Source organism: Pedobacter superstes (genome assembly GCF_037622515.1).
Lineage (GTDB): Bacteria > Bacteroidota > Bacteroidia > Sphingobacteriales > Sphingobacteriaceae > Paradesertivirga > Paradesertivirga superstes.
In genome coordinates this window covers 403,701-461,371 of the sequence record NZ_JBBJCN010000004.1, presented here as the reverse complement: position 1 = coordinate 461,371, position 57,671 = coordinate 403,701, and the positions used below count along the sequence as shown (strand labels likewise).

General features: G+C 41.4%; 55 protein-coding genes (2 of these 55 cut by a window edge). 26 read left to right on the top strand and 29 right to left on the bottom strand.

Features of this window, described 5'->3' with window-relative positions; all coding sequences use genetic code 11:
- Both WG906_RS13975 and WG906_RS13970 read left to right on the top strand, forming a co-directional pair.
- A protein-coding gene (locus tag WG906_RS13975; protein WP_339993340.1) for a hypothetical protein crosses the window boundary here: on the top strand, positions 1-43 show its end. Its footprint begins 281 nt before the window's first position; only the last 43 of its 324 coding nucleotides appear in the window; its start codon lies beyond the left edge, outside the window; the stop codon is at positions 41-43.
- A 275-nt stretch (positions 44-318) separates the two neighbouring features.
- Positions 319-504, top strand: a complete 186-nt coding sequence (locus WG906_RS13970; protein ID WP_339993339.1) for a hypothetical protein — start codon at positions 319-321, stop codon at positions 502-504.
- Positions 505-1,252: 748 nt separating this feature from the next.
- Here the strand turns inward: WG906_RS13970 and WG906_RS13965 are convergent.
- Both WG906_RS13965 and WG906_RS13960 read right to left on the bottom strand, forming a co-directional pair.
- Entirely contained in the window at positions 1,253-1,549 is a 297-nt protein-coding gene (locus tag WG906_RS13965) for a hypothetical protein (protein ID WP_339993338.1), read from the bottom strand.
- Between the two features lie 444 nt (positions 1,550-1,993).
- On the bottom strand, positions 1,994-2,800 hold the full coding sequence (locus tag WG906_RS13960) for a class I SAM-dependent methyltransferase (RefSeq protein ID WP_339993337.1): 807 nt from the start codon (positions 2,798-2,800) through the stop codon (positions 1,994-1,996).
- Between the two features lie 354 nt (positions 2,801-3,154).
- Here WG906_RS13960 and WG906_RS13955 point away from each other — a divergent pair, with 354 nt between their 5' ends.
- The 6 genes from WG906_RS13955 (at position 3,155) to WG906_RS13930 (ending at position 8,636) form a co-directional block, all read left to right on the top strand.
- Positions 3,155-4,936 (top strand): DUF5060 domain-containing protein, encoded by a 1,782-nt coding sequence (locus WG906_RS13955; RefSeq protein WP_339993336.1) that lies wholly within the window; start codon positions 3,155-3,157, stop codon positions 4,934-4,936.
- 577 nt (positions 4,937-5,513) lie between these two features.
- Positions 5,514-5,762, top strand: coding sequence for a hypothetical protein (locus WG906_RS13950; protein ID WP_339993335.1), 249 nt, complete (start codon positions 5,514-5,516; stop codon positions 5,760-5,762).
- A 135-nt stretch (positions 5,763-5,897) separates the two neighbouring features.
- Positions 5,898-6,188 (top strand): hypothetical protein, encoded by a 291-nt coding sequence (locus WG906_RS13945; protein ID WP_339993333.1) that lies wholly within the window; start codon positions 5,898-5,900, stop codon positions 6,186-6,188.
- A gap of 21 nt (positions 6,189-6,209) precedes the next feature.
- Positions 6,210-6,500, top strand: a complete 291-nt coding sequence (locus WG906_RS13940) for a hypothetical protein (protein WP_339993332.1) — start codon at positions 6,210-6,212, stop codon at positions 6,498-6,500.
- Positions 6,501-6,835: 335 nt separating this feature from the next.
- Positions 6,836-7,918, top strand: a complete 1,083-nt coding sequence (locus WG906_RS13935; RefSeq protein WP_339993331.1) for a metallophosphoesterase — start codon at positions 6,836-6,838, stop codon at positions 7,916-7,918.
- Between the two features lie 448 nt (positions 7,919-8,366).
- A complete protein-coding gene (locus WG906_RS13930) occupies positions 8,367-8,636 on the top strand; it encodes a hypothetical protein (protein ID WP_339993329.1) in 270 nt (89 codons plus the stop codon).
- A gap of 215 nt (positions 8,637-8,851) precedes the next feature.
- Here the strand turns inward: WG906_RS13930 and WG906_RS13925 are convergent, their stop codons facing one another.
- Positions 8,852-9,301, bottom strand: a complete 450-nt coding sequence (locus WG906_RS13925; RefSeq protein ID WP_339993328.1) for an SH3 domain-containing protein — start codon at positions 9,299-9,301, stop codon at positions 8,852-8,854.
- Positions 9,302-9,305: 4 nt separating this feature from the next.
- Positions 9,306-9,686, bottom strand: coding sequence for a lipocalin family protein (locus tag WG906_RS13920; RefSeq protein ID WP_339993327.1), 381 nt, complete (start codon positions 9,684-9,686; stop codon positions 9,306-9,308).
- A gap of 134 nt (positions 9,687-9,820) precedes the next feature.
- Between WG906_RS13920 and WG906_RS13915 the strand changes: the two genes are divergently transcribed.
- The 3 genes from WG906_RS13915 to WG906_RS13905 all read left to right on the top strand — a co-directional run bounded on the left by WG906_RS13915 (position 9,821) and on the right by WG906_RS13905 (position 10,962).
- Entirely contained in the window at positions 9,821-10,231 is a 411-nt protein-coding gene (locus WG906_RS13915; protein WP_339993326.1) for a DUF937 domain-containing protein, read from the top strand.
- A gap of 129 nt (positions 10,232-10,360) precedes the next feature.
- Entirely contained in the window at positions 10,361-10,591 is a 231-nt protein-coding gene (locus tag WG906_RS13910; RefSeq protein WP_339993325.1) for a hypothetical protein, read from the top strand.
- Positions 10,592-10,632: 41 nt separating this feature from the next.
- Complete coding sequence (locus WG906_RS13905; RefSeq protein WP_339993323.1) at positions 10,633-10,962, top strand: hypothetical protein; 330 nt, start codon at positions 10,633-10,635, stop codon at positions 10,960-10,962.
- Here WG906_RS13905 and WG906_RS13900 read toward each other — a convergent pair.
- Both WG906_RS13900 and WG906_RS13895 read right to left on the bottom strand, forming a co-directional pair.
- On the bottom strand, positions 10,940-11,125 hold the full coding sequence (locus WG906_RS13900) for a hypothetical protein (RefSeq protein WP_339993322.1): 186 nt from the start codon (positions 11,123-11,125) through the stop codon (positions 10,940-10,942). The genes WG906_RS13905 and WG906_RS13900 overlap by 23 nt on opposite strands.
- 189 nt (positions 11,126-11,314) lie before the next feature.
- Positions 11,315-12,256, bottom strand: a complete 942-nt coding sequence (locus WG906_RS13895) for a ThuA domain-containing protein (RefSeq protein WP_339993321.1) — start codon at positions 12,254-12,256, stop codon at positions 11,315-11,317.
- Between the two features lie 224 nt (positions 12,257-12,480).
- Between WG906_RS13895 and WG906_RS13890 the strand changes: the two genes are divergently transcribed.
- Positions 12,481-13,128, top strand: coding sequence for a hypothetical protein (locus WG906_RS13890; protein ID WP_339993320.1), 648 nt, complete (start codon positions 12,481-12,483; stop codon positions 13,126-13,128).
- 152 nt (positions 13,129-13,280) lie between these two features.
- A complete protein-coding gene (locus WG906_RS13885; RefSeq protein ID WP_339993319.1) occupies positions 13,281-14,162 on the top strand; it encodes a DUF808 domain-containing protein in 882 nt (293 codons plus the stop codon).
- A 6-nt stretch (positions 14,163-14,168) separates the two neighbouring features.
- Here the strand turns inward: WG906_RS13885 and WG906_RS13880 are convergent, their stop codons facing one another.
- Positions 14,169-14,675, bottom strand: coding sequence for a DinB family protein (locus WG906_RS13880; RefSeq protein ID WP_339993318.1), 507 nt, complete (start codon positions 14,673-14,675; stop codon positions 14,169-14,171).
- A 310-nt stretch (positions 14,676-14,985) separates the two neighbouring features.
- Here WG906_RS13880 and WG906_RS13875 point away from each other — a divergent pair, with 310 nt between their 5' ends.
- Together WG906_RS13875 and WG906_RS13870 are read left to right on the top strand one after the other, a co-directional pair.
- Positions 14,986-15,885 carry an alpha/beta hydrolase gene (locus WG906_RS13875; protein ID WP_339993317.1) on the top strand — a complete coding sequence of 300 codons (900 nt, stop codon included), beginning with the start codon at positions 14,986-14,988 and terminating at the stop codon, positions 15,883-15,885.
- A gap of 256 nt (positions 15,886-16,141) precedes the next feature.
- The gene (locus WG906_RS13870; RefSeq protein WP_339993316.1) at positions 16,142-16,618 is read left to right on the top strand and encodes a TspO/MBR family protein; all 477 of its coding nucleotides are present in this window, start codon (positions 16,142-16,144) and stop codon (positions 16,616-16,618) included.
- A gap of 115 nt (positions 16,619-16,733) precedes the next feature.
- Here WG906_RS13870 and WG906_RS13865 read toward each other — a convergent pair whose 3' ends face one another.
- The 7 genes from WG906_RS13865 to WG906_RS13835 all read right to left on the bottom strand — a co-directional run bounded on the left by WG906_RS13865 (position 16,734) and on the right by WG906_RS13835 (position 24,032).
- On the bottom strand, positions 16,734-17,273 hold the full coding sequence (locus WG906_RS13865) for a GNAT family N-acetyltransferase (RefSeq protein ID WP_339993315.1): 540 nt from the start codon (positions 17,271-17,273) through the stop codon (positions 16,734-16,736).
- A 165-nt stretch (positions 17,274-17,438) separates the two neighbouring features.
- Entirely contained in the window at positions 17,439-18,665 is a 1,227-nt protein-coding gene (locus tag WG906_RS13860) for an MFS transporter (protein WP_339993314.1), read from the bottom strand.
- 50 nt (positions 18,666-18,715) lie between these two features.
- Entirely contained in the window at positions 18,716-19,303 is a 588-nt protein-coding gene (locus WG906_RS13855; RefSeq protein ID WP_339993313.1) for a TetR/AcrR family transcriptional regulator, read from the bottom strand.
- A 91-nt stretch (positions 19,304-19,394) separates the two neighbouring features.
- Positions 19,395-19,931, bottom strand: coding sequence for a pyridoxamine 5'-phosphate oxidase family protein (locus tag WG906_RS13850; protein ID WP_339993312.1), 537 nt, complete (start codon positions 19,929-19,931; stop codon positions 19,395-19,397).
- Between the two features lie 114 nt (positions 19,932-20,045).
- Positions 20,046-21,971 (bottom strand): PAS domain-containing hybrid sensor histidine kinase/response regulator, encoded by a 1,926-nt coding sequence (locus WG906_RS13845; protein ID WP_339993311.1) that lies wholly within the window; start codon positions 21,969-21,971, stop codon positions 20,046-20,048.
- A gap of 316 nt (positions 21,972-22,287) precedes the next feature.
- Positions 22,288-22,515: a hypothetical protein gene (locus WG906_RS13840; protein ID WP_339993309.1), complete on the bottom strand. Its 228-nt coding sequence runs from the start codon at positions 22,513-22,515 to the stop codon at positions 22,288-22,290.
- A 158-nt stretch (positions 22,516-22,673) separates the two neighbouring features.
- Complete coding sequence (locus WG906_RS13835; protein WP_339993308.1) at positions 22,674-24,032, bottom strand: glycoside hydrolase family 28 protein; 1,359 nt, start codon at positions 24,030-24,032, stop codon at positions 22,674-22,676.
- A gap of 238 nt (positions 24,033-24,270) precedes the next feature.
- Here WG906_RS13835 and WG906_RS13830 point away from each other — a divergent pair, with 238 nt between their 5' ends.
- Positions 24,271-25,119, top strand: coding sequence for a hypothetical protein (locus WG906_RS13830; RefSeq protein WP_339993306.1), 849 nt, complete (start codon positions 24,271-24,273; stop codon positions 25,117-25,119).
- Positions 25,120-25,199: 80 nt separating this feature from the next.
- Here WG906_RS13830 and WG906_RS13825 read toward each other — a convergent pair whose 3' ends face one another.
- Positions 25,200-28,076, bottom strand: a complete 2,877-nt coding sequence (locus WG906_RS13825; protein WP_339993305.1) for a carboxypeptidase-like regulatory domain-containing protein — start codon at positions 28,074-28,076, stop codon at positions 25,200-25,202.
- A 231-nt stretch (positions 28,077-28,307) separates the two neighbouring features.
- On the opposite strand from WG906_RS13825, the gene WG906_RS13820 reads away from it, so the two are divergent.
- The gene (locus WG906_RS13820) at positions 28,308-28,949 is read left to right on the top strand and encodes an acetate uptake transporter (RefSeq protein WP_339993303.1); all 642 of its coding nucleotides are present in this window, start codon (positions 28,308-28,310) and stop codon (positions 28,947-28,949) included.
- Positions 28,950-29,137: 188 nt separating this feature from the next.
- Here WG906_RS13820 and WG906_RS13815 read toward each other — a convergent pair whose 3' ends face one another.
- Positions 29,138-29,839 (bottom strand): SIMPL domain-containing protein, encoded by a 702-nt coding sequence (locus WG906_RS13815; protein WP_339993302.1) that lies wholly within the window; start codon positions 29,837-29,839, stop codon positions 29,138-29,140.
- Positions 29,840-30,051: 212 nt separating this feature from the next.
- Here WG906_RS13815 and WG906_RS13810 point away from each other — a divergent pair, with 212 nt between their 5' ends.
- The gene (locus WG906_RS13810; RefSeq protein ID WP_339993301.1) at positions 30,052-30,447 is read left to right on the top strand and encodes a DUF1801 domain-containing protein; all 396 of its coding nucleotides are present in this window, start codon (positions 30,052-30,054) and stop codon (positions 30,445-30,447) included.
- Between the two features lie 68 nt (positions 30,448-30,515).
- Here the strand turns inward: WG906_RS13810 and WG906_RS13805 are convergent, their stop codons facing one another.
- A complete protein-coding gene (locus WG906_RS13805) occupies positions 30,516-30,890 on the bottom strand; it encodes a hypothetical protein (RefSeq protein ID WP_339993300.1) in 375 nt (124 codons plus the stop codon).
- A 312-nt stretch (positions 30,891-31,202) separates the two neighbouring features.
- Between WG906_RS13805 and WG906_RS13800 the strand changes: the two genes are divergently transcribed.
- Positions 31,203-32,210 (top strand): LLM class flavin-dependent oxidoreductase, encoded by a 1,008-nt coding sequence (locus WG906_RS13800; protein ID WP_339993298.1) that lies wholly within the window; start codon positions 31,203-31,205, stop codon positions 32,208-32,210.
- A gap of 45 nt (positions 32,211-32,255) precedes the next feature.
- On the opposite strand, the gene WG906_RS13795 is transcribed toward WG906_RS13800, so the two are convergent.
- Positions 32,256-33,920, bottom strand: coding sequence for a proline and serine-rich protein 1 family protein (locus tag WG906_RS13795; RefSeq protein WP_339993297.1), 1,665 nt, complete (start codon positions 33,918-33,920; stop codon positions 32,256-32,258).
- A gap of 727 nt (positions 33,921-34,647) precedes the next feature.
- On the opposite strand from WG906_RS13795, the gene WG906_RS13790 reads away from it, so the two are divergent.
- Positions 34,648-39,207: a rhamnogalacturonan lyase family protein gene (locus WG906_RS13790; RefSeq protein WP_339993296.1), complete on the top strand. Its 4,560-nt coding sequence runs from the start codon at positions 34,648-34,650 to the stop codon at positions 39,205-39,207.
- A 216-nt stretch (positions 39,208-39,423) separates the two neighbouring features.
- Complete coding sequence (locus tag WG906_RS13785; RefSeq protein ID WP_339993295.1) at positions 39,424-39,927, top strand: SRPBCC family protein; 504 nt, start codon at positions 39,424-39,426, stop codon at positions 39,925-39,927.
- A 58-nt stretch (positions 39,928-39,985) separates the two neighbouring features.
- On the opposite strand, the gene WG906_RS13780 is transcribed toward WG906_RS13785, so the two are convergent.
- On the bottom strand, positions 39,986-40,285 hold the full coding sequence (locus WG906_RS13780; protein ID WP_339993365.1) for a DUF2784 domain-containing protein: 300 nt from the start codon (positions 40,283-40,285) through the stop codon (positions 39,986-39,988).
- 304 nt (positions 40,286-40,589) lie between these two features.
- Here WG906_RS13780 and WG906_RS13775 point away from each other — a divergent pair, with 304 nt between their 5' ends.
- The gene (locus WG906_RS13775; protein WP_339993294.1) at positions 40,590-40,958 is read left to right on the top strand and encodes a response regulator; all 369 of its coding nucleotides are present in this window, start codon (positions 40,590-40,592) and stop codon (positions 40,956-40,958) included.
- Here the strand turns inward: WG906_RS13775 and WG906_RS13770 are convergent.
- The gene (locus WG906_RS13770; RefSeq protein ID WP_339993293.1) at positions 40,955-42,172 is read right to left on the bottom strand and encodes an ATP-binding protein; all 1,218 of its coding nucleotides are present in this window, start codon (positions 42,170-42,172) and stop codon (positions 40,955-40,957) included. The two genes, WG906_RS13775 and WG906_RS13770, sit on opposite strands and share 4 nt — an antisense overlap.
- 340 nt (positions 42,173-42,512) lie before the next feature.
- On the opposite strand from WG906_RS13770, the gene WG906_RS13765 reads away from it, so the two are divergent.
- Complete coding sequence (locus WG906_RS13765; protein ID WP_339993292.1) at positions 42,513-43,844, top strand: glycoside hydrolase family 88/105 protein; 1,332 nt, start codon at positions 42,513-42,515, stop codon at positions 43,842-43,844.
- A 231-nt stretch (positions 43,845-44,075) separates the two neighbouring features.
- Here the strand turns inward: WG906_RS13765 and WG906_RS13760 are convergent, their stop codons facing one another.
- The gene (locus WG906_RS13760) at positions 44,076-44,966 is read right to left on the bottom strand and encodes an NmrA family NAD(P)-binding protein (RefSeq protein WP_339993291.1); all 891 of its coding nucleotides are present in this window, start codon (positions 44,964-44,966) and stop codon (positions 44,076-44,078) included.
- A gap of 88 nt (positions 44,967-45,054) precedes the next feature.
- Here WG906_RS13760 and WG906_RS13755 point away from each other — a divergent pair, with 88 nt between their 5' ends.
- Positions 45,055-45,411, top strand: a complete 357-nt coding sequence (locus WG906_RS13755; RefSeq protein ID WP_339993289.1) for a winged helix-turn-helix transcriptional regulator — start codon at positions 45,055-45,057, stop codon at positions 45,409-45,411.
- A 2-nt stretch (positions 45,412-45,413) separates the two neighbouring features.
- Here WG906_RS13755 and WG906_RS13750 read toward each other — a convergent pair whose 3' ends face one another.
- From WG906_RS13750 to WG906_RS13735, 4 genes are all read right to left on the bottom strand, one after another.
- Positions 45,414-46,100 carry a RibD family protein gene (locus WG906_RS13750; protein WP_339993288.1) on the bottom strand — a complete coding sequence of 229 codons (687 nt, stop codon included), beginning with the start codon at positions 46,098-46,100 and terminating at the stop codon, positions 45,414-45,416.
- 34 nt (positions 46,101-46,134) lie between these two features.
- Positions 46,135-47,346, bottom strand: a complete 1,212-nt coding sequence (locus tag WG906_RS13745) for an MFS transporter (RefSeq protein WP_339993287.1) — start codon at positions 47,344-47,346, stop codon at positions 46,135-46,137.
- A gap of 163 nt (positions 47,347-47,509) precedes the next feature.
- A complete protein-coding gene (locus WG906_RS13740; protein WP_339993286.1) occupies positions 47,510-48,124 on the bottom strand; it encodes a DinB family protein in 615 nt (204 codons plus the stop codon).
- A 546-nt stretch (positions 48,125-48,670) separates the two neighbouring features.
- Positions 48,671-49,990 (bottom strand): glycoside hydrolase family 28 protein, encoded by a 1,320-nt coding sequence (locus WG906_RS13735; protein WP_339993285.1) that lies wholly within the window; start codon positions 49,988-49,990, stop codon positions 48,671-48,673.
- Between the two features lie 279 nt (positions 49,991-50,269).
- On the opposite strand from WG906_RS13735, the gene WG906_RS13730 reads away from it, so the two are divergent.
- Positions 50,270-51,547: a DUF4934 domain-containing protein gene (locus tag WG906_RS13730; protein WP_339993283.1), complete on the top strand. Its 1,278-nt coding sequence runs from the start codon at positions 50,270-50,272 to the stop codon at positions 51,545-51,547.
- 10 nt (positions 51,548-51,557) lie between these two features.
- Entirely contained in the window at positions 51,558-54,386 is a 2,829-nt protein-coding gene (locus WG906_RS13725) for an outer membrane beta-barrel protein (RefSeq protein WP_339993282.1), read from the top strand.
- A 60-nt stretch (positions 54,387-54,446) separates the two neighbouring features.
- On the opposite strand, the gene WG906_RS13720 is transcribed toward WG906_RS13725, so the two are convergent.
- The 4 genes from WG906_RS13720 to WG906_RS13705 form a co-directional block, all read right to left on the bottom strand.
- Positions 54,447-55,181 carry a DUF4197 domain-containing protein gene (locus tag WG906_RS13720; RefSeq protein WP_339993280.1) on the bottom strand — a complete coding sequence of 245 codons (735 nt, stop codon included), beginning with the start codon at positions 55,179-55,181 and terminating at the stop codon, positions 54,447-54,449.
- A gap of 80 nt (positions 55,182-55,261) precedes the next feature.
- Positions 55,262-55,750, bottom strand: a complete 489-nt coding sequence (locus WG906_RS13715; RefSeq protein WP_339993279.1) for a hypothetical protein — start codon at positions 55,748-55,750, stop codon at positions 55,262-55,264.
- Positions 55,751-56,043: 293 nt separating this feature from the next.
- Entirely contained in the window at positions 56,044-57,015 is a 972-nt protein-coding gene (locus WG906_RS13710; RefSeq protein ID WP_339993277.1) for a PorP/SprF family type IX secretion system membrane protein, read from the bottom strand.
- 11 nt (positions 57,016-57,026) lie between these two features.
- On the bottom strand, positions 57,027-57,671 hold the end of the coding sequence (locus tag WG906_RS13705; RefSeq protein ID WP_339993276.1) for an Ig-like domain-containing protein. It continues 15,909 nt past the right edge of the window; only the last 645 of its 16,554 coding nucleotides appear in the window; its start codon lies beyond the right edge, outside the window; its stop codon occupies positions 57,027-57,029.

The window sequence follows — 57,671 nt, the reverse complement described above, 5'->3', positions numbered from 1 at the left end:
TGCATACAAAAACTACAATCATCATTTCAGAAGACCAAATTAAGGATCGTTGGTTCCGGCCTCTATTTTTCAGTCTTCGCCCTGGTTTGGCGCAAGTATGCAACGCTGACTTGGGGGCTGGGTACTTGTGTCTGACCTACTGAATGTTTTTAGATAATCGGATACTGGTTTTTCGTGCAAAAATGCAGCGTTGTCTGTGAGTGGGGTACTTGTGACTTAGACTAAGGTACAAGATGCCTGGAAGTACAAGTATCCGTTCTAGCCCAAGCTGTATTTGCAGTGTGTCCCCGTTGCTTCTTTCTTTAAGTCAGATTGCAGTTGATACCGGTTAGACAGGCAGATATAAAGGTGCTACCTGGTAAACCAGCCAGGGACAAAGAAAGCGATGAAGTAAAGGCCCTTAAAGCAGCTCTTGCCGAGGCAGAGCTTAAGGTCAAGGCGCTGGACACGATGATTGATATCGCCGAGGAACAGCTTAAAGTTGATATCAGAAAAAAGCCCTAATCGTCCTCGTTTGCAACGGGGATGCAACGAGGTCTGCGAATTTTTCGCCCGTTTTATTCTCATCCAATATGAATTTATAAATTTGGAAGACCATCAAGCATCATCATTTCGCTGGGAGATGCGAAGAACCGCATCGAATATCAGATTTCCTGCGGGATTTTAGAAGCATACATCAAAAACATTAGCGAACGCTGTGCTCACGACACCAGAAGCAGGAGGGAGTGGCTTATGGATAATTGGCTTTTGCAGCAAGAAGGAGCGGTCGGGCAGATCATTATAAATCTGGCGGGATTATAATCATGCAATTGATATGCCTGGTTTGGACATATGAGAAAAGCTTTCGTATATGCGCGACAATCCGATTCAGGCAGACATTGTGGAAAGAGCCGAAGATTATCTGATGAGCAACGCAAAGAATTATTCAGGAGAGTCGGGTTTTTAACAATTGAGATTGTTTAAAGAGCGATGCAATCGCTATTCTCGCTTCATCCTCGTTGCAAACGAGGACGATTCAAGGGAACGTGAGGCAATATCTATACACGTACATACTTCAAAAGTTGTGAGCTATTTCATCTGCTCTCATGCTCCTTCACTTAACGACAATAAATTTATTATTTGAAATCAAACATAGGAGCTATATTAGGGTAAGACATCCAACCGCCGTCACTATAGCTAGGTACTACCTGATACGTAAGAAATACGTAGGATAAACGTAGGATGGATACACCTACACTATAGCTAAACGAAGCTAAGAGCTAGTATCACGCTTTAAGAATTCCTGCAAAGCCGCATTATATACCCGTTTCCCTTTCGGCAGCTTCTTTTGATATTCCGCTTTCTTTACCGGGTCGTGTATAATAGAACGGGCATAAGCAACAGCTTCAGCAAAGCGGCTCTGTTCCTGTTTTTGGAGGTCGTTGTACTTAACCCCGCTCATATCAGGATATTTGCAGATTACTGTTTTCTTGCCGTATTTTTTAACTACTATGGTTTTGCCAATGCTTCCTTTGGCGTTTTGCAGGATGAGGTTTTCGGTAGTTGCCATAGTTAAAGATAGAGAAGCTTTAACTATAAATCAAAAGTTGAAATTTCGTTTACCAAACTCTCATGCTGGCGCACACGTGTCGCGTGTGTATTTTGGTAATTTTCCGTTGCTTTATTGCTTAAATCTATACCACTATACCTTGAGTCGGAAATATCCTAAGTAAGCTTCGTTACCGTAATCTGGATTGGTGCACCATGCCGAGTCATGTCCGGTAACTGCTGGCGTTGTAACTGAAGCCTGGTACTGGCAGTATTCAGGCGCAGGTGATTATTCAGGTGGCAAGGGATTCATAGAAATTGAATATTTATAAAGCACACGCGACACGCGTGCGCGAGCAAGGGGAGAAAGGAGACTCTGCGAAATAAAAAGATTACTGGCTATAATATATTTTAGTTTTTTTGTCTTACCTGATGCACAACTAACCAATTGATCAATCATCTATCTTTAATCTTTACGCAGTATAACAACAATATGACGAGCTGCTTTTCGGCCAAATAATCGCCCTATGCCATTAAATGCTTTTGCCAGCGGAATGCTAGTCAGCATACTGCGCAAAGTACTTTCCATACCAGTCTTTTTTAATAAAGATTCTAGCTTATACCATAACTTGTCATATAAGAAAGTTATTCTTACTACTGATAATGGGCTCTTACGAATTAATTGCTCATAGGCCCCGAATTCTTCTCCCTTATTAACTTCGGGCATTAAACAATCAGTAAGAATAGCAATACCGCCTTTTTTAAGCACCCGATAAGTATCTTCCAATGCTGCTAGTTTTTCGTCATCAGACAACCACCATCCTGCAAGACCGTCACAAATTGTAACCACATCAAAACTGTCTGCCTCAAAAGGAAGTCCGGGTGTCGTCGTAACAAAATATTCTATTCTGCAGTTGCTTTCTTGTGCTATCGGATCACACTTTTGCTTGCAGGCTTTTATTGCCGTTAAGGATATGTCGGTAGCATAAATCGTTTTAGTGGATGGGATTAGCAATTCTGTCATTAGTCCTTTACTGCAACCTAACTCCAGTAAAACTTCGGGAGCATCATTGTACTCGCGAATTTGCTGAACTGAATAGATGTGCCGATATAATTCGCCTGCCCGTTTGCTGTAATCCCAGGGTTCCCCGGTATTGTTATAAGCTGTTTCAAACCAATTGTTAAAATCGACACCATCATAAACATTTATTCCATCAGAAACTGTATCGGGGAGAGTTTTTAAATTAAGGGTGGTACTTGAAGAATTACTCATTCGGTATAGTAAAATAGAGAAATGTATAAATTGTTTTAATTGAAGCCGGAATTCAAACCATTTACGTCAGAATTATATGCCTAAATATAAGCGTAAAAGTTTGCACTTATTGTCCAAAGGGTACACAATTTAGTTTACACAAATAGCTTTATTTTAAAAATAGAATGTTGCAGTAATAAGAATGTGATCAACATGAAATAAAATTGCTTAAGCGAATAGCAGTTAAAAAGGAGGTTTATCAGAAGACAACTGAAATTGAATTATCATCTTTAGGCGTATGCACATCTTTTTATAATAGGCTTCAACGAGTGGCTTTTATTGGTTTGTTGTAATATACCCGATCGCAGTTTTTTAATGTCTCTCATCATCGCTATCTTTCCTGCACAATTAAAATCCATGCGCCGCACACTTTCCAAAACTTGTCCTCCCTTAAAATATTGGATGTTTATTCTTACCTGCCTGGCCATTTCGCTAAGCAGCTACAGCAGCCAAAAGAAAAATGAAACAAGTACAGCCGTAAACCGGTCGAAACTTATCGGCTTAACAGAGAAAGTTGGCCGGTACCGGACATTCGAAGTGAGTATCACTAACAACAAAAGCTATGAAAACAAATTCACCGACGTGGAATTACTGGTTCAGTACCAGTCACCATCTGGCCGGCTTGTCGATTTTCGCGGTTTCTTTGATGGAGATGGAGAAGGCTCTGGCAACCAAAGCCTGGGCAATGTTTGGAAAATGCGCTTCATGCCCGATGAATTAGGCACCTGGAACTATGTGTACCGCTGGACAGATGGCACCGCCGGAGGAAAGGGCAGCTTCCTCTGCACAGCGCAGGGACAGGGAAAAGGCGTGTTGCAGGCTTACACTAAAAACCCGAGATGGTTTGCGTACAATGGCACAGAGCCTGTGTGGCTAAAATCCTATTACGAAACCGGCCACGGATCTATCGGGCAGGACTTCAACTGGATTGTAGACAATGTATACAATAAGTTCAAGGAGCATGGCTATAACCATCTTCAGGTTAACTGGTTGCTTTCACTTTGTTGTTTCAAACAGTATTATCTCGACGGGCCGGCTCCGCAGACCCTTGACCTGGCACTCTACAGGGAAGGAAAGGCGACGAGCACCATGAATTTCGACGTTTGGAAACGGATGGAGCAGCATCTTTCCTGGCTAAACGATAATGGAATTAATGTACACATGTTCCTCGGAGTGGATGGGAGCAGGAACGAGGGGCCAGCCTGGGAAAAGCTATCTGTGGAGGAGAAAGATTTTTTTGTACGCTATATGACGGCCCGGCTTGCTCCATATGCTAACCTTGCAGGATGGAATTTTGTGTGGGAAGTAGATGGTAACCGCGAGAGCCATGAGTTGGGGTTTACCCGATTGGTGCAGAAATATGATGTTTTCAACCACCTGCGCACGTATGAAGACGAATTTCCGAGAGAAAATCATTATAGTCTTCCGGAGTATACTTTTGCAGCCATTGAGAACCATCAGATCGCTTCGCCCGACAAGGCAGAAGAGCGCCCGTTGTGGCGCGATGCCTGGACACATCACATGGCTTGTAAGCTCGGTTACAGAGGGAAGCCTGTTTTCATGTCGGAAGGAAATGCCCTGTGGCGCAGGTTCTGGCACGACCGTGTGAATGCCACACAAGACGATCTGCGTCGTTCTGCCTGGGCATGTGCAACAGCCGGAGCCTCTTTTACTTGGAATGGTCATGCCAAAGAGTACGAACTGTATGCCGGAGGCGAATCCGGACTGCCTTTCAATGATAAGAATCCATTTACCGCATCCGAAAGAGCAATAGATATCCTTGCACAAATAATGCGTAATGATGTTCGCTTCGAGCGGATGCAGCCCAGCGACGAACTTCTTTCAGAGCACCAAACTCTTCGCGTTTACGCCCTTGCCGAACCTGGAAAACAATACCTCGTATTCGCGCCCGAGGGAGAGAATTTCGCCTTGACGCTTGAAAAAGGCAGCTACACTAAAAATACCTGGGTTGATGCAAAAACAGGTCGAAGAAAGCGAGCTGCAGCAGTGCAGTCTGCCGGCCCCGAAAAGCCTGTTCAGTTTAAAGCTCCGGATTCCACTACTGATTGGGTTTTGATACTGAAAGTGGGTTCGTGATCGGTTTATTCCGCTGGGAAGGCAGATCTGCCTTCCCAGAGTCTCCTCCTTTAGATATTCTAAAAAAGGTTAGCTATGGTTGTTTATTTACCCATCAATTTGCGGTAAATGTTTTCAGTATTTCTTGTTTGAAAATAATTAAAAATAGTCCTGTGAGACTGAAAGCGGCCATCAGTGAAAACCCAACTTGCTGTATTTGTAACATCGCTAAAATGGAAACAATAGCTATGTATGTTAAAAATATCCCTGTCATTATTATGATTGGCCGATATTCTTTTATTATACCTGGCACCAATAAAATTAGGATAAGTAAAGAGCTGGTGCCATTGTATTTACCGCCGAACGCAAAGCTGCTAAATACAGGAAAGAACGCAATAGCGAGGAGGAGAAGAATTAAAGGAAGCGTAATCAGGTAGTGTTTAGGGTTCATATCTAAAATTAAACAAATTTTTCAGGATCATATCAGGGAAGTTTAAAAAGAAAGATCACTCTGCTCTTGTGGAAATGTTACCAACAAGCCGATGACGGGACTAAGGCCTTGGTTCGCGTTCTCACGAACCAATAGATAGCGGCTTACATGACGGTGGAAATAACCCGTTACTCTCTTAAAAGATTTACGGGAGGAATTGTAATTGGTTCGTTGGACATAAACCAAGGCGTAGTTGAACAAAAGTTGAACTATATCCACGAAAACGCCAGCAGGGGAGAAGTCAGGCTGGTTGATAATCCGGAAGATTACGAACATAGTTCTGCACGATATTATAAATGGTTGAGAAAGGGAGAGTACCTGTTAGAACCTATCTGGAGTTGCAACATATTGATTTGACAAAGATTGTAGCCCCGCAGAGCCCCTGAAAAAGGAGACTCCCCGGAAAAAAAAAGTTGTATATTCGGTGTCATACCATCATCACCAAAGTACAACATAATGTTTGTATAAGCCTTATCATCAAATAATTATACCATGAAACCGAAATTAGCATTACTTATCCTCGTCTTTATGACTGGTGGTGGCTGCTCATGCGATTGTGAAGATTACCCTGACTATTTCGATATTACAGGGATGAACACTGAAGTGACACACCTGGAAACCCGTCTCGGTAATCAGCAGCCTGGCGAGTACTTATTAGAAGCTTCAGCAACGGTAGAATTTGATAAGATTTACATTTACCTAAAGCCTTCCGTGTCTTTTTACGGAACTCGGAACAAGACCATTAGCTTTTCGTTTGTCAACTCTGCTTACGCCTGCAGTTGATCTGAAGAATTTCCTGGCCAGTTGGGATCGGTTGAACAGGTTTCAGATATTAAGATTTTCAGTAACTCACCTTTCCGAAATGCGGGTAATCCATCAGAGTTGTTAAATCAGTATTTTGAAATCGGATGGGGAGAGACGTTTAGTGATATCGATGCCTTTGTGGTAACAAAGCCAAAGTTTTCTACCCGCAGTATTAAGCTGAGGTTAAAATCGAGACCAGATGGGGCATCAACACATCAATTTACCATCCACTATAAACAAGCAAACGGCGAGTCTTATAGCACCACCACTCAGGAGATTATGTTTAAATAAGCGCTTAATGCGGCCGTATTGATATTTTCACGGCCTAGTTCGTGTCCTCAGGACCAATAAATAGCGGCTTACATGACGTGGAAATAACCCGTTACCTCTCTTAAAAGATTTACGGGAGGAATTGTAATTGGTTCGCGGTACACGAACCAAGGCGTAGACTGGGAAAAAAAGCTTTGATAAAATAAAATTAGTAATTTTTCATCCGCAACCTTCATCATCTTGTCGTCCAGATTCAAATATCCGGTCATCAGGATGTTCATTTAATTAACTTTGCTTTGCTGTTGCACGCGTGTCAGGTGTGCACTTCCTGATAGCAGCGTAACAAACGGTCACCTATGCGGAATTTTTTAAAACGAATACTTCGTAAACCCGTCAGTAAACTTGCTGACCGCTACGCCTCAAGGCCCGACAAAGAACTGGTTCATACCGCTTTGACAGCTTTATATAAAAACATCCTCACCAATCCCGGAAAGAAAGGCTTAATAATTCCATTACCAGAATCCGGCAGATTTATTATTTTTTCGGATCACCATAAGGGTGCAAAGGACGGTTCTGACGATTTTTCATTTGCTGAGAGAAATTATATCGCTGCCCTTGCTTATTATGAGGAACAGGAATTTTATCTCATCAGTCTTGGCGATAGTGAAGAGCTCTGGGAAAATAACATATTAGCCGTCAAAAAACACAATACCAAATCTTTTGAATCTGAGAAGCATTTTCTTAACCGTAACGCATTCATTAAAATTTTCGGCAATCATGATCTGTATTGGGATAACGATCCGCTGGCACAAGTGATGCTTGAAGGTATATATGGCAGGACCGTAAAAATTTATGAAGCTGCTATCCTCCAAACTACGGCTAATGGACAACCTTTAAATATTTTTCTCACTCATGGGCACCAGGGTGATAAACAAAGTGATGGCAACTGGTTCAGTAAGTGGTTTGTATCTAACATTTGGGCACCCTTGCAAATGTATCTGGAACTAAATTTGAATACCCCGGCTGATAATGTCCTTTTAAAGAGTACGCATAACCAGTTTATGTATGATTGGGTTGCACCTCAGAGAAATGTTCTATTAATTACCGGGCATACACATCAGCCTATATTTTTATCACTTACTTTTCTGGAAAGATTATTTAGAAGACTGTTTGTTGCAAAACAGCAAAATAACAAGGCTGAAATTGAAGACTTGGAGGCTCAGATTAAATTTAGGAAAATTAAGGAAGAAAGCACAACAGACTATTCTGCATACTATCCTAACTATTTTAATACCGGCTGCTGTTGTTATAATGATGGAGATATTACAGGAATTGAAATAGAAGGCGGTTATATCAGATTAGTAAAATGGGAGTATAATGAACACGACGCACCCACAAGGATTGTGCTGGAGCAGACTCAAATAGCAGCACTTATATAGTTGACGAAATTATAATTATTGATTAATCAAATTGCTCGCAGACTACCCTCTCTGCCTTCGGCATCTCTCCCGGAGGGAGAGAAAGGCTGTCCCGCACAAAGGGCTTTAGCTTTATGACGCTTTAATCAGAACTTACCGGAACAAACTTTCTTAAGTTAACGTAATTGGTTCGTGGAACACGAACCAAGGCGTAGGATTAGTAAAATGGGAGTATAATGAACACGACGCACCCACAAGGTTTGTGCTGGAGCAGACTCAAATAGCAGCACTTATATAGTTGACCAGATTATAATTATTGATTAATCAAATTGCTCGCAGACTACCCTCTCTGCCTTCGGCATCTCTCCCGGAGGGAGAGAAAGGCTGTCCCGCACAAAGGGCTTTAGCTTTATGACGCTTTAAACAGAACTTACCGGAACGAACTTTCTGAAGTTGACGTAATTGGTTTGTGGGACACGAACAAGGCGTAGGGGTAAGCACCCGCGATCGTCAAACAAGCACCCGCAATTATAATGTAAGCACCTGCGATCATCAAACAAGCACCTGCGATTATCAGACAAGCACCGTCACTCCTCAGGCAGGCACCTGCGATCATCAGACAAGCACCGTCACTCATCAAACAAGCACTGTCACCTATCAATCCAACACCCCTAGACTATCAGCCTTACCAATGTCCGGGATCGATAGAACAATATCAACCAGCCTGGTTTTTGTGTAAGTGTTCATGATTTCTCAGGTCACAAAGAACCTGTTATACATCATCCTATCAATAAGATGATTGTCCGGGCAGGTTTATCACCTGTACCACTGTTGAATGGATAGATTTGTTGAGATTGTCTAAAGTGCGATGCAATCGCTGTTCCCGCTCCATCCACGTTGCAGAGGGCGATTCAATGTTCGTGCTACGCACGAACCTGAACGGATAAATTATATTCAAAGATCCTTTAGATAATTTTTAGAGCAGAATCCTTCTATACCGGTATCTGTTTTAATATAATACCAATCGTTATACATCCTCTTGATCAGCTGTACGGTAGAGTTATGTGCAGCTTTACCTACAATTTCATATTCGGTGCCGGGGCCTGAACGTACATTGAGATTAGACTCTGCAGTCGCCACCTTCATTTTAATATTCTTCGCTGTTAAATCTTCCATTTCAAGAAGATTTTTCACAGAAGTAATTCCCGGCTGAGTTTTCAAAGTTGCAATTGCCTTTTCCGCTGTTTGCATGTCTGGTACGGTGCCAGAAACTGTTAATTGCCCGTTCGCGTTAGCTACTTTTAAATTTTGCACTGTAACACCTGCTTTTTGCAGAAGAGCGGTATAATTGTTCACCTGCTGCTGATTTACGACAGCTTTATTTACTTCATCAAATAGTCCCATGGCCTTATTTTTTTGCGATACATGTTAAGGTATTACCGTCATTCTTTAGAATCAGTTCGTCGTCGGATAATTTTTCGACAGTATACACCGAATTACTTTTTCCGGCTTCAGAAATAGTTGATAGATTTTTACCCTCTTTATCTAAGGTGTAGGTTCCTCTATCTGCTCCGATGCCACCAGAAGATGTATAATGACCATCAGTTGTGAAAGCCATCTCAGAACCGGCCAGCATTTGAGATTTTATAGAGTCTGGTAAGGCAGTAGAGGTCTCCACATTACTCACCTGCCAGGTTTTAGCAAGCTGTTTTTGATGGTTCTTACCGCAGGATGCCAGTACAAAACCCAATATGCAAAGCATAGAAATACTATTTTTTAACTTTTTCATTTTGATGTAGATTGTTTAAAAGTAAACGCAATTATTATCTGCTTGTTTATTATAGTTAGGATAAAATTTATGTTGAAACAGGAGACGTTTACAACTGTATTTATACATACTATTTACTTATAAATGTGCGAATTATGTTTGATCAGATTTTAGATCTTGTAAAGGATCAACTTGGAAACAACCCGGAAGTTTCAAAAAACCTTCCCGGTGAAAAAACTGAAGAGGTACACAAGGAAGTTGCCAGTCAGATTAACAACGGTATAAAACAGCAAGCGGCAAGTGAGGGTATCGGCGGACTTTTGTCAAAATTGCAAGATGGCTTTCAATCCGGAAGCTCACTAACCAATGCCATACAGGGAGGAATTGTAGGTGTTTTAACAAGTAAACTGGGGCTGCCTCCCGCAGCTACAGGAGCAATTGCAGCAGCCCTTCCGGGCCTGCTTCAGAAATTTGCACGTAAAGCGAACGACCCTAATGATGATAGCATTACTCCGGAAAGTATAACCAAATCTTTAGGTGGCGGATTAGGAAATCTTTTTAAATGATCTTTAGTGTTCAGGCTATACCACATGGCTTGAACGCTTTTTATTACATTCTGCTCGTTACTTCCCCGCAGAGTCTCCTCCTTCAGGGACTCTGCGGTAGACAAAACTTTCTTGTACCTTTAATTCACTATGCCTGTCAGAAGAACAATTTACGAATCTCAAGGAATCTATTTTATCACATTCACCTGTGCACGTTGGCAGAAGCTGTTCAAGCTAACCAATAGCTATGACCTGGTTTACAACTGGTTCAATTATCAGATAAATCAAGGCCATTATATCATCGGCTATACGATAATGCCGGATCACGTACATGCATTAATAGCCTACAGAAATTCCGGCAAGAATATAATTCTATCGTAGGAAATGGCAAGCGCTTTATCGCATACGACTTAGTCGAGCGATTGAAACAAGGTGGTTTCAGTGATGTCCTTGAATCACTCAGTGGCTGGGTGAATCCTACCGATCGAAGTCGAAATAAGAAACATGAGGTGTTCGAACCATCATTCGACTGGAAAGAATGCAATGATGAGCGCCTGGTTGAACAAAAGTTGAACTATATCCACGAAAACGCCAGCAGGGGAGGAGACAGGCTGGTTGATAATCCGGAAGATTACGAACATAGTTCTGCACGATATTATAAATTGGGTGAGAAAGGGAGAGTACCTGTTACAACCTATCTGGAGTTGCAGGATATTGATTTGACAAAGATTATAGCCCCGCAGAGTCCCTGAAAAAGGAGACTCTGCGGAAAAAAAATATTGCTGCAAGCATTACAAGTCCCGGAGCTACTTCATCTTCCGGTGGGGTTTTATCGAGAATGAGGAACTTAAACAGCAAAAGGAAACCGGCAAAACCTGAAATAAAACCGATGATGATTCCTGTTTTGTTTTTCATGATGATGATGCGTTTACAATCGTTTTGAAGACAAAGCTAAATTAATGATTTGACTGTTATTTGTAATCGAATGCCGTTCGCTTTTCAAGAGATCGTTTACGATAAATTCGAGTTGGTCGGGAGACACACAAGAGCGGACTGAATTCAGAAAATGATAAGGCCACCACGTATGTTCTTAAGCTTATGCATTTATTCTTTGCCTGAATTAATAAATTCATTCTCGTTTCTAAGACTTATTGATTCTCTTGAAGGAAATTCAGCCGGTACCGGATAAGTTACTTTACCTGTTGCCAGCCATTCAGCAGCTCTTATCATTGTTGTTTGAAAACCAACACAACGATAAGCCGGCGGATAAATTTCTCCCCGCCCGAGATGTCCCATACTTGAGTTGTAAACACGTCCTTTGCCATAGCTAACCACCCACTCTACGGGCCAGTTTCTTTGGGTGGCAGTACTGTCAAATGCGTAAGACAAAACCGTAATATTTTCTGCAGTTCCTCTTGGATAATTATATACTTCTGTGCTGGCAGTCTGCCACTGTTCCGGATAACCTTTGTTAATGGGATGTGTATTTAGCGACTGGATAACAGCATTGAATTTCTTGCCATGACTAGTGCTTTTTCCTTCATTCGGAGGTATACGAACTATGTTTTTTGCAGCATCGATCTCCAGGGCATAGCCAGTGGAACGCGGCCTCCAGCCCATGCCGATCATCTTATCATATTCTTTCCAGTGAGGAAATGCATTATTACCCGAATGAAGTATATATAAACCACCGCCAGCTTTCACATATTTCTCTAATGCTTGCTCAGCCGGCAAAGGCCAACGTAAAGATGCGTCATGAATATTATTGGTATTCTGAATAACAACCGCATATTTTTTAAAATCAGGTTTCCATACCAAGCGATCACTGCTGACGGAGGGGATTGTGGAAATGTCTACCCTAAACTTACCGGTTTTTTCTAATATCATTTTTGTGACGGCTGAGGTTTGTTTCCAGTCATGGTTACTAAATCCGTCAATAATTAACACACGAATGGCCTGTTTTTTTTGCGCACACAAGTTCATGGCAGAAAAAAACACGGTGCCCAAAAGCATTACATAAAATCGCATGGCAAGCAATGGTTTCATTTAATCCTGTTCTTTTTTTAATTAACATTAAATTATGTCCGTGTGGATTCACAAATCCCATTCCGGCCGTGCTTCAAAAGTAATGCAATTGCGGATATTAACCTATGGCTGGTGATGTCACTATACTACAACAGTATACTTTTATTTCAGCTTTAAATCGTGGCGAAAACTTGCCAGCAAACTATCGGCCTGAAAATTGTTCAGACTTCTGCAAATTCTTACCTATGAAAAATTACCTTCCCTGTTTATTATGCCTGATGTTCTTTTCATGCGGGCAACCTGGGGGTAACAATGACAAGCCCGGCCTCGATACCAGTTCAGTACCTTCCAAATCTGATAGTGTTACAGCAATTAAAAATCCCGCCACTGTCGAAGAAATCAGAAAGCTTTACGCTGAGCTGAACGGCAAATTGCATGGTGGTAAGCTGGATTCTGCTTCTGTTAAATACGATTGCAGTGGTGAAAGAACCGGCACTGTTACTTACTTTTCTGAAAATGGAAAGCTGACTATAATCAGGCATACTTACAGCGAATACAGTCATTTTTCAGCGATGGATCAATACTTTATCAGCGATGATGAGCTGTTTTTCGCGCACCTCACCGGCGTGAGTTGGAGCTTTGAATCGGGAAAGGCGGCCATTGGAGCCACTAAAGACAATATTACAGAAAAACGGCTGTATATGGTCCGCGAAAAGCCATTGCTTTGCCTGGAAAAAAGCTATGTAAAAAGGTCTCATTCCTCAGACAATCCCCGTCCCGAAAGTGTGGAGAGCCGGCAAGTTGACTGCAAATCTTTAGAGCCTGTATTAAAAGACTTTGGAAAATTAATGGCATTTAAGAATAGTTCCGGAAATGATTGTTTAGGCAAGTAATTCTTTTCTTTGGTTCAAATATCTGTTCCTTTCATTATTATTGGGGCGAGATTTACAACTTCGTGCAAACGGATTTGTCGCAGAACCGTTAGATGTACTCAATCCGTACATGAATTGATCAAATTTATCTTTAACACAACAAATAAAAATACATGGCATCAGGTTTTTTTGCAATTCTGGATGATATAACAGCTTTAATGGATGATGTTGCGGTGGCAACGAAAATAGCTACGCGTAAAACTGCTGGCATTTTGGGTGATGATTTGGCTGTCAACGCGGAAAAAGCGACCGGATTTCTTTCGTCGCGGGAATTACCGGTGCTCTGGGCTATCACAAAAGGCTCTTTTATTAATAAGCTGATCATTGTTCCAGTCGCGCTTTTGCTGAACGCTTTTTTTCCCGCAGCCCTAAAAATCGTCTTGATTCTGGGAGGAATATATCTGGCTTATGAGGGCGTGGAAAAGATAGTGGAGTATATTTTTCATCGTTCAAAAACCGGACATGAGGTAATTGAGGAGGTCGAGCAAGACGATAGTGCCGCCGAGAAGTCCAAAATAAAATCCGCAGTAGCAACTGATTTTATTCTCTCTATCGAAATTGTAATTATCGCTTTGGGCAGTGCAGCCGGAGAAATCTTAACCACTCAAATAGCGACGGTTTCGGCTGTGGCCATACTGGCAACGGTAGGGGTTTATGGCATTGTTGCTCTTATTGTAAGAATGGATGATACCGGGTTAAAGCTTATCAAACGTTCTGACAATAAAGGGTTTTTATTTGTATTAGGCTCCTTACTCGTTAAGTCGCTGCCTGTTATTATCAGGATTCTGGCCGTAGTTGGAACTATTGCCTTATTATTGGTTGCAGGTGGTATTTTCGTTCATAACATTGATTACTTTCACCATCTTTTTCCGGCAATTCCTGCTACGATCAAGGAATTTTTAGTTGGAGCGGCTGTCGGATTACTTGCTGTTATCATTTTTTCAGGAGCCAAAAAAGGTGCTTCCCTGGCAATGGGGCCAAGGTTAAAAGGCTGATCCGCGCTATTTGCCCGGTGTACTCTCTTCGTGGGTCGGCCCGTACATGCCGGGCACTTTGTTCCCGGTAGCCCTCAGGTAAACAATCATTTCGCCGCGATGGTGGTAAATATGATTGAAAAGGAAACCCCGAACAACAGCCGCTCTGGGTAAGGGGCCAAGAACAGTGCTGTCACCGACTTTCATTGTCCACTGGTCTTTTAAATTTTCTTCGCTTATTGAAGTTAGGGCATCCCTCGCTTTTTCCACATTTCTTTCGAAAAGATCCAGGGTGGCTTTTATGTCCGCCGGTTCCCCGCGTTCAAGATTATCTGCCGTCATATCATATACATCTTTAGTGAGGGTTCCCACATACCAGTAATAAATGGTAGCAATGTGCTGAGCGAGTTCACCCATGCTCCAGGATATCGGAGAGGGTTTATAAGCAAGATCCTTTTCAGGCACAGCCTGCAGCAGTTTTCTTGTGCTTTTTACTTCGTGTTCAAATTCCGCTATTAAAGAATGCAATATCATAGTGCTTTATGTTAAAATTTCATAACCGGATACCTGCAAAGATCGAAAGTCTTTTGTGTACCAAAAACCGGACTCACATGGCATTAAACCTGTTGGGGAGTGAAAAGTTTGATTAAGTCGGATTTTTGGCATAGTCTTCTGTCCAAACATATGTTGCAATGCATGCTTATCAGTCAGTACTGACGGGTTTCTTACCTGAGATTGTTTTCTGAGCTAAAGTTATAAGGATCTCTTGATATTGATGCTCGTAAAGGGCTTAGCATTTTGCCGTTTATGATTTAAATTCTACCTTCAAATGAACCTCCATTTTATGATCAAAAAATTATTATTACCTATATTCTTGTTTAATGTTGTAGTAGCTTTTTCTCAGCAAAAAGCCATACTGCTATATCCAAACGGTGTACCCAATTCTAAGCCAGCACCCGCTGACTATGTGGAAACGACGATTAATGATCGCGGTATGATGGTGACAAACCCCACCCTTACACCTTATTTTCCTTCGAAAGTGATGGCTAAGCGTACTGCGGTTATCATTTGTCCCGGCGGAGGGTATCAACATCTGGCTTTCAGCCATGAAGGATATGATGTCGCCAGAAAATTTAACACGATAGGCGTGGTGGCCTTTGTTTTAAAGTATCGACTGCCCAGCGATAAAATTATGGTTGATAAAACGATCGCTCCGCTACAAGATTTGCAGCGAGCTATTCAGATTGTACGCGAATCTGCCGCTGAATGGAATATCGATACGAGTAAAGTAGGAGTGATCGGTTTTTCTGCCGGAGGGCACCTCGCTTCATTGGCAGGTACACATTTTTCCAATGTGAAGATTGATAATAAAAAGAACATCAATCTAAGACCTGATTTTATGATGTTGCTTTATCCAAGGATCACCTTTTCCGACAAGCCACTCAAAAGCTCCGGAGAGAATTTGCTAGGAAAAGATGCCCCTCAGGCACTGATTGACTTATATAGCACTGAAAAGCAAGTCACTTCCAAGACGCCTCCAACATTTATTGTGCATGCGGGAGATGATAAAACGGCATCAGTTAAGAACAGTTTGATGTTTTATGAGGCCTTGATCCAAAACAATGTAAAGGCAGAAATGCACGTCTATCAGGCTGGCGGTCATGGCTTTGGACTGAATAATAAATCGACGGCTGACCAATGGTTTGACAGGGCTGTTAATTTTTTAAGGCAGAATGGTTTTTAATAGTTTATTTGGTTGGTGTGACACGAACTAAGGGCGAGGTTATTGCCCAATAGCCTAAGCTTGAAATAGCATCGTGATGAGCCTCTCGAATCATAGAACGGTGTTCCGCCGCACACTCTTTGACAAGCTCAGAGAGACTCGATATCTGAGTTAGGGATTCCTTCGAAATCAGGAAAAGCCAAAAAAAAGCAAACAGAAAAGCATTTTCATTGCAATCTTATTGTGTCTTTTTGTGTTTACGATTGGAAAGCAATAAATGAATTTTAGAAATCTAATCGCCCTGTTTATTTGTATCTCGGTTCCGCTGTTGAGCGGCGGTATAGCTGGTTTTGTGACCTCCGCGAATATCGAAAGCTGGTATGCTTACCTGGACAAACCCGTGTTTAATCCTCCAAACTGGCTGTTCGGACCGGTTTGGACCACACTCTATATCCTCATGGGCATTTCCTTGTTTATTATCTGGAAGGCGCCTGACACACCAATGCGGAAATCGGCACTCCAGATTTTTTTTGTTCAGCTCCTTCTGAATTTCGCATGGAGCTTTATTTTTTTTTATTTTCACCAAACGGGAGCCGCCCTGCTCGAGATTATTGTCTTATGGGTCGCTATATTAATGATGATAATTGCTTTTTACCGGCTAAACAGGTGGGCAGCATACTTGCAATTACCTTATCTTGCCTGGGTAACATTTGCGAGCGTCCTGAATGCGTCGATTTGGTATCTTAATAAATAGCTGTCGTTAAATCTGCGACGCTCTCGTTATTTTGCGCCCAATTGGCACAAACCTCCGAAATAAAACCTTCATTTGAAACGAGATGGGGGCGAGGTCAGCGAATTCTTTGGCTTTGTTATTTGCAGATGTCTTTTATGTTCAGCTTCATCATAATGTCAGTCTGCTGGTCGTCGCCTAGATGGAAAATGTGCTTGTCAAACTCAACGAAGCCATTCTTTTTATAAAAATTTATGGCCCTGGGGTTTTCTTCCCAAACACCTAGCCAAATATAGTTGGCATTTGCCTGCTTTGCAATTTGGATTGCCTTTTCGTAAAGCAATTGTCCCACATTTTTTCCATGAAATTCCTTTAACACATAGATTCGTTCAATTTCAAGTGCCTGGTCTTCTTTTAATTCGGTTTGCGAATGTCCGAAATTCAGCTTCAAATAACCAATTATGTTTTTGTCAAGTGTGGCAAAATAGAATTCAGAGCTTTTGTTATTAAGTTCGGAGGCCAATTTTTCTGACGAAAAACCTTCTTCCAAATATTTTTTCATGTTGTCGCTGGTATTCCCGACCGAAAAAGTTTCTAAAAAAGTTTGTCTGCTGATTTTTTGCAATTGGCTGACTTCGCTTAGTGTTATTTTTTTTATATCAATATTCTCCATGCTCATTCGAGTGTGCTGTTTTAACGTCTACACTAGCTAAAATTATATGCTCCCAGGTGAATATCCATGTAACGGGATTCAAGTATAAGAGAGAAAACTCGATATTGGCCTACGCTTATGCTCATCCGGGGCGATCCCGGAGTTATTCTCCGCAGATCGTCCCGACCTTTCTCAGGATCTAACCTTTACCATTTCCAGATTAGTTTGAACAGCATTGGTGTTCCTGACTTTCGTAAACAAAAAGAATGTAATTCCCACAAGCAGCACCAGGATCAGGTAGGCCACCCCAAGCATAAAGCCGCTTTGTATAGTCAGGCTGCGGATGATCGCAGAACTGAAAATTGAGGTAATGATAAACATTGAGCCTCCTGTCACGCCGCTGGCAATTCCCGCATTTTTGGTGAAGCGGCCCAGGCAATTCGAAAACAGATTATTGAATACGAAACCTGACAGGAGATGAAGGATCATAACAAACGGCATCATACTATACAGGCTGGTATAGTGCCGCGAAACAGTGATCATCGATACAGCAAAGAAAAGCTGCAGTGCCAGTGCTGCGATAATCTTCTGATCCAATGGCTTTTTAATGAAGGCCTTAGAAAGCATTCCTCCCGTCATCAGCGCCACGCCCGAAAGCAGGGCACAATTGCCGGTTACCAAAGGCGAATAATGCAGAACCTGTTCGATAATAAAAGGACTGGCCATTCCATACACCATCAGCATAGAAAAGGAGAGGCCCAGGATAAAAAGTCCGAGAGTGTAATCGGCTGTTTTAACCATCGAGAGATAAACCTTCCCAATTAACCTGACTTTAAAAGGCTGAAAGCTTTTTAATGATTCGCCGCCATACAAAAGCTCAAAGACCAGAATGATGAGTGTAAAAATTCCCAGGAAATAGAAATTGGATTCCCAGCCGAAAGATGCCTGCAAAAATCCGCCAAGGAACGGTGCAACGATTGGAGCAGTGGCCCAGATAATAGAAAACAAACTGGTATAATGTTTCAGTTGGTCGCCCGAATAACTGTCGACGAAATATGCCCTTTTGCTTACAACAATAAGGGCAACTGCAATACCATGTATAACCCTCATCAGGTAGATGATGTAGATATTATCGGTGATCGCTATTGCAAAGCTGGCCAACGCAAAAACCAGCAGCGCTGACATGTTGAGCCTGTAGCGTCCAAAGCTGTCGAGCAGGCTACCAACAAACAGCTGGCTGATGCCCGAGCTTACCAGGAAAATAACCAGTGTTAACTGAACCGCCGTTCCAGCCACATGGAAATGACTGGCCATGGCAGGCAACGAAGGCAGGTAAATATCTGTTGCCAAACCTGAAAGGGGAATAAGGGCAAATGCTAAAAGGGTATTGATGATGCGGTGGGTATCTGATGTTCTCATTTTATTTTTAATTAGAATAGACCAATCGGTCTTTTATGGTATAAAAAAAATTATTTAGTAAACGATTCAATTTCAGCCTTCAGAATTCCGGTAACAACTTCCATTTGTTCTATGCTTCCTAAAACACGAGTTGCAAGAAGGGCGCCCTCGATCATGGTAAACATCTTAATAGAAAATTGCAGAGGGTCTGCAGTTTTTTTAAACTCGCCTGCCGCAATGCCCTGGCTAAGCAAATTAAAAATTCTTTGCTGTGACGTTTTTATTGCCTGTGCCACGCGTTGTTTCATTTGGGGATTGGTATCGTCGGCCTCTGTGCCGAAGTTGAGCATTGCACAACCTCCCGTGGTGCTTTTAACGGCGCTTTGCGGGTAATAATCCAGCAAGGCGAAAAGTTTCTCTTTGTAAGTTTCTTTATCGTTTATCAGTGCCTCCAGCTTTGTATTTAATCTTTGCGACAGATAATTAAAGGCCTCCAGGCAGATCTGTTCTTTGTTTTCAAAATTGCCGTAAATGCCACCTTTCGCCATCTTTGTAGCCTCCATGATATCGCTGATGGAGGTGCCGGCCATACCTTTTGTATTTAAAAGCACTGAAGCTTTTTCTATAATAAACTGACGGGTCCGCTCTGATTTTGTCATGCTGAGACAAATATAAGACCGAACGGTTTATTTTAAGTCATCGTATTGAAATAATTTTCAGGAGAGTGATGCTAGTAAAATGAGCTATAGATCAGATCTTCAGGCTGCCTTCAATTGAATCGTCGAGAGTTTTACCTATTGCAGCTCCAATCATTATTTTTACGCCGGCAATGATATTTCCATGTTTATTATCCCAATAATAACCGGTGGAGGGCTTAACTGCAAGTACTGAGATGCGAGGATCATCTTCACCTTCGGTAAACCACGTTTTTAACAGAGGACTCCAAAATTCCTTAATTTTCGACTTGTCTTCAGAAATACTTGCCTCACCCTGTAGATACAGGAAATCTGAATGTGCAGAACCCTGGAAATATAATTTTACAGCCGGGTTTCCTGCGATATCCTGGTTAGTATGACTGTCTTTGGCACATAGGAACCATAATGTGCCTGTTTCGTCTACTTTCTGTATTGTCATGGGCCGGGTTCCTTCAGAGTCTGCGTTTGCCGGCACGGTTGAAAAAAAGCAGGTTTTAGCTATTTCAACAAGTTCTTTTATTTTTTTTACCGCAGCAGATGAGTTTAGATCTTCTTGGTTTTCTTCAGGCTGGTTTTCGTTTATGCTATTCATTGTAATTCCTTTATGAAAACAATGCAGGATGGCAATTTTTGTTTTAATTACGCATTCATAAGCTGAAGGATTTTAAAATTTGTTGAGATGAGGACGAAGGAATGCGTAATTATCTCATACTTCAGCATCCTGACGGTCATTCTCCAGATATTGCGAGATCAAATTGTATAATTGCTCAACTTTGAAAGGTTTGGAAATATAGTCTGTCATACCAAAGCCAATGCATTTCTCGCGTTCTCCGGCCATTACATGGGCCGTCATTGCAATTATAGGAAGGCTAGCCCTGAGTTCTTTCCGCATTTGTTTGGCTGTGGTATAACCGTCCATAACAGGCATGTGAATATCCATCAATACCAGATCATATCTCTTACTGCGGGCCATTTCTAAGGCAATGCCGCCGTTTTCGGCAATATCCACATCGCAGCCAAATCTCGTCAGAACTTTTTTTGCAAGAATCTGATTCATTGTATTGTCTTCTGCCAGAAGAACCTTCACTCTCTTTTCAAATTTTATAATCTCGAATTTTCCGTCAGTTGGAGGCGACTTGACGGAAGCTTTATCTTCAGAAATCAAATACGGAAGAATTACTCTGAATTCTGTTCCTTCGCCAGGAACACTATGAATAGAGATTTCCCCCTCTTGTAATTCAACCAATCGTTTAACAATAGAAAGTCCCAAACCAGTTCCCCCATAATTTCTGGTCGTTTCGGCGCTGGCTTGTGTAAACCGTTCAAACATTTCGTTTTGTTTGTCTTCGGGAATACCGATTCCGGTATCTTTCACCGAAAAAATAATTTTTGCTTCGTCTCCTTTAATCGATTGTAGTTTGATGCTGGTTTCTACGCGGCCTTCTTTCGTAAATTTAATGGCATTGCCGATCAGATTAATAAGGATCTGGGTGAGTCTTGTAGGATCTCCCAATACCGTTTCGGGTAAGTTTTTATCTGTTTGGGTTAACAATTGCAGCTTTTTCGCCCGCGCGTTTTCTAAGAACATAGTTTCGAGGGAATGCAAAAGTTCGACAGGTTTAAAAGGAACCGTTTCCATGTGCATCATTCCTGCTTCGATTTTTGAATAATCAAGAATGTCATTGATAAGCACCAGCAGATTTTCACCGCTGGTCTTTATAAATTCAAGGTATTGTCGCTGTTCAGTACCAAGCGATGTTTTATCGATCAAATTGGTAAAACCGATAATAGCATTCATGGGGGTTCTGATTTCGTGGCTCATATTTGCCATAAATCTCTCCTTCTCAATTGAGGATTCTTCTGCTTTTCGCCTGGCATGCAGCAGTGCTCGCTCAACTTCTTTTTGTTTGGTGATGTCGGATAATACACTTAGAGTGGCTGTCCGGTTTCCCATTGCAATGATTTCAACAGACATTAAAGCATCTCTTCGCTCTCCAGATTTCGTTAAAAAATAAGATTCGTGGTTTTTTAAATACCCTTGTTGATGCAGCAGAGATGTTATTTTCTTCTTATCATCATCATAAAGCAATCCTAATTCCACTTCTGTTTTTCCTTCAGCCTCTTCTTTCGTATAACCGGTTAAGTCAACAAAACTTTGGTTTACTTCTAAAAATTGCCATGAACCGATGTCACACATCATCAAACCCACGGGGCTCATTTCAAAAATCTGGTGAAATTTCCCCTGGCTTTCTTTAAGATCTTTGGTGCGTTCTTTTACTCTTCGCTCAAGGGTTTTATTCAGAATTCTCAAAGAACGCTCGGCATGATGGCGTTTTAAATCTATTCTATTGAGATGGCCTACCGTGCGGGCTATCATTAAAACGCTTACTACCAGGAACGAGAGGCCCAGGAGTGCAATACCGAACTCGACATTTATTAAATTTTGTCGGTGTGCCTCTAAACGCAGGTAGCACATTAGGAGCACTACCAGCGTGATTACAGGAATCAGCTTTTTTGCCATAATATTTCCTATGCCGCTTCCGGTGAATACACCTGTGAGACCTTTTGATGGAGTGAAAAGTGTTATGGAAATCGAAAGCAGGAAAAAAACCGTTGCAGAATTTACAGCCATCGAAGCCAAAAAGATAACTTGTAGAAGGCTGGTACGGAAAATACATATCCTATTAGGGCAATAAACGAAATTAGGGTGGCAATATGTAAAGCATACTGAGAAATAGTTATTAATCGCGGTCTGTTCCATTTAATTGCTAGGAGGGAGGATCCAATAAGTATGAAGCAAAATGCCGTGGTAGGAGCCATCCTTCCGGAAGCCACTTTTCTGAGATTATAAGCGGCTGTATCCTTAACAAAAAACTCGTCGATATAGGCATTAAAACTAAAAATGTCCTGTAACAATGATACACCTGCCAAAAGCAGAACCAGGAGGCTCAACACCATTCCATAAAAACGGTAGTGCTCCTTTTTTGAAGTAAAAACCATACGGAGCTGCCAAGGATTAAAAAGCCAAGGCCAGTATTAAATTTCATGGTAATCGGCGCACCAAAGGTTTTTAATGATTCTATGTCAAATAACCATCCGGCAATAACCATTACTGCAACTATTATAGATAAAATGGCAGTAAAACGTATCCACAGGAGATATCTATGAGGTCTCATAAAGAATTTAAAAAGGTGGAGAAAAGAGCAAATCAGACATATGTATACCTGGCGGCCCGGTGGCCAAAGTAGGGATATATACGCGATCTACAAGAATTTTTTGCTTAAACAGGGGTCTTCGAACCTGCTTTTCACACGGGAATGTTCCCATCGTCTCATCATTTCGCGTGCGAAGGCACCTTCACCTCCTGGCCGATAATTACGTTGTTAAACACAATATTCTCTGCATTGCTAAGACTGATTCCCGTTGCTGCCGAGTCGATAGTGACATTTGAGAAATGAATGTCCCTTACTTTTTTTGAAGGATAACCCTGTATTACAAGTCCGGCATTAGTGGCTTTCCGGCATTTCACATTATCCACGAATACATTCCGTATGTCGGTTGCAAAGCCTTTTCCTTCGCCGTGATAATAAGAGGTAATAAAGAAGCAGTCTTCCACTTCACCAAACTCAAGGTTGTTCACATAAATATCACGAATAAAACCTCCACGGTCTGGGTTAGATTTTAAGTAGATACCGCGTTTGCAATAACCACCGTATGTGCAGTCTTCCACGAAAACGTTTTGTACTCCCGCCGACATCTCACTGCCAATTACAACACCATGGAGACCTTTAAATCTGGAGTTGCGTATGATGATATTTTCCGAGGTGATGCCGGTTTTCCGGCCTTCATGATCACGCCCGGCTTTAATAGCCACATTATCGTCGCCGTTATTGAAATCAATGTCCTCAATTAATATATTCTTTGAATACTCGGGATCGAATCCGTCGTTATTTCTGTTAAAAGCGTCAAACTTTACTTTCCGCGCCGTAACGTTTTCCGACTTCAATAAATGAACGCACCAAAAAGGCGAGTTTTTTATGGTGACGCCCTCGATCAGGATATTTTTGCACTCAAAGAACTGGATCAGCTGCGGCCGCAAAAAGTGTCCTTTACCAAACATCCGTTCCTTCAGGGGAGTATTTTCATGATTCATTTTTCTGCTTAACAGCTGGCTTTCTTTTTGCTTTTCTGCCCATTTGCTAAAGGAATCGCTTGCGTTTCCATCTATCACTCCCTCACCGATGATGGCCACATTTTCGAGTTGATATCCATAGATAAAGGGACTATAGTTATAAAGAAAGGTACCTTCCCAGCTGGTAAGCACCACAGGCAGATAATCTGAAGGGTTGGTTCCGAATACCAGTTTCGACCCTTTTTGTAATTCGATGCAAAGATTATTCGTCAGATGAATTGGTCCGTTGACAAGGTAAGTTCCCGCCGGAACAATAATTTTTCCACCCTTTTGTTCCTTACAAGCTTGAATGGCTTTGTCAAATGCCGGTTTACAATCAGTCGACGAATCACCGACTGCACCAAATTTGGTAAGCAGCATAGAGTTTTCCGAAATTTTAGGGGGAATAATATTCTTAAGGATATTGTCGCGCTTTTCAGTTCGTGAGAGTTCTTTCTCAGGCGAAGGCTTGCAGGAAATGCAAAAAACAGAAATAAAAAGGAGGAAAAAATAGCTTTTCATACGGGCCGAATAGTATAAATATCTTTCTGATTGAATTGGCGGCTCAATATAGGAATAGATTTCTTGTTCGCACCCGAAGTTAAGTAAATACCTTTTGTTAACGGCACGAGGCAGAAGAATTTAATTAGTTCGTGAGGATACGCGTTCGGCTTAGGAATCAGGATGACCCCTTGCGATTGTCCCGATCGGTTTCTGTATATTGCATGCTGTTCTAAATCTAAACTCTGATATTTTCCACATGACACTACCTAAAATCTTAGGCGTATTTGCCCTTATCACGTTTATCAGTAACCATGGTTTTGCACAACAGGAAATGTTGTTCAGGATTAAATTTTTACCAAATAAGACCTACTCCACCGTCATGGTAAACGACATGAAGATGGAAATGGACTCCAGCGGCGATACGGTAAAGAGGAACCAAATGGAGGCAAAAGGATTAAAGTTGCCGATGTTCATAGATATGCGTCAGGAAATGGGGCTTACTACCCGGACAGGATCATTAACTGCCGACAAGCGAATACCCGTAACCATTAGCTATGATAAAATGGGAGTGACAATGAAAATGAATGGCAAAGAGATGCAGCAACCCAATAAGTTTGTCGGCATGAAGATTAAAGGACATGCTGCCGAAGACGGGAGACTGAAGGTGGATGAAATAGAAGGCGATGCTTCTCCCGAGATTAAAATCGCTTTAGAGAAAATGATGTCTCAGGTTCTGAATGCTGTGAAATTTCCGAACAAAGCGATGAAAATAGGGGACACCTTTACACAGGAAATTCCGATGGAGATGCCTGCCGGAGGAACTTCTATGAATATGCTAATTAATTCCCGGTATGTCTTGAAGGAGATAAAGGGAAATCAGGCCTTTTTCGACTACACACAAAATATTGCCTTAGATTTAACATCGGCTCAGCGCAATTCAACAGCAACAGGATCCGGCACTGGTAAAATGATCTACGATATTCCGGCAAATTATATTACCGAAACCACAGGCGATATGACGATGAAGATGACCTTGTCTGTAGGTGAAACGAGTATGAAAATTAATGTCCGGGCTAAATCAAGCGTTAAGGCCAGTATTTTATAAAGCCGGCACGCATTTTATCTGATGATCGGCAGTGTTTTGTCCGTGCAGGAGCCTAAATAAGCTTCGCTCATTTAGCCTTTTTACTTCAGGACTTTAATCTTAAAGCTGCTAAATCCAACTAAGCCTCCCATGTTACTTCCCTGTAAAATTACCGTATATGTACCTGCATTATCGGAAGAATAAAAAGAAGTAAAGCCGCGGCCTTCTGCATCGGTTAAAATATTGGCTTCCCAGTGAAGCGTTGAGCGCAGGTCTGAGAATTTGGCTGTGTTTGAAGTACTGTATTTAGGCCTGTAAAACTCTTTGGGCCAGGTGAGGGGTAAGGGACGATATACAGCTATGCCGGGAGTCTTTTTGAAAAATATTCCCTGACCAGAGCGTGTGGTGATCTCAAGGTAGGCGATATCGCTACTGCTGGTGAACTGATCGCGAATACTCGGCCTAGGTGCACCTGGTTTAGCAGCTGGCATCGATCTCCCGGCATTCCCAATCTGCTCCTCAATAGTTAAAAATGAAGAGGAATACGCGCTGGTGTTCTTGAGATTGTACATTACTTCGACACCCAAAATCTGATCTGCAGACAAACTTGTCAGAGCATCGTTTATAAAATTATAATACTGATTTAAAACCGGAGGATCATCAGCCATATAAAAGCGGTTGAGTTCTACTCCATCGACCACGAACCTCACTTTTTTTTCGTTAATATAAAAGAATTGATCGGTATCTCTTGATCTTAAAGAAAAGCCTTTTACATGTTCCTGAAGGAAATCGATCAGCGATTGCGTTCCTGCTTTTTGTGCTTCCTTTTCATCAATGATCTGATCTGCCTCTCCGGGCCCGTTCAGGTTTTTAGATTTAGGGATATTCTTTTTCCCGGCGATCACAACCTCGCTGAGCACGTTTTTTCCACTAATACTTGACTCTTCTGCTCTTAATTTCTGCTTATTACTCAGCAGTTGTAATGAACTGGGGTCGCTGCTAACGAACCAGGGGATATCGGTAGACCTTGGTGTCAGCGTGAAGGGCGCAGGTTTAATTACATCCATTTCTAATCCGATACCAAAACTCCGGCCTTTTGAATTTCGAGACTGTACAATAAAACTTACCGTGTCTACGGCGGGGAAGTTTTTAAAAATAAACCGGCCATCAGCATTCGTTACCGTATCTCTTATCAGGTTGAATTTTCCTTTGGTAAGCAATAACATCTTTGCATTTACAACAGGCTTGTTCAAAACATTAGAAACTCTACCCGATACCTGCAATTCAGGCTGCGCAGCGTACAGGGGCTTAATAGCCGGATTAAGAATATTTTTCCAGTTATAGCCCACCCAACCCTGTGTCAGCATCAGCAGATCCAGCGCTTCGCCGGTCTTTTCAGCATCACTAAAATACCATGCCGGCTCTTCGACATTTCCTTTCAACTCTGCACCGAACAAGGTTTGAGTGACAATATTCTCCTGCTGCAGCTCCGCTTTAATCTGCGAATCATCTGTAACCGCGATTGATAAGCTGGTCTCAACTGCTTTTCCCTTTGCATCGGTTACACGGATGCTTAGCGGAACACTGTCTCTTAAATGGTATTCATCTTTGGCAGAAGTAATCCGGATATTCAGATTATCCTTATGATTTATAAAGGTGACGCGCTCATTTACCGGTTCATTTTCGCTATTAAATAAGGTAAAATGAGCAATACCAGAAGGGAAATCCGTTTTTGGAACTTTCATGCGTATTCTTTGCCTGTCTGCTTTAAAGAATGCAGTAAAGTAAGGCTGGCCGTCAGAAAATCCCATCAGTTTATATTCCTGTTTATCAAGATGTTCAATGCTAAAAAGAACTTCCAGACGCAAAGAGTCATTTGTCGGAATATTGCCTACCTGTAAGGCGGACCCCGAAGTTTTAAGCGCAGGCAGGGCTACGGTCTTTGTCATTCCATCACCCCAGCTTACTACAGCCTGATAGGTCTCACCCGATATGGGAGTCAGGTTGAAAGATCCCATCCCTTTATGCAGAGACTGAAACTCAGTCAGGCTTTCGCCCCGGTTGTTTTTCAAAACTCCGCTAAGGTTAATTCCTTTGCCGTAGATATCAAGCGCTTTAAACGCGACGCGGCAGGGCAGGCCGGCAACCAGGAAGCCGCTCTCAGGCATAAACTGAAGATCGATATCCGGAGACGGACTCATCAGTAGCGGAAAACTAAGCTGCTGCTTGTCGCCTGCCTTCTCCTGCACCTTCATAAATAACGGCCCCTTAGTAGTATTCAGATCAATGCGCGCATCGAGTGTTTTATTCAAGGCTTCATAAGTGTTTTTTGCGAAATTTTTGCGACTGTCGCTAAGCTGCCATTGCAAAACTTTATATCCAAATATGTCACCATTGGCTTTTTTAAACTGAAGTGAATAGTTAAAATTTCTTTCTGCGGCATTTGCAGTGACAGTATTGGACTGATTAACAAGCCAATGGTTCGCAGCCGGACTGGCGATATAAATACGCCTGGTAAAAAAAGCCTCTTCACCAAAATTTTGCATCCAGTTGGTATAGCCTCTTATGGTATAAAACCCCTCTTTAAAGCTTTCTTCGTTAAGCACGATCTGCCCCCATGACAGACCAATAACCGCAGGCACCGAAATGCTTTTCACCACTACAGCACTGTCGGTTATCAAGTCAAGATAAACGATGCCGCTTTTAACAGAATACGAGCTTCTTCCATTAAAAAGATATGACTTAAACCAAAGGGTATCGCCAATTGTGTAGAAGGACTTATCGGTATGTACAAACAGTTTTTCTGAAGGTAAGCGTCTGTTGAATGTGTCAATCGCCGAACTGAGGTAGGCTAAAGGATTTTTCGTGCCAGTATTTACCTGGGTTTTATTTTGCGCAAAGGTTTCGGCACTGCCGAACAGAATGAAAACTACGGGCAGGATTGCAATGAAGTAATTTTTTTTAAAGGTTTTAAGCATTATTTCAAGGTGACAAGAACAGGCGGATGAAAGGTTTATAAAGTTACAGGCGATCAAGATAGGAAATGTATTGAAGTTTTCGCAGGATTCGAGAAATCCTCTTTTTATACTAAGGGCAGTCTGGGAATTATCCGCTTTTCTGGTTTCTGGATAAAATAATTTTTTTTATTGACTTTCATCATCTGCCTATCTGTAGCGGCATGGTAATTTCGCAAAAAAGAACCTCGCATAATGAAAGAGAAAAGAGAAGTTGTCTTGAAAGACACATACGCAAATCCGGCTCCACTGGGCCTTTTTGCCTTTGGTATGACGACCGTTTTATTAAACCTGCACAATGCCGGCTTTATCAGGCTTGATTCGATGGTGTTAGCCATGGGGATTTTTTACGGAGGTGTTGCCCAGATTTTAGCGGGAATAGCCGAGGGAAGGAAGAATAATACCTTTGGCTATACCGCTTTTATATCGTACGGATTTTTCTGGCTGAGCTTTGCCGCACTGCTGATTATGCCAAAGATGGGGTGGATTTCGGAAGTATCGACAGGCAGTCTGGTCGCCTTTTTAACCATGTGGGGGATATTTACATTGCTGCTTTTTATCGGAACTTTCAAGGTGAGTGTTGCGCTGCAGCTGGTTTTTGGTTCTTTAGCTTTATTGTTTTTTCTTTTAGCCCTTGGAGATTATTCCGCAAATGCCTCGATTAAAACACTTGCCGGTTTTGAAGGAATTATTTGCGGTTTCCTGGCAATATATGCCGGGATCGCTCAGGTGCTAAACGAGATGTGGGGCACGATAGTTCTGCCGCTCGGTACGGTCGCCAAAAGGAAGAACCCGAAGCACGGGGAAGTAGCTGAAACCGTATCAGCAACAGCCTGAGCAAAGGACGGAGATTTAGTCCGTTCTCTTTTTTTTACTTAGCATCTTCGTTTGAAACGGGATGAAGCGAGGTCTGTAAATTTCTCGCTTTTTTCTTTTTATCGCAGTAAAACAGTGATGATGTTTCGGGCGGAAAAGGCGAGGGCGGGCAGTAGTTTAGGTTTTAGAAACTAATGCCTTACCGCAAATTACTCCAGCTCAAATACAGCTCTTATCTGGTAGCTTAATTTTGTAGTTTTAAAATCGATTGGCTGCATCGACGCAGCCTGCTCAGTCATCAGGCCGTCGTTCATTACTGAGCCGGTACGGGCCGGATAAGTACGCTGTCCGTTTTCAATCTCATTAATTTCGAGAGCTTCTCCAACTTGATCATCAAGCGAAGCAGCTAAAGCCGTTGCTTTATCTTTAGCGGCTTTAAGCGCTTTTATTTTTAGATCCTGTTTAAGGGCTTCCAGGTTTGAGTAATCATATCCTTCAATAGTGGTGTATTCTATCGCTTTTGCATCAACTGCGTTAATGATGTGGTTAAATTTAGTCAGATCCGATACTTTTAGCCTGTATTGTTTTCTCGCCATAAAAGCAGGGTTTTTCTTTCTTTCATAGGCGTAGTTAAAGCTGGAGACATCGTTGATCCTGAAATTTTCTTTTGGAATGCCGGCCTTCGCAACAGCGCCCCGGAGTCTGGCCTCCAGATCTTCTATCAATGCCTTCTTCCCGGATGCCTTATCAATAAATTCTTTAATAGATATTCCAACATAGATAATATCGGGAGTAACTTCCGTTTCTGCCGATCCTAGAACTTCTATTTTGTGCCGGGTGTCGACAGTTTGTGTACAAGCTGAAACTAAAAATGCTCCTGCGACAGCAGCGATAAATGCTAATCTTTTCATTTTTTGAAGATATGTGTTATGATAAGATGCAGAAGTTCAGTTTTTCCATAAAGCAGATTTCACCCCTCAGCGATGCCGGCAGCATCGCGGCCGTACAAAATTGTATTTTTACGCAAATAGCCCCTATAATTGACGCAGTAGGCCAGGATAAGGCCCAATTTTCTTACTAAGTTTACGGTAAATAAAAAGAACCGAAACAAATCTTACAGGCAATGAGCACGGAAATTCAAGATTATAACAATTCGCAAACGGATGAAGAAAGGTTGGTATGCAATGTCTTATTACAGCAAATCAATCAAAACTTACCCGACGCTGAAGGCAAAATCTGGCACAGACATCCCGTTTGGTTTCTAAACGGGAATCCAATTGTAGGTTACAGTAAGTTAAAAGGAGGTATTCGATTGTTGTTCTGGAGCGGCCAGTCATTTGGAGAACCTGATTTGTATCCTGAAGGAACTTTTAAAGCAGCCGAAGCCCGTTATATTTCCAGCGAACAAATTAACCGGGTTGATCTTGAACGATGGCTTAAAAAGGCCCGGGATATACAATGGGATTATAAAAATATAGTGAAGCGTAAAGGGGTATTAGAACCACTGGCGGGTCTTTGATCCTCCCACAGTGCTTGAGAAATCGCCCCTGGATTATTTTCACGAAACTACCGGCTAAAAACGCCTCGTTATTGCAGGTAATTAAGATCGATATAACTGGTATAATCAGGGTTCACTGATGTTACTCCGGATATGTAGTAGAATTGCGTCTGGCAGTCGGTTTGTTGTATTTCCGACCAGGAGAGCGCACTCAAATCAATTGTGCCTGAATAATGCCCTTGCGAGCTAAAAGGAAATGTCTCTTCATTAAGATAAAACTCGTTTATTCCGCCATCAACGCCATAAACATTGAATTGTACCATATTCTCCCAGCCCTGCGATGTGTATATGTCGGGTATGTATGCGGAGGGGCTCTTCGTCACCATATCCCAGTGAAGAATTTTATTGGCATCAATATAATACTTAGAGTGGACAGCGCCATTGGTGTTTGCCGAATCCAGCACAACAATCCAGTTGGCTTTTGATTAGCTAAAGCATATCAAAGAGATAATAATTAGTAGTTTATTCTTAACTGTAGTTTATAATCTGCCTACTCTTTTAAAGATTTTCGGCTTCCTCTGATAGAATAGATGTTTTTAACCGGTGGTTCTAAAGTAGATGAATGATTTTCGGCAAGCAACCCGTACTATCCTGCCCCTGGTACGTGAAGACTTTAAGGTTTAATTTACATTCATCGAAGTAGCGTCATAAAACCAAAGATTCAGAGTTATTATCATGCTTCAGTATATTTTTGCTCCTTTAGATACAATTGCTTTATGAGTGGATCAGATTTAAGCCATATTCCTTTTTCCGTGCTTGATTTAGCGACGGTGGCACAAGGTTATACACCAGCCGATAGTTTCAAACACAGTCTGGATCTTGCCAGGCATGCCGAAAGTTTAGGATATACACGTTATTGGTTTGCAGAGCATCATAATATGATAAGCGTTGCAAGTTCTGCAACAGCTGTTCTAATAGGATACATCGCCGGAGGAACTGACCGGATAAGAGTGGGGTCGGGAGGTATTATGCTGCCTAATCATTCTCCCTTAATTGTTGCAGAACAGTTCGGTACATTAGCTTCTCTATATCCTGATCGTATTGATCTTGGGCTGGGCAGGGCTCCCGGAACGGATCAGGTGACCGCTAAGGCTATCCGCGGAGAAAATTTCGAGACAGTACATAGTTTTCCAAACGATATAAAAAAGCTTCAGCTATTATTTTCAAGTGAGAACAGTAGTAATGAGGTACGTGCCATACCTGGTGAAGGTTTGGATATCCCCATCTGGATATTGGGTTCTAGTACAGATAGCGCGAGATTAGCCGCTGCTTTGGGCTTGCCGTATGCTTTTGCCAGTCATTTTGCCCCGGCTTACTTTAAAAATGCTATTAATATTTACCGGGATAATTTTAAACCCTCCGAACACCTTCAAAAACCTTATATACTGGCTTGTGTAAATGTGGTAGCAGCAGATACGGATCAAGAAGCAAATTATCTGGCTACTTCGGTACAGCAGTTTTTTATGGGCGTGGTTACCGGAAAACGAAATCTCTTGCCGCCTCCTGTAGATTCAATGGACGATATCTGGACTATTTATGAAGAGGCCGCGGTAAAGCAAATGCTGACGTATTCGTTTATCGGCGGCCCCGAAACTATTGAAAATGAAATGAGCTCTTTTATCGCCGATAACCAGATTAATGAAGTTATGGCAACTTCTCATATTTTTGAGCATCAGGCCAAATTAAGGTCGTACGAGCTTTTCGCAGAAGTGTTTAAAAAATAAGTTTGTTCCGCAACAGCGGGAGTTTAAGATGTTTGGCAAGCAATCTTATTCTCCCGTATATGTCCTCACATATTCTGCAAGTTTTTCCCGGTTAGACTGTGTCGGTAATACATCATTTAACAGGTTGAAGTTTTGACGGTCCGTAACTGTTCTGTAAGAAAGTTTAGCCAGCTCGAGCCTGCTGGTTTCAGAATTAATAAGTGAGATCAATTCTTTCACCTGGCTGGAAGTAAAGTAGTAACTGGGATTGCTAAACGTATTTCTTAGGGCATTAGCTTTAAGCGGCTGAACCAGGTTACTGCGAACGGTTAGAACCAACATGTTAAAGTCTCCCTCTGCCATAGCAGTTTTTATAGTTGTGTTCCCTGTAGTCGTTCCCCCCTGTGCGATAACATAGTTATTAAATTCGGTTCTGTTAGAACTGATGCTGAACAGATCGGCCAGGGTGCTAAAATTCTCGGGGTCTGTTACTCCCCGGAAAGAGAGTTTGGCAAGTTCCAGTTTATCGCTTTCGGAAGTTACAAGAGTAAGGAGCTGTCTTATTTGGGAAGTGCTGAAATAATTATTACTATTTACAAATGCATCTCTTATGGCTTCGCCTTTAAGCGATTGCGACCATTTATCTTTCACACTTTGCAGCAATTGATTGAACTGGGTGGTGCTCATTTGCGCTTTCGCAGTGTTTTGAACCTGCCCACCAGTTAACGCCACGAAACTGTTAAACTCGGTTCGGTATGCGGTGCTGTTAAACAGGTTTACCAGTGAAGCGAAATTAGCCGGATCGGTGACTCCGCGGTGAGCGAGCTTAATAAGATCAAGGCGATTGCTTTCGGAAGTGATTTGAGTTAATAATTGCCTGATTTGAGAAGTGCTGAAGTAATTACCGGTATTAACAAAAGCACTTCGTACAGTTTCTGCTTTGAGCGATTGTGACCAGTTATTCCTTACCTCTTGTAATAGCTGATTAAACCGTGAATCGGTCATCTGAACAGTCGAAGTCGGGCTTTGGCCAGCCTGTGACTGTGCATATACATTAAATTCCTCCCTGTGCGCTGTACTGTTAAACAGGTCGGCTAACTGGTAATAATTAGCAGGATCGGTTATATCACTGTACGCAAGTTTTACCAGCTCAAGTCTGTCGCTTTCAGAAGTGATCAAACCTAATAAAGCCTTGATCTGTGCAGTGCTGAAATAACTGTTGGTAGCGATAATAGCATCCCGGATAGTTTCTCCTTTAAGAGACTGCGACCACTTCGCTTTTATGTTCTCGACAAGGAGGTTAAACTTGTTGCTTGTCATTGGAGTTCGCACATTAGTCGGACTGCTGGTTGCCGGTACTGCCTGTTCGGTAAACTGGACTCTGCCATTTACAAGAATTGTAATATTCATATCGAACCCTTCTCTCAGTTCGAATGTTTTAGAATAGACCGGAATGTTCTGAAGTTTGCCGTTATTAACAGGATTATTACTTTTTAACCTGTATAGCTTCAGTGTGTGTGTACCTACGGGAACATCATCAATATCAACTTTATACGTTTTAAGATTTTTAGTATTGGTATTTGAATAGTAGCTTGTCTGATCGATCATGACCTGGAAGTTACTGGTGTTTTTGTTAATTGATTTAAATATTAGTGTGATTTTAGCGGTTGTCTGAGCAATTCCGGACAGTGTTAGGAAACTGCTTATTATTAGTGCGACTAGAATTTTCATGGTAGGTCCTCCTGTGTTGTAATAGTAGAGCAAAATTTAAGCCAAACAATAATTTTTTAATTAATTAGATGGTGGCGCCGCCGGCGCAGCGTCGCCTGGCAGAGCAAGGATGACTACTTTGTTTCTTGCAGATACCCATAAAGTTATAGCTGCATAGGAATTGCGTTAACTCTGATCAACAATCAAACGGACCTAAGCTTTCTACGACCGGACTTTTTGGTATGTCATCATGATGGTACAGGATGCCATTGTTTATTTTAAGTATTATGTTTGAAAACCAATTAAAATCGACCAGAGTAGTTTTTCGAGTTAAGCTGTATTAACCTTGACATAATTTTAGTACAGTGTGAGATGTGTGATTTTTTGGGCATTATAAATAGAAACCAATTAATAAATATTTATAAACCAAATTACTTCTTTATGCAAAAAAAATTACTAACCATGTGTGGCTATGGCCTTTCAATCTATCCCATTTCCTTCCAGTTTTCATACCCTTTAAGCGCTTTCTGTTGCCTGTTCACATTTGTTTCCAGCGGGAATAGGGCAACATACTATACTGGATTATCATTCTGTTAAAGAGGAATTTTTGATCCGTACTGAGAGTTCTCAGGACTGCTGAAAGGGAATCTATCTAAGCTACCTGATTACAAGCAGTAGAGGATGATCAGATAGTGTTTTAAACCCGATAAAAGAATAACCAATTAATTAACCAGTTAACAAGAAAACTATGAAAGAAATTTTACAAGGAATTATTTTATCTAAAGAGCGGCTCTTTGAGTTTACAGAGTTCTTTTCGCGAAAGGCGACTTTTAGAATTTCTGTTCTTACCGTCTTAAGCCTTTTGAGTTTAAATTCATCCTTTGCACAACAATGGACTATTTTGGGTAATGAAGGGCAGATATCTTCAGTTGCCTCTTCTTTTACGTCCATCACGGTTTTAAATGATGTGCCTTATGTCGTTTTCAGAGAAGGCACTGGCCCTGTTGCAAAAGTGAAAAGGAGAAATCCCAGCACAAGTGCCTGGGAACAGGTAGGGGATAATATAGGCTCCAATCTCAACTATACAAGGATATACCTTGATAAAGCGAGCAATCTTTTCGTTACTTATGTTGATGCTTCCAACGGAAATAAATTAGCAGTAAAAGTGTATAACGACAGCAGCCAGGTTTGGCAGCCGCTGAAAGGTGATATTAGTAACCTGTACGTTTCTTCAGGCTCGGTTACTAATAACGTAAGTCAATACAGTTCTACACCGCGAAGTTCACTGGCATTCGATTCGGACAACCAACCGTACATTGCGTTTGGCGAGGGTGCGAATCTGGTACCATATGTAAAAAAGTTCGATGGAAGTTCCTGGGTAACGGTAGGTTCTGCCTCCGTAAATGCAGCCGCAAAAGCTGTAGGGGTTAGTCTTGTATTAGACGAGGCCGACGTACCCTGGCTTGCGTATTGCAACTTGTCGACCCCAACCTCCACAACGGGAACAATGGCACTTTACCAGTGTAACAGCGGCACCTGGAATCCCGTTACTGTTAATATAGGCGGAATTCGTCATACAAGTATGGTGCTGAATTCTGCAGGAAATCTGGCAATTGCCTATTTCAATACAGGAAATTCAAACAGGGCCACGGTGATTGTGTACAATAAAACTGCGGGTACCTGGGGCACTGCAACAAGCCTTTCCTCAAGGGATGCTCCAAGCATCAGCCTGATCCGGGATATTTCCGGCAATCTGTATTGTTCTTTTATTGACGCCGTTACAAGCGCTTTCCTAAGCACTGCCCGGGTATTTAAACAAGCAGCAGGCGCTACAGCATGGACCGAAATGAAAGATCCTTCCGTTGTTCGCGGCATCGACGAGCCTGTAGGTAATCTAACCATCGCTTCAGGAAGCGAATACCCTTATGTAGTTTATACAAAAACCAATTCCAGTGGTGTGAGTACACCAATTGCGCGCATGTACGCACCCCCGGCCGCACCTGCTGTTCTTAGTACTTCGGCTATCACTAACGTAACGCCTACTTCGGCAGTAGCAGGAGGAGATATCACATCGGATGGTGGATCGGCTATTACAGAAAGAGGAGTTGTATACAATACCAGTGGAAATCCGACAACAGCGAATATAAAAGTTGTGGCTGCAACTGCTGGTTCCGGATCTTATACCGTAACTATTCCAGGTTTGACCCCGGCTACATTGTATTATGTACGAGCATATGCTATTAATAGTGGAGGTACCACTTACGGTGGCGTGGTACGAGTAAATACCCTTGCCGTTCCTGATGCAGTGGTAAACACTCCGAAGCAAATGGAATTTTTGAACCGGGGTGTAGTGGCTGTGCGTAAAACAAGCAGTCAGGTGTTTATCAGCTGGCGCCTGCTGGGTAATGATCCCTCAGGAATTGCTTTTAATATTTACCGCGACAATGTGAAATTGAATGTCACACCTATCACTACTTCTACAAACTTTCTTGATAATACTGCCGTTAACGGCAGCTATACTGTAAAAACAGTGATTAACGGTTCTGAAGGACCTGCTTCTGCGCCTGCTACCGCATGGGCTAATAATCAATTATCTATTCCACTTCAAATGCCTCCTGCAGGTACTCTTCCTGACGGAAGGACCTACACCTATACCGCCAATGATGCCAGTGTAGGAGATGTAGACGGCGATGGTGAATACGAGATTATCCTGAAATGGGCTCCAACTATTGAAAATCATAACTCAGGTGGCTATAGCGGTAAACAGATCTTCGATTGCTATAAGCTGGACGGTACCCGTTTGTGGAGAATTGACCTGGGTATCAATATGAATGGTGGTCCTCACTTTAATCCATTTATGGTTTATGACTTTGATGGAGACGGAAAAGCCGAAATCATTCTTAAAACTGCCGATGGTACTATCGATGGTACCGGTAATGTAATTGGTAACGCAAATGTTGATTACCGTAATTCTGCCGGTTGGGTACAGCAAGGACCTGAATGGTTAACCGTTTTCAACGGATTGACTGGCGCTGCTATGGCTACAGTTGATTATCAGCCTGCCAGAGGTAATGTGTCGGATTGGGGAGATAACTATGGTAACCGCCAGGATCGTTTTGTCTCTGCTGTTGCTTACCTTGATGGTGCCCGCCCGAGTATCATCGTTGGTCGTGGATATTATGACAAATTGGTGCGTGCCGCTTACGACTGGCGCGACGGACAACTAACTCTTCGTTGGATTTTTGACAGTAAGGATCCCAGCGATCCTGCTAATAATGCTTTGTCGAGCCAGGGTAACCATCAGATGACTATAGGCGATGTGGATGGCGATGGAAAAGACGAAGTAATTAATGGGTCTAGTGCGATTAACGACAACGGTAAACGTCTTTGGACTTACGGACAGGGTCATGGTGATGCCTTACATATGTCGGATATGGATCCCGATCGTCCGGGTCAGGAGATCTGGCAGTGCCTGGAGTCTCCCGGCCAATACAGTCCGTATGGTATAAGACTTAATGACGCCAGAATTGGTGAAATGATTTTCGGTGTTCCTACTACCGGCGACGTTGGTCGTGCTTTAGCAGCGGATATAGACCCCAATCACAGAGGCTACGAAATGTGGAGCTCTTCCGGTAACCTTTATAATGTTCAGGATGGTGAGATTGGCACAGCAAAGCCGACTAATGGCAGCCAGGCGGTGAATGGTGCTGTGTGGTGGGATGGTGATTTGGGTCGTGAACTGCTGGATGGTACAATCATGGACAAATGGAATCCGGTGACAAAATCACTGAATCGTTTATTCACCATATATCAGGCCGCTCCGGTTTCGTCTAATAATGATACTAAAAAGAATCCTGCTTTAACTGCCGATATATTTGGCGACTGGAGAGAGGAAATCATCTTGCGTCGCTCTGATAATACTGCATTGATTCTTTTCACAACTAACATACCAACGGAGCATCGTATTTATACTTTAATGCATGATCCGCAATACCGTACTGCAATAGCATGGCAGAATGCTGCATACAACCAGCCGCCACACCCAAGTTTCTTCCTGGGTTATGATATGGCTGCTGCGCCTGCACCTAATATTGAAGTGAAATACATCACAGCACCAGCGACTAAGAGCAGCTCTAAAAGCACGCGTGCTGATGGATGTGATGCTGTTGTTACTTATGTTGCCGAAGCTCCAGGATTTCCTGCTCCGACTTATACCTATTCTTCTAACGGGGCAACCACAGGTGCAGGAAATGGTACAGGTTCTGGCCTTGTATTTAACAAAGGGATTACAAATGTTACGGTTACGGCTACCAATTCTTCAGGATCGGTTAATTATAGTTTTGATGTAACTGTAATCGATTCAGTTAGTCCAGTTCTAACAACTCCATCCGCGCAACTGTTGTGCTATAGCGAAGCAGGGTACACTGTTCCGCCGCTGACTGCAACAGACAATTGCGGACTTGTTAACATTACTTACACCATAACTGGTGCTACCGTAAGAAACGGAACCGGCCCCGATGCAAGCGGAAGCTTCAATGTGGGTGAGTCGAAAATTTACTGGACCGTTACAGATGGTAATAACCATCAACTAACAGATAGCACTTCTGTAACTGTCAACGCCCCAATTGCGGCAAGCATTCCTGCAGTATATTCTATAAATCCGGCTGTAGATTTACCTAACACCCTTTATTATGGCTACGGACCAAGTTCTCTTACTTTAAATGCAACGGCAACAGGTGGTTCAGCGCCTTATACTTACCTTTGGAGTACCGGGGAAACTACTGCTTCCATTAGTGTAAGTGCTGCGGGAACGTACATAACAACTATTAAGGATGCCAAAGGTTGCACAGCGACAGCATCAATAACCATTAATGTTGTAGATGTTACTTGTGGAAATAAGAGCGATAAGGTATTGATATGCCATAATGGAACAGCTATTTGCGTTTCCTCCAGCGCAGTCCAGGCCCATCTTAATCATGGCGACCGCCTAGGAGGATGTTCAACAAATAACTTATCGTCCATCTCTGCTGCTCTGGCCCTTGAACCGATTGTTTCTGTAGAACCTGTAGTATCGGTATATCCGAATCCATCGAACGGAAATTTCAAAGTGAGTGTAAGCAGTGTGGAAAATGGAAAAGTTTCTATATCGGTTTATAACGTAGGTGGAACACTTGTAAAATCAACCACTGACATCAAGAATGGTGCTTTTGAAAAAGAAATGAACCTTCAGGGATTACCTGCCGGAACATATTATATCAAAGTTAATCTTGGAAACTTCAGCGATACCCGTTCAGTAATTGTGAATTAATAATTAATGAATTTGATTAAAATTGAGAGCTTTCTAATTTTAGAAGGCTCTTAATTTTTTAAAGGGAAATCAATTTCGCCATTGCAGAGTAATGCAATTTCCGCAGACCGGCGGTTACGTACCAAATCAAGATTTTAACTGAGTGCCAGCTTATTTAAGCAAAAACAATCCTGACTGGAAATCTATTATCATAATTAGCATAAGATCAATGAAACAATGGAAACTAAGAACAAAACGCTTGTAGTAAAGGACTTTAACGAAAAGTCGATCCTCGTATCCAGAGAATTTAATGCACCTCTTGCGAAAGTATGGCGTGCCTACACCGATAGGGAACTTCTGGACCAATGGTGGGGGCCACAGCCATGGAGGGCAGAAACCAAGAGAATGGACTTTAAACCCGGCGGTCACTGGTTGTACGCTATGGTAGGGCCGGATAATACCAAGATGTGGGGGATAATGAATTACATTTCGATCGACCCTTTAAAACGGATAGATTTTGAAGATGCATTTTGCGATGAGAATGGAAATATAAACCCGGAACTACCTGTTTCGAAAAGCAATACTGTTTTTACCGAAACAAGTAATGGAGTTAAAGTGGAGTTCAGGATGACTTATGCGAGCGCAGAAGATGTGCGAAAATTAGTAGAAATGGGCTTTGAACAGGGAATTACAACCTGTTTTGATCAGCTGGAATCTTTATTGGATCAAAATAAAATTTAGCAGTTTATAGCAAGTGTAAATCACTAAGCTGCAGGTCGTCTTTCTGACTGGCCTTATATTAATTTGCGGTCCTTTTATTTATGAAATTAAAATAAACGGAAAGAAATGCAGCAATAGCAAAGCTAAAAGCTGTTATATAATCAATCAATAAAGAGCTTATGGATTTTCCTGTGAGCTTATCAGCCATATATTTGATAAAAGAACCAGGAAGATTTTGTTCTCCTAATTTAGCTTTTATCTGCCACTGCCAGTCAGTTAACGGGCAATAACCTAAGCCGAACCAGATGCCAAGTATCACCCAGGAGAAGGCAGTAATCATGACACAATAAAAATGAATTTTTCTGGTGGACTTCCATATCCATCCAAAGAGGTTAATGCCAATAATGATAAAATGAAGCAGGGTAAAGAAGATATCAAGGGTAAGTAGCCACATCTATGTTTAACAGTCTGATTAACATAAAGCTGTAACAAGCCTTAGTTTTAACTGTTTTTCTTTAAGGTTAATGGTACCTGCTGAGCCACAAGGCTTGTGAACATTATTGCTTAATTTACTTATATCAAAAAAATGCGTCAGGTAGATTCAATGTCTTATTTTTTTGAATCGAAACATTAACCGTATTAGGAAGTTGATCTAAGAAGGTCCTTGCTAACTTAAAGCAAAAATGAAGCGAGTTTTGTGTGTAGATGATAATCAGGACATTCTTGATATCTATGAAATTATTTTAAGTGCCGAAGGATATTCGGTTAAAACATCAATTTACCCCGTTGACATTCTTCAACTTATATTAGATTTTGACCCGAATTTAATCATCATGGATATCAACATGGCCGACTTTAATGGTCTGGAAGTTTGTAAGGAAATAAAATCTTATATAAACAATAAAAATACGCCGGTAATAATAATATCATCTGATGAATCTATTCATACAGCGGTGTGTACCTTTGGCGCTACAGCTATAATACTTAAACCTTTTGAAATTGATGAATTAATTAAAACAGTACATTTTCACTTGTTTGAGTTTGTGCTTTAGTTCGTTGAATAATCTGATTGTTTGTCAGATACTTTGGGAATCTTGAAGCTAAAAGTAGAACCTGCTCCGGGCTTACTCACAACGCCTAATAATCCTTTGTGTCTCGAAATAATATCATCACAAATATAAAGTCCCAAACCTAAGCCCGATATGTGAGGGGCCACATCCTCTGCTCTGTAAAATCTTGAAAAAATATGAGTCTGCTGATCCTCCCTTATACCTGTTCCGAAATCTTGCACGGATACTAATACATCGGTATCTGATTGAGATACTAAAATTACGATGCGATTAGAATGGGGGGAATATTTAATTGAATTTGATATTAAATTATTTATTACCTGTTCAATGCGATGTTTATCCGCGTGCACCAGCAAACCCTTAGGTATAAAAGTACTTTCTATCTTATGTTGAATACCGCCAAATTCAATAATTTCAATTACCTCTTTGGTCAGTTCGCAAATATCAAATGTGCTCAAATTCAGAGTTAGCTTGCCTGCCTCTATTTTTGAAATATCCAGAAGATCGGAAATAAGACCAGATAATTTTTTTACCTGCCTGAGAGCTTTATCGATAAATATTTTGTTCTTGTCATCTGCCTGATTTCGTTGCATTATCTGCAGATAAGCGCTTATGCTCGTAAGTGGTGTCTTTACTTCGTGACTGGCAATTCCAATAAACTCATCTTTTCTTTTATTGAGTTCTAATTCCTGATTTTGAGCGGCAAGTTCCTTGTTTGCTAAAACCATTTCGGCTGCTCTTTTTTCTTTCTCGCGGTTTTGAAAGATGAGCTCCTGATTTGCAATCACCAGTTCTGCAGCACGTTTTTCCTTCTCAGAATTCTGGAAGATGAGTTCTTTATTGGCAACAATAAGTTCAGCTGCTCTTTTTTCTTTTTCTTCGTTTTGGAGAAGAAGTTTTGTATTTGCAATCATTAACTCGGCTGCTCTCTTTTCTTTTTCTTCATTTTGAAAGGCACGTTCAATATTAGCGATAGCCAGCTCAGCCGCTCTTTTATCGCGCTCTTTAGTTTGAAAGTCGAGCTCGATATTGGCCAGAATAAGTTCGGACGCTCTTTTCTCTTTTTCTAAAAGTTGAAAGTCGCGTTCGATATTGGCTACTATAAGTTCCCCGGCCTTTTTTTCCTGCTCTTCCTTTTGATATGCCAGTTCCTGGTATGCAAGGATTAAGTCGTCTGATATTTTTTTAATGGGCATAATCCAACATGATTTCTTAAATAAGTTCTTCCCCGGCATCGCACTGCACATTTAAACAGATCTGAAATCATTGGGTAAAAGTTTAAAGCTTAATAAAGCTTGCGTTTCTCAATAATCTTCTCTGATAACATATTTGTTAAACTCAAAAGACTGCCGGGTCAGATGAGGTAATTCTTAAGTCGAAGGGAATAGTTGCCGAAGCATTCTCTTTAAAGGTAATCTTATTTAACAGTTTTCAGCATGATTGGACATTTATTCGATTGGATGCCTTGAAGAATTAGTTTAACATTTAATGTTCTAATAAGAAATCCATCCGGAAAAATCTTATTTTGCCCCGACCATGAAACTATATTTTTTTATTCTCGCCTGCGGTCTGGCCGCCTGTACCACTCCTTTAAAGAAGATAGAAAGCCAGAAGATCTATTCTAAGAAAATGGTGGAAGGCCGTGCTATGAAGAGCTTCTATACAAACAGGAGTGAACAGGAGCTGGCCAAAGCACACTGGGACTATGTTCCTGGCCTGGTTGCCTTCAGTGTTCTGAAAGCCTGGGAACAATATCCGGAAAAAGAAGAATATTACCGAGTTGTAAAGGCCTATGCCGATTATTGTCTGCAGGGTAACGATACTGTCAGTGTCGGCAAGAGTAACATTGATGACCTTGCAGCAGGGAAGATCTTTTTTACCTTATACAAAACTGAATTAAAAAAAGGTAACACCGCCGATGCCGGACGTTATAAGAATTGTGCGACTTTTTTAAGGAATAAGCTTAAATATAGTCACAGCCGCATCGATACCTCTAAGCCAGGGGCAGGAGGCTTTTTTCATAAAGCACAGTACCCGAATCAGATGTGGCTTGACGGTTTGTATATGGGACCAGCACTATATGCCCAATGGCAGAATAATTTTGGCACAGAAAAAGGGAGCGAAGATAACCGCCAATCATGGGACGATATTGCGCATCAATTCAAGACAATCCACCAATATACCTATGACCGGGAGAAACAGCTTAATTACCATGCATGGAGTGCTGCTCCTGAGGACGAGAACTCATTCTGGGCCAGAAAAAGCGGCCCTTACAAAGGCTGTTCGCCCGAATTCTGGGGAAGGGGCATGGGCTGGTATTTCGCGGCATTAGTCGACGTACTCGAAGTTATGCCTAAAGAACACAGGGATTATAAAGCTTTAACGGCAAATTTGAACCAGGTAGCCGCGGGCCTTGCACGATACCAGGATAAGCAGAGCGGCTGCTGGTACCAGTTACTGCAGTACGACACTTCGAAGAAAGCCGACAACAAAGGTGATGAGATTGCAGGGGAAGTTTATAATCAATGCGATAAGGCAAATTACCTGGAGTCCTCGGCATCTTCGATGTTTACCTATGCCTATTTGAAAGGTATCCGTTTAGGGGTTCTGGATAAAAAGACCTTTCTTCCTTTGGCAGAGAAAGCTTATAGGGGATTGCTGAGTAACTTCATTCGCGAAGAAAACAATGGCGAACTCAGTATACTGCAATCTTGTGCTTCTGCAGGCCTGGGTCCGGCGAGAGACAAGTCAAGAACCGGGACTGCTAATTACTATCTCTGTGGCAAAGATGTGACTGTTGTCCAAAACGAAGGAAAAGCAATTGGACCTTTTATTCTGGCAAGTTTGGAGTATGAAAGGCGGAAGTAATTCGCTCGTTTGGCATAATTAGAACTTGTCTCATTCGGGTGAGTTCTAATTGCCTCCCTATGCGGGATGTGGCGAATCTTGTAAAAACATGTAAGAATCAATCCTCAATGTTATTGCGTCTCACTACGATCTATGCAAATCAGGCTTTTAACATTGCTGTAAGCCAGGAGCTAAAAGCCTGATTAAATTAAGCTGGTAAAGAAAAATCTAATCCAATCTCTTCATCAAATCCTAGGCTTTAGCGAACGCTTCGGCAAATACAGGGGCAAAGTGCTCTAACCTGATTTTACCCTGCGGAATAAAGCCCTGCTTGCGATAATGTGAAAACATTTCGCCGCTGCGTATTGCAGTCCCCATTTCGGTATAGTTTTTAGCATTGTCTTCGGGTAGCCCGTTCTGCAGCATTGCGCCTAATGTAGCATCATCCGTGAAGTCAACCCAGGTTAAGTCGGGTTTATCGATGGCCTGACCGAGTACACGCGCAATTTCGTGGGTACTGCGTTCATCAGAGATAATATAGCGGTTACTTTTGCCGGTAAATGATAAATCCAGTAATTCTTGTGCCGCCACCTCTGCAATATCCTTGGGATCTGCCATTAACATTTCAGTATCCGCACCATAATTTCCGCCAATTATGCCCATGTATTTCACCATTCCGGCATTGTTCAGAAAGTTATAAAAGTAGAAACCCGGTCGAAGGTGTTTTACATGGACTTCTTCCAGTGCATTCAAGGCCTTTTCGACCTGGTAAAGGCCACTCACCGGGCCGCAGCCTTCCGGCATATGGGCACCGATGCTGCTTAGATTCACAACATGTTTAATCCCTGCAGATTTAATTGCTTCGGCATAATTTTTACCTACATCTGCAATCTGTTGTTTCCAGTTGCTACTTCCAAAAAATGGAGGTACCATCGTATATGCCGCATCGGCTCCTTTGAATGCATTTAATAAAAATTCAGGGTCTTCTACCGAACCTATGGCGGCGGAAGCTCCCAGTTTTTCAATGGCAGCACTATTATCAGGATTATTGCTGATAACTGTTACTTCGTGGCCTGCTTTAATTAGTTGCTGGGTCAATGGTTTGCTGATGTGTCCTAAGGAACCTGTTACAATATATTTCATAATTTATATTTCTTTGATATATGACTAGTCAAAGGTATATTTGTACATACTTTTTTACAAGTACTTACCCGAAAGTATGTATGGTGTTATGACAAAAATAAAAGAGACATCCACGAACCATTCCAATAAGACCACCGCCTTGTCTGAGTGCCCGGTGACTTATACACTGAGTAAAATTTCCGGCCGTTGGAAGCCACTCATTATTTTCAATTTGCTCCCCGGTATCAGGCGTTACAACGAATTGAAGAAGAGTATTCCTGCCATTACAGAAAAAATGCTGATTCAACATTTAAAGGAATTGGAAGCCGATCAGTTAATTATCCGGAAAGCTATGGCCGTGGTGCCGCCTCATGTAGAATACAGCTTAACCGAAATGGGGAAGGAGCTAGCCCCGGTTTTAAACGAAATGGCAAGCTGGGGCCTGAAGAACCGGGAACTGATATAAACCTAGTTATCCCGTTCTACCATGTATCGAATCCACAAGAAATTCTCGTAGATCCGTTCAACGGACTTTATGGAAAAGCGGGTAGCTCTCCGGTTTCCATAACCCTCTTCGGCTTCGAACACGGTAGGAGACCCGATAGTACCATCTGCTACCGGAGCCAGTACCAGGCTGAATTCATCAATCAAACCAGCCTTTAGAAAGGAGCCGTTCACATGTCCACCTCCATCTATGCGGAGCGTTTTTATATTGAACAGGTGATATAATTTCTGCATTACCTGGTCAAGGTCAATTTCTTCTTTTCCTCCGAAAATATAAGATACATTTCTGCTCTTTAAATGAGCAAGGTAAGCTGATGGAACTTTCTCAGTTAACACCTCAATCACCTGCTCTGTGGATACCATATTATTGTCCCAGAAACATTTTCCTGAAGGATCAATCACCACTGCATATGTTTTAGATTCTTGTTCGGCGACGAAATCTTCGTAAGGTACATTCGCGTTCGCGTCAAGAGCATATGGCTTTTGGCTTGAAAATTCCTGCATTGTTACCCGGCCAACCAGCCAGGCGTCCGCTTTAATCTGTTCAGCTGTTTCTTCGAAGTATTTGTGATGGTCCTTAAATCCCCAGATGTTTTGTTTGATCCGCCCATCTACAGAGCCCAGCATATGGCAGATAATGTATGGTTTCATAGATTTTACAAATTTGGTTTTTTATATGCAAACTTTATACCTCTTCCGGAAACAGGACAGTTTTTGATTTGAGAACCAGCGCCGAATTCGTTCTGGATACTGCCGCTTTATGCTTCATAATCAGCAGCCAGGCAAATCCTGCGCCTCCCAGTGCCATCACCACACCAACCATCGCCGGAGAAGTATAGCCTAATCCTGCAGCGATAGGAATTCCACCGAGATATGCACCCAGGGCGTTACCCAGGTTGAAGGCAGCTTGAGTAATAGAAGCACCCAGCATTTCTGCACCTTTAGAACTTTCGATCATTAACATCTGGATAGGTGCCGCGAGAGCAAGAGAGCAGCTTCCGGCAATGAAAGTGAGAATCACCGACATAGTCTGACTGGCCGAGAAAAAATAAATAAGCACCAGGGTGAAAGCCATGGCAATAAGCAGTACAATGGTAGCGGAGGCAGGTTTCAGCGAGTCTGCCAGTTTACCTCCCGCAAAATTTCCAACTACCATGCCGAGCCCGGCAACCATCAGGATGTAGGGAACAGCAGAAGCAGAAAAGTTGGAAACATCTGTCATCAACGGAGCTATGTAACTTATCCAGCAGAACAGGCCACCGGTACCGATAGCTGTTATCATGAAAATGAGCCAGGGTTCTATTCTTCCAAAAACCTTAAGTTCCGATTTGATGTTGGCATTTTTATTCGCAGGTAAGGAGGGAAGAATAAAATATATAGAAGCCATTGTGATAAGGCCAATTAACCCAATCCCGGCAAAAGTATAGCGCCAGGAATATTCGTGACCTATGAAGGTGCCGAACGGAACTGTAAGTAAATTGGCCACAGTTAGCCCGCTAAACATAATCGATATAGCTCTGGCTTGTTTCCCCTGGTCCGCAAGCCGGCTCGCAACTACCGAACCTACTCCGAAAAATGCCCCGTGAGGTAAGCCAGACAGCAGGCGCGACCAGAACAATACAGTATCATTTGGAGCAAATGCTGAAAGGGTATTAAATATGGTGAACAATAGCATTAGTCCGAAAAGAATCTTCTTTGGGGCTATTTTACTGCTCGCCGCAACCAATGTTGGAGCACCGATAACTACGCCCAGTGCATAGGCCGATATCATATAGCCTGCTTGGGGAATTGTTATGCCGAACTCGTTGGCAACATCCGGAAGAACACCCATCATTACAAACTCAGTAGAACCAATCCCTAATCCTCCGAGAGCCAAAGGCAATAACTTTTTTCTCAATCTTGTAAATTACACTAACCGGTGCGAAGGTAGATATCCAAAATCAGGTTGCCATTTTTAAATAAAATTATGACAATGGAGTGGTGGGTAGACAATGAGTAAAAGATTTGGCCTTGCCTAAATAAGACCTTTCAATTAAAAATTAAAAGGTCTCATCATAAATCTATTTTCCTTTCCTGGGAAAATTCACGTTCTTCATTATTTCTTCAATCTGATCTGTATGCCGTTTGCTGTGACCTGCCATAAAAAGAATTGTTTGGTAGGCATCCACTTTACCAAAAGGAAAATCATAATAATGGTTTCTTAAATCATCAGAAGTGGTTTTGATGTAATTGATATTAAACTCTCTTTTTGTTTTGAACTCCTTAAGCGTCGCTTCGTAGCTGCCAAATTTACCGGTGGGCTTAAATGTTTCCGACGCAGTTCTCTTAATACTTCGGTCCGTAATCATTTGTACAAGGGCTGCATCGCTCATCTTTACTTCATTTCGTTTTGAAGGATCAGCAGGTTCTTTAAGAGCCATCTGAGTAAGTCCAAATAAATTATTCTCGGATACAGCAATGTGCTCAAGGCATTCAGCTACGGACCAGCTGGCTGCGTCTGCTTTAAAATTTAATTGCTCGGGTGTAAGCCCGCTCAACTTTTTAAGGAGATTTTCCTGTGTTTCCTGTAAAAAGTTTATAGCATGTCTGCGCTCTGCATTGGTTAAAGTGGCAGAATTGTTAAAGCTCATGGTTACGAAAGCAATGGCAACAAGAAGTGATTTTTTTGATTTCATGGATGTTTAAATTAAATGTTATTTACAATGACCAATCCGCGAACATTATTGATAGCATCCAATACTTCTTTAGGAGCCTGGCCTACCAAGATGGTAGTGGTGAAATCTGATGTAGTCATTTCTTTATTTTTTTGTTTAAAATTGATTTTTTATATAAATAAAATAAAATTACAATCTTAATATGGTAGTTTAAGGGTGTGAATGAGACATTATATAGGGTGGATTCGGACATGTAAACCGAGATTGCATTATGTCGGAGGGACAGGAAAAAAGTCCACTTTCCCATTCGTTGACCACTGAATGTCGCGATTGCTTTAATTTGCCGAGGTCGATATAGTTCTCTACGGATCAGATGTTTTTCGTAGTAGGTGAATCCTGTTCGGAGGCTAGAAAGGGAGTTTTCTTTGCGATTCCCGATAAGCGATTTTACCTTACCTTAAAACCCTTTCCGGTTCAGCGAGAAATTAATTTATAACTAAGCAAGAATCAAAAAAACATGAAAACGCATTTGGAGTTAATGATCAACCAAATGCGCTATGTTCCTATTTATTTGGCTGAAGCCGGAGCTGACATTTTCGCACCATTAACTTTAACGTTCTTGAAGCGCAGTCCTTTTACATTAGCTAATTTAAAATCCGTGCTTTTTAATTTTAAGTTGGCATTTTTAATATAGATATCTATTATTTCTGTCTGAGGATGCCCGGTAATTTCTCCAAAAGAGTTACCTGTGCCGTGAATATTCGAGATTTTTACGTTGCGTACCAACGCTTTTGGCGGCTCCTGACCCTTCAGATCAAAATATTGGGTCCAGGGAGAAACTTTGAATATTGCACCTCCGTTCTCCATGGTGATATCACTCATTCGTATGTTTTCATATTGCTGAGGGGTATCAGGACGTAGTTTTAAGCGGAGTACAGTTGGTCCCCTGGTTATGCATCTTTTTACTTCTACATCGCGCACAAGTGTCGCCTCACTTCCAAAGGTTACAATTCCTCCGCCAGCTTCAAAAGTACAATCTTCGATAAGTATTCGTTCTACAGCAGGACTGTCCTTATCCTGCATAGCAAAGGGACCTTTCGAACCTTTTAGCGCAATACAATCGTCGCCAACCGAAAAGGAGCATCCGCGAATGGTAATATCCTGTGAGCTGTCTACATCAATACCATCGGAACTGGGTCCGCGATTGGGAGTCGGGCCTGAGGGAGCCTGAAAGCGGCAGTTTTCAACGGTCACGTTCTGGCAGCGGTAAATATGCAGGTTCCAAAAACCGGAGTTAAGAAAAAATACACCGCTTATCTTTACATCCTTAGAATTTTGGATCAGAGTAAGCCTGGGCCTTTCTACATCTAAATTTTTGGTGCCCGGAACAGCTTCGCGGGTACCGTAGAACAATTTATAAAAGGGTTCACCGCTGCCATCAAGTGTGCCAGGACCGGTGATGCGAAGATGATCTACATGGTCACCGTTCAGTAGCGCTGCCCGCCAGGGTTCGAAATGCCCTTCAATGCGCGTATTCAGTTTTTCGTAGTCGTTTATATTCGTAGAGCCTTTAAGTACCGCACCTTGTTGCAATTCTATATTTACTCCGGGCTTAAGAAAAAGGGAGCCGCTTAAAAAGATTCCTTTAGGTATAACCAGCGTTCCTCCGCCGTTTTGTGCGCATTCCTCGATAACTTTCTGAATCGTTTTGCTATTGAGGGTTTTCCCGTCGCCAATAGCACCGTAATCTGCAATGTTATAGCGTTTTTCAATGCTCGAAACCGCAGGTATATTATTGGAAATTATGTTTTTGACCGGATTTGCATCAGCACCTGTTGCCAGGATGAATGATAATGCTGAAAGCACAATCGCTGGATTAATTTTCATGTTGTCGATATTGGTTAATATTTACAGATCTTCTGGCGCAAATATGCTTATTAGCAGATTTTCCGGAAGTGAGATAAGAACTTTATTGTTGTAACAATTTTATGGCTATTGGTTTTAACGTCTTTATATCAAGCTTAAGCGGTCCAAAATTGTTTTCTTCAAATCTTAGCAATTACACTCAAATTAATTCATAATTAAAAAAGCTTCGCCTCAGGTTGTTCCATTATTTTTTTATATAATTGATCTGAATTCCTAACCTTTATTTCTGCCTCATTCATCATGATTCTCTTTATTAATCTGTCTCCTATTAGAATAAAACCGCTGTATGCCTTAGCGGTGTTTATTTTTCTGTCATTCAATGCCTTCAGCCAGGCAGGTAAAGTAGATAGCAGCGGGATGCTTACTCTGCGCATCGATCCGCAAAGTGCACGCGGTGCCAACGTATCCGCAGTTTTTGATGAAGTAAGGTTTATACCTCTTGAAACCACTAAAGAAAGCTTATTTGGAAGTATTTACGACTTGAAAATTGTGAAGGATCAATTCGTCCTTTTTGATTATGATACCAGAGCTGTGTTGATATTTGCAAAAGATGGGAAATTTAAAGGTAAAATAGATGCAAGCAAAATACCCAAAGATGACGCGGATAAAAGCAAGACTGAATTATATGGTTATAAGATAGTGGAAGAAAATAAGGATAGCGTGATTGCTATTTATTCCAGTAAATATTTTTTCTATTTCGATTTTAATGGAAAACAGATTAAAAAGGTGCTGCATAAAGACGCCGTCTTCAATCAGGAATTTAAGTTGGCTGATCAAGAAACTACTGTAATACCACGGTTCCTTGAGAAAAAAGGAAAAGACAGTATTCATTATGAGCTTGCAATAATCCGGAAGGACAAAGATACAGTTGGCTATTTTCCTTTTTCAATGAAAAGGTATCAAACCGATGAGTTTTGGGACAACGCTAAGTTTTATGACAATGGGAATAAAAATGGACTGTTTTTCATTAATGTTTATGGATACGATCTTTATAAGGTTTCACCCTCCAAACTTTCATTGGCCTACCATATAATTTTTCCGGCAAATAATTCACTGCCCCGCGACTTTATCTCTAATCCAATTTATATTAAAAAGCGCAGAGAGTATTTTCAGGCCAATCCAAAAGTTTTTTACAGTTTGAATAATACTTACCAGGTAGGGGATCATCTTTACTTACAAATGCGCAACTTCGGGCGGGAAAAGGAGTTAAAGAAAGCGATTATATATAATTTAAAAACCACTGAGATCATTTCCCTGCAGGATTTGCAACCCGATAGCTTATCTTCTTTCTTGCCGGTTACGGATGCAGGAGCATTTTACGATTTCTCAAACAAAGGGTTCCACCTGTACAAAGACGACTATTTCTATACCAGTTATTCATCACTTGCAATGTTTAGTTTTAAGGAACAACTGGGGGATAAAAATATTAAGTTCAGCCCGCAAATGCAGGAATATTTCAAAACCCAGGACCGGAAAAGCAATCCGGTGATCATTCAGCTTAAACCTAAGAAAAACTAAACCAGGCCTGATGTACAAATTACTTCTACTGATCACAGTATTATACTTTACTGTGGAAATCAATAACGCAAAAGCTCAGCAGGTAAATCCAAATAATATTGGTTCGGTTAAAGGCCTTTTACAGGATACGGTTCACAAATACACTGTAAAGTCGGCAACGGTATCTATTTACAGGTCGGACAGCACCTTGCTCAACTACCAGCTTAGCAATAATTACGGCGAGTTCAGTTTTAAAAATCTGCCCATCAATACCAAATATTATATCGAAGTGAGCCATGTTAGCTACCAGTTGCTTCGGAAGAGTTTTGCCCTTAGCGGCACGCAAAGTGCCATAGATTTAAAAACTATTGTTTTACTTCCAAGGGATATCGCTCTTAAAGAGGTCGAAATCAGAGTACAGCCAATTATCATGAATGGCGATACTTTAGAGTTTAATGCGGCTGCTTTTAAATTAGACAGCAACGCTGTAGTTGAAGATCTTCTTAGAAAGATACCTAATGTTACGCTCTGGGGCGACGGGCAGATCACCGTAAATGGAAGGGAAGTCAAAAGTCTGCTGGTAAATGGGAAAGAATTTTTCGGCGGAGATTTTAAGATGGCAATCCAGAACATTTCTAAAAATGCTTTGGAGAAAGTGCAGGTTTACAACACACAGACAGATGAAAAAAACTTATTAGACAGCTCGCTTACCGTAAACCTGAAACTTAAGAAGGGGAAAGATACTGGTCATTTTGGCAAAGTCGGGGGTGGATATGGTACAACCGAGCGTTTTGAGGCAGACGGAAATATTAATTTTTTTGCTCCGAAATTGCAGCTGGGCTTTATTGCGGCAGGTAATAACGTTAATAAAATTGCAAATAATACCAGGGATTTAACAGCTAATAGTACATTTAAAGGCTCTGCGATAAGCGTAGAATATCAGCCTGATTTCAGGGCATCGGGTATAAACCGAACCAGTACCGGAGGCGCAACGTTCAGCTATAATTTTATAGACAAACCTGATTACGATAAAAGGAGTACTCTTACCGCAAACTATTTTTTACAAAACAGGCAAAACGATATCATATCAAACAGTCAGACTACAACATCAATAGGATCAGGAAGTCAGATATTCGACAACACGTCAAGTACCAATAGTTCCCTGAACAACAATCATAACTTCGATAGCAGATTCGATTTTGCCAAAAAAGGCCACCGCATAAATATCAGCCAAAACTTCTCACTAAACTCAGGTGAGTCGAGTAACCGGTCTTTCCGAAGTGCCTCTAATCAGCAAAATGAGATAACAAGCACTAATAATACTGCAGGACAGAATGATTTTAATAATAAAAGTTTCAGGCTGAGTTCGGATTACGGGTACAATGACTATATAAATTATAAGAAGAAAATAAGAAGCTTTAATGCGAGATATAACCTTTCTGTGAACGAAACAGATAACGAGAGGATAGATCTGACCACATTCAGGTCTTTTGTTAATGTCGCATCCAACCGTGATTTTAACAGAAAATACAACAATGATGGAAGCAACATAAACCAGCAGTTTTTTGCAGAAATGCCCAGGTTAAAAAGGTTGTTTTTTGGAACTAAGCGGCTGGGAAATATTGATTTTAACTTTAGCAATGACCTTAACATTATCAATTCTACTAACAGTAGTCAGGTAGCCGACCTGAACACTTCTACCGGAGCTTATACAGCAAATGCTTATTTAAGCAATAGTCTTCGCACAAATACATTGAGCGAGACACCTGCTTTAACATTCATGAAAAATTTTAGCAAAAGCCTCAGCAACAGATTCAACCGAAGTCTTAACTTTAATGTATCGGCAAAGCATAAGTTTAGTTATCAGAATAACCGGGCTGATAAATCATTTAGAAACATCAGTCGCAGCTATAGCAACTTTATACCTGCAGCTACAGTTAGTTATTATAAAACCCAATATGGAGAATACAGTAATAATATTTCCCTTAATTTTCTCTCCGACGTCCGTATCCCAACTGTAGATCAATTGGCCCCTTTAATAGACAGCGCGAATGTTTACAGGATTCAAAGAGGCAATATTAATTTAAGAGAATCGAAAACGAACGATATAAGGCTATATTTTAGTCACACAGATCTGCATGGTAAGAATACCTTAAATTATACAATCAATGCATCCCTTAATTTTACGGGAGATGCATTTACTGATAGCATATTTATAGATAATTTGAACCGGCGTACTATTTATTCAACCAATGCGGATGGCTATAAGTCGGCAAGCCTTGGCGGAGATATTAAAAAAGCATTGAAATTTAAAACAAGCGCGTTACAGAGCAATATCGGGGGCACGGTTTCATTTGTTAAAAGTCCCGGTTATGTTAACAATGCTTTTAGTTTTTCTAATAATCTGAATACCAATACCTATTTAAGTTTCAATTATACCTATAAAGACAAACTGTCTGTAGAAACGAAGGAAAACCTTAGCTTTTACCGTAGCAGACAAAATGCTTTTAACACCAATTATAGCGGCACCAACATCAGTTCAGTAATGAGCGGCAGTTATAATATAAACAAAAAGTTTTCCATTAATAGTAACATAAGCCTCAATAGCAGTACATCCTCGGCCAGCAGATCCATAAATTATAACATCTGGAATGCCGGTGCCGTCTATCGTTTCCTGAAGGGGAATAATGCTGAGCTTAAGTTTACGGCTTTAGATTTGCTGCGTCAGAATAATAGTATAATCAATACGGGAAATGCAAATAGCTTCACATTTGCCACACGAAATGTACTGCAGCAGTACTTTATGACTACTTTTTCATATTATCCGCGTCAGTTTGGTAAAACTGCATTTAAGAAATAAAGACGAGGCTTTGTTCTGTTGAGATGCGAGATATCTTCGCATATAGATGTGGCTTTAAAATTATTTACTCTTATCCGCGTAAGCGAAAACCTTTTGCAAAAGGGGAGATGCTCTATAAGAATTGCTTTCACGGATTTTCAATTCTTCCTGCGCAACTTCGTGAAACAAACCGGCCAGGGCTTTCTGAGTAACGTATTCATTAAGATCAGTATTGATCTTGCCAGTCATCGGAATTTTATTGTACTGGCTGGTTGCTGTTGTCCAATATTTAGTAGCACCGGTTTTGTCGAGAGTTGCCTGTATAATAGGTCTGAATTTTTCAGTAAGCTGTGATGTGGTTGCTGTCTTGAAGTATTGAGTGGCTGCATCCTGATTTTTTGCCAGAAGGATATTACCGGCATCTTTGATGGTCATTTCTTTTATTGATGCCATGAATACCGGCAAGGCTTCTTTTGCGGCTTGTTCTGCCGCATGATTAAGACTGTTTATTACATTGTCGCAGGCTTCATTGAATCCTAATCCACGCAAGGTCTTTTCCGCTTTCTGGGCTTCGGCAGGAAAAGCAATTTTAACTGAGGGATTATTTAAAAATCCATTCACTGCCGAAAGACGCGAAGTCCCGTTTGAAACTCCGGTTTGCAGGGCTTCCTTTATCCCTGAACCTATCTCTTCCAGGGAAGGCTGGCCCGATTTAGAAGATGGTAATTGTTTCAGAATTGACGGTACTTTTATTTGAGCGTTAAGACTTTGGGCTCCCAGGGCCAGAAATAATATAGTGGCTATTTTTATTCTCATTTTTACTTAAACGGTTGAAAAGGTATTTTACTGATTTTTGATTTTAGGATAAATTAAAAAGATTGCATCGAGTTTACAGCTTAATTAATACAGTTGATCTTCTGGTATTTTACAGAAAATGTCGACGTATCAGTTAATTGTTGGCGACCAGTTTTTGCATCTGTACCAAAAGTTTTTTGAAACAATTCATCACCCGAAAGTTTGAATTCTACCGCAAGGGAATCATTAGTACCCTCCTGCATAAATGTCCACACTCCTTTAATAATATCCCCATCTTTTGTTCCTTTTATTGTCCCCTTTCGGGAATCTTTTTCAAAAGGAATCCAGTTGAAATTTCCCAAAACCGCATTCCCATCAATAAGTAAATTGATTGTGCTGGTATCCTGGTTTGATTTGCCTTCTACCCGCTGAAAGCACATTGTTATCAATTGATTGGTTTGCGAATTCCCCGTTGAACTTTCCTGAGATAGTTCACTATCGCCCTGTGATGAGGAGTTGGTCTTTTGTTTCTCCTCGCAGGATGTCAATACAGCTATTAATAAAATGCTTGAAAATATAAGGTTCCTCATGAATCGTTATTTCTTAGTTAAATGTAATTAAGTACTAATATGTTTTAGGTTGCTAAATGGTTGAATCGTGATTAAATAATGGTTTCATAGCAGGAAGGAAGGTAATATAAAATTCCCCTTTATGATAATTAAATTGTTTTCAGCAGTGAAACCGGATTACCCGAAATTAAGGAAGAGGTTTTGCAAAATAAACCGGATAGAACCGGAAAGGCTCAGAGTGGCTTGCGTGTAAACGGCCTTGAAGTGTATAGCATGGCAGCATAAAATTGGAAGGTTTATTTCCTTTCCAGTTTCTAAAAATAACATTTGGGCCCTTCGCGTCTTTTAGAACTCAACATGAAGCCAATAGAGATTTCATGAGAGCCATAGTTGTAGTTGCGAAGTTTGGATAAGGAATAATCGAATGCATAGCCTAATCGTAAATTTTCATTGATAAAGAAATCGCCGATTACGCCCAATCCATTTTTTTTCTGAAGGTTTTCATCCAGAAAGTCTTTTTTGTAGGTTTTAACGGCAGTCCGGTAAAAGCCGCCAATCCAGAACCTGTCATATAATAAAGTGAATGCATTAATGTCTAAACTGGTGAATGTTCGATCATCATCTTTTAGCAGGAATGTGGGCTTAAACTTCACATCGTCATTCAGTGTGAATAGAGCGCCGGCGGTGATATAATAATGCCTGTTAATTTTAGGAAGGAGAATGTTTTGAGAATGATTTCTCGCCTGGAAATAACTTGCAATAAGGTTATCCGCGGATACCCCTGCAAAAAAGCTTGGCGTCGAGTAAAAGATTCCGGCTCTAGCATCAGGGAAAGATTCTGTAGGTTTTCCAAATGGGACGTATTGATCAGGATCATTTGCTGTAAGTTTGTCGCCATCAATCCCCTGCTGAACAATACCTGCCCCCAAACCAAAGCTAAGTCTGGAAAATTCTGAGTCGCCTATTTGAATTCTGTAAGCATAATTTGCATAGGCAGAGAAATTACTCTGTGCACCGGTAAAGTCATTAGACAGGAGTATTCCCAGACCCACGTTCCCTTCATCAAGAACCATGTCTCCCGCTAAGGACATTGTTTGTGGTGCACTTTCGAATCCCGTCCATTGCGACCGATAAAAGGTATGAATATTTGTCTGCTCTTTATAACCTGCATATGCAGGATTAATGTACAAGCCATTAAACATGTACTGGCTGAATTGAGCATCTTGTTGAGCATTTACTATTAATGAACTTGCAAATAATAGTATAAGGATGAGCGTTTGTTTCATTTTATATCAAATTATTTTGCTGTTGACCTTAGAAGGGTAACGTAACCCTTATAAACCTTCCAGGTTCCTCCTGCATTTCGAACTTTTAGTATGTAGAAGTAGGTGCCTTCGTCCAGTCCATTTCCTTCCCACGTGTTTTCGTAATTTTTCTTTTCGTAAATAGTATTACCCCAGCGGTTGATTATAGAAATTTCATTTTCCGGATAGATGTTAAGTCCGCGTATTTCGAATGTTTCGTTTACTCCGTCACCATTTGGAGTGAATATATTGGGAATAACTAAATCTTTTTCAACTGCCTGTATCACCAGACTCACTCTGGCATCATCACAAGCACCGGACGGATCACAAGCTTTATAGGTGAACTCATCATTTCCTGTATAATCTTTATCGGGAGTGTAAGTAAAACTTCCGTCCTGGTTTATACTGATCAAACCATGAAGAGGCTGGCTGATCGTGGTATACTTAAGCGGATCAGAGTTTGGATCTGTATCATTTTTACTCAGCACATCTGTTAAGATCTGATTTTCCTTCAATGTGAAATTATCATTATTAGCGACAGGAGGTTCATTTACCGGCGCTACGTTAATAGTTGCAGTGGCATTTGCACACAATCCCATCGGATCGCAAACTTTATAAGCAAAGGTTACCTGCCCGAT

Excerpts from the sequence above, each read along its gene's own strand:
- WG906_RS13965 (WP_339993338.1), bottom strand. The coding sequence starts at position 1,549 with ATGGCAACTACCGAAAACCTCATCCTGCAAAACGCCAAAGGAAGCATT.
- WG906_RS13960 (WP_339993337.1), bottom strand. The coding sequence starts at position 2,800 with ATGAGTAATTCTTCAAGTACCACCCTTAATTTAAAAACTCTCCCCGAT.
- WG906_RS13955 (WP_339993336.1), top strand. The coding sequence starts at position 3,155 with ATGTCTCTCATCATCGCTATCTTTCCTGCACAATTAAAATCCATGCGC.
- WG906_RS13950 (WP_339993335.1), top strand. The coding sequence starts at position 5,514 with ATGACGGTGGAAATAACCCGTTACTCTCTTAAAAGATTTACGGGAGGA.
- WG906_RS13945 (WP_339993333.1), top strand. The coding sequence starts at position 5,898 with ATGAAACCGAAATTAGCATTACTTATCCTCGTCTTTATGACTGGTGGT.
- WG906_RS13935 (WP_339993331.1), top strand. The coding sequence starts at position 6,836 with ATGCGGAATTTTTTAAAACGAATACTTCGTAAACCCGTCAGTAAACTT.
- WG906_RS13925 (WP_339993328.1), bottom strand. The coding sequence starts at position 9,301 with ATGGGACTATTTGATGAAGTAAATAAAGCTGTCGTAAATCAGCAGCAG.
- WG906_RS13920 (WP_339993327.1), bottom strand. The coding sequence starts at position 9,686 with ATGAAAAAGTTAAAAAATAGTATTTCTATGCTTTGCATATTGGGTTTT.
- WG906_RS13915 (WP_339993326.1), top strand. The coding sequence starts at position 9,821 with ATGTTTGATCAGATTTTAGATCTTGTAAAGGATCAACTTGGAAACAAC.
- WG906_RS13910 (WP_339993325.1), top strand. The coding sequence starts at position 10,361 with ATGCCTGTCAGAAGAACAATTTACGAATCTCAAGGAATCTATTTTATC.
- WG906_RS13900 (WP_339993322.1), bottom strand. The coding sequence starts at position 11,125 with ATGAAAAACAAAACAGGAATCATCATCGGTTTTATTTCAGGTTTTGCC.
- WG906_RS13895 (WP_339993321.1), bottom strand. The coding sequence starts at position 12,256 with ATGAAACCATTGCTTGCCATGCGATTTTATGTAATGCTTTTGGGCACC.
- WG906_RS13890 (WP_339993320.1), top strand. The coding sequence starts at position 12,481 with ATGAAAAATTACCTTCCCTGTTTATTATGCCTGATGTTCTTTTCATGC.
- WG906_RS13885 (WP_339993319.1), top strand. The coding sequence starts at position 13,281 with ATGGCATCAGGTTTTTTTGCAATTCTGGATGATATAACAGCTTTAATG.
- WG906_RS13880 (WP_339993318.1), bottom strand. The coding sequence starts at position 14,675 with ATGATATTGCATTCTTTAATAGCGGAATTTGAACACGAAGTAAAAAGC.
- WG906_RS13875 (WP_339993317.1), top strand. The coding sequence starts at position 14,986 with ATGATCAAAAAATTATTATTACCTATATTCTTGTTTAATGTTGTAGTA.
- WG906_RS13870 (WP_339993316.1), top strand. The coding sequence starts at position 16,142 with ATGAATTTTAGAAATCTAATCGCCCTGTTTATTTGTATCTCGGTTCCG.
- WG906_RS13865 (WP_339993315.1), bottom strand. The coding sequence starts at position 17,273 with ATGAGCATGGAGAATATTGATATAAAAAAAATAACACTAAGCGAAGTC.
- WG906_RS13860 (WP_339993314.1), bottom strand. The coding sequence starts at position 18,665 with ATGAGAACATCAGATACCCACCGCATCATCAATACCCTTTTAGCATTT.
- WG906_RS13855 (WP_339993313.1), bottom strand. The coding sequence starts at position 19,303 with ATGACAAAATCAGAGCGGACCCGTCAGTTTATTATAGAAAAAGCTTCA.
- WG906_RS13850 (WP_339993312.1), bottom strand. The coding sequence starts at position 19,931 with ATGAATAGCATAAACGAAAACCAGCCTGAAGAAAACCAAGAAGATCTA.
- WG906_RS13845 (WP_339993311.1), bottom strand. The coding sequence starts at position 21,971 with ATGGCTGTAAATTCTGCAACGGTTTTTTTCCTGCTTTCGATTTCCATA.
- WG906_RS13840 (WP_339993309.1), bottom strand. The coding sequence starts at position 22,515 with ATGAGACCTCATAGATATCTCCTGTGGATACGTTTTACTGCCATTTTA.
- WG906_RS13835 (WP_339993308.1), bottom strand. The coding sequence starts at position 24,032 with ATGAAAAGCTATTTTTTCCTCCTTTTTATTTCTGTTTTTTGCATTTCC.
- WG906_RS13830 (WP_339993306.1), top strand. The coding sequence starts at position 24,271 with ATGACACTACCTAAAATCTTAGGCGTATTTGCCCTTATCACGTTTATC.
- WG906_RS13825 (WP_339993305.1), bottom strand. The coding sequence starts at position 28,076 with ATGCTTAAAACCTTTAAAAAAAATTACTTCATTGCAATCCTGCCCGTA.
- WG906_RS13820 (WP_339993303.1), top strand. The coding sequence starts at position 28,308 with ATGAAAGAGAAAAGAGAAGTTGTCTTGAAAGACACATACGCAAATCCG.
- WG906_RS13815 (WP_339993302.1), bottom strand. The coding sequence starts at position 29,839 with ATGAAAAGATTAGCATTTATCGCTGCTGTCGCAGGAGCATTTTTAGTT.
- WG906_RS13810 (WP_339993301.1), top strand. The coding sequence starts at position 30,052 with ATGAGCACGGAAATTCAAGATTATAACAATTCGCAAACGGATGAAGAA.
- WG906_RS13800 (WP_339993298.1), top strand. The coding sequence starts at position 31,203 with ATGAGTGGATCAGATTTAAGCCATATTCCTTTTTCCGTGCTTGATTTA.
- WG906_RS13795 (WP_339993297.1), bottom strand. The coding sequence starts at position 33,920 with ATGAAAATTCTAGTCGCACTAATAATAAGCAGTTTCCTAACACTGTCC.
- WG906_RS13790 (WP_339993296.1), top strand. The coding sequence starts at position 34,648 with ATGAAAGAAATTTTACAAGGAATTATTTTATCTAAAGAGCGGCTCTTT.
- WG906_RS13785 (WP_339993295.1), top strand. The coding sequence starts at position 39,424 with ATGGAAACTAAGAACAAAACGCTTGTAGTAAAGGACTTTAACGAAAAG.
- WG906_RS13775 (WP_339993294.1), top strand. The coding sequence starts at position 40,590 with ATGAAGCGAGTTTTGTGTGTAGATGATAATCAGGACATTCTTGATATC.
- WG906_RS13770 (WP_339993293.1), bottom strand. The coding sequence starts at position 42,172 with ATGCCCATTAAAAAAATATCAGACGACTTAATCCTTGCATACCAGGAA.
- WG906_RS13765 (WP_339993292.1), top strand. The coding sequence starts at position 42,513 with ATGAAACTATATTTTTTTATTCTCGCCTGCGGTCTGGCCGCCTGTACC.
- WG906_RS13760 (WP_339993291.1), bottom strand. The coding sequence starts at position 44,966 with ATGAAATATATTGTAACAGGTTCCTTAGGACACATCAGCAAACCATTG.
- WG906_RS13755 (WP_339993289.1), top strand. The coding sequence starts at position 45,055 with ATGACAAAAATAAAAGAGACATCCACGAACCATTCCAATAAGACCACC.
- WG906_RS13750 (WP_339993288.1), bottom strand. The coding sequence starts at position 46,100 with ATGAAACCATACATTATCTGCCATATGCTGGGCTCTGTAGATGGGCGG.
- WG906_RS13740 (WP_339993286.1), bottom strand. The coding sequence starts at position 48,124 with ATGAAATCAAAAAAATCACTTCTTGTTGCCATTGCTTTCGTAACCATG.
- WG906_RS13735 (WP_339993285.1), bottom strand. The coding sequence starts at position 49,990 with ATGAAAATTAATCCAGCGATTGTGCTTTCAGCATTATCATTCATCCTG.
- WG906_RS13730 (WP_339993283.1), top strand. The coding sequence starts at position 50,270 with ATGATTCTCTTTATTAATCTGTCTCCTATTAGAATAAAACCGCTGTAT.
- WG906_RS13725 (WP_339993282.1), top strand. The coding sequence starts at position 51,558 with ATGTACAAATTACTTCTACTGATCACAGTATTATACTTTACTGTGGAA.
- WG906_RS13720 (WP_339993280.1), bottom strand. The coding sequence starts at position 55,181 with ATGAGAATAAAAATAGCCACTATATTATTTCTGGCCCTGGGAGCCCAA.
- WG906_RS13715 (WP_339993279.1), bottom strand. The coding sequence starts at position 55,750 with ATGAGGAACCTTATATTTTCAAGCATTTTATTAATAGCTGTATTGACA.
- WG906_RS13710 (WP_339993277.1), bottom strand. The coding sequence starts at position 57,015 with ATGAAACAAACGCTCATCCTTATACTATTATTTGCAAGTTCATTAATA.